General features: G+C 43.0%; 40 protein-coding genes. 16 read left to right on the forward strand and 24 right to left on the reverse strand.

The annotated features are described in order from the left end of the window. Positions 1 to 179: 179 nt before the first annotated feature. The 8 genes from trmL to GY065_RS00325 form a co-directional block, all read right to left on the reverse strand. On the reverse strand, positions 180 to 662 hold the full coding sequence (gene trmL, locus GY065_RS00290; protein WP_174832561.1) for a tRNA (uridine(34)/cytosine(34)/5-carboxymethylaminomethyluridine(34)-2'-O)-methyltransferase TrmL: 483 nt from the start codon (positions 660 to 662) through the stop codon (positions 180 to 182). 194 nt (positions 663 to 856) lie between these two features. After that, positions 857 to 1,264 (reverse strand): hypothetical protein, encoded by a 408-nt coding sequence (locus GY065_RS00295; protein WP_037393228.1) that lies wholly within the window; start codon positions 1,262 to 1,264, stop codon positions 857 to 859. Continuing rightward, positions 1,210 to 2,532 carry a phosphatase PAP2/dual specificity phosphatase family protein gene (locus tag GY065_RS00300; protein ID WP_174832562.1) on the reverse strand — a complete coding sequence of 441 codons (1,323 nt, stop codon included), beginning with the start codon at positions 2,530 to 2,532 and terminating at the stop codon, positions 1,210 to 1,212. The genes GY065_RS00295 and GY065_RS00300 overlap by 55 nt, the downstream gene beginning before the upstream one ends. Further along, a complete protein-coding gene (locus GY065_RS00305; protein WP_174832563.1) occupies positions 2,529 to 4,289 on the reverse strand; it encodes a bifunctional alpha/beta hydrolase/class I SAM-dependent methyltransferase in 1,761 nt (586 codons plus the stop codon). Before GY065_RS00305 ends, GY065_RS00300 begins: the two co-directional genes overlap by 4 nt. Next, on the reverse strand, positions 4,282 to 4,872 hold the full coding sequence (locus tag GY065_RS00310) for a 1-acyl-sn-glycerol-3-phosphate acyltransferase (protein ID WP_202984001.1): 591 nt from the start codon (positions 4,870 to 4,872) through the stop codon (positions 4,282 to 4,284). Before GY065_RS00310 ends, GY065_RS00305 begins: the two co-directional genes overlap by 8 nt. Before the next feature lie 57 nt (positions 4,873 to 4,929). After that, positions 4,930 to 5,844 (reverse strand): phosphatidate cytidylyltransferase, encoded by a 915-nt coding sequence (locus GY065_RS00315; RefSeq protein WP_174832565.1) that lies wholly within the window; start codon positions 5,842 to 5,844, stop codon positions 4,930 to 4,932. A 1-nt stretch (position 5,845) separates the two neighbouring features. Next, a complete protein-coding gene (locus tag GY065_RS00320; RefSeq protein WP_174832566.1) occupies positions 5,846 to 6,445 on the reverse strand; it encodes a CDP-alcohol phosphatidyltransferase family protein in 600 nt (199 codons plus the stop codon). A gap of 284 nt (positions 6,446 to 6,729) precedes the next feature. Then, positions 6,730 to 7,560, reverse strand: coding sequence for a MetQ/NlpA family ABC transporter substrate-binding protein (locus GY065_RS00325; RefSeq protein ID WP_084547198.1), 831 nt, complete (start codon positions 7,558 to 7,560; stop codon positions 6,730 to 6,732). A gap of 133 nt (positions 7,561 to 7,693) precedes the next feature. On the opposite strand from GY065_RS00325, the gene dinG reads away from it, so the two are divergent. From dinG to rpsI, 3 genes are all read left to right on the forward strand, one after another. Continuing rightward, the gene (gene dinG / locus GY065_RS00330; RefSeq protein ID WP_174832567.1) at positions 7,694 to 9,826 is read left to right on the forward strand and encodes an ATP-dependent DNA helicase DinG; all 2,133 of its coding nucleotides are present in this window, start codon (positions 7,694 to 7,696) and stop codon (positions 9,824 to 9,826) included. A 144-nt stretch (positions 9,827 to 9,970) separates the two neighbouring features. Then, entirely contained in the window at positions 9,971 to 10,399 is a 429-nt protein-coding gene (gene rplM, locus GY065_RS00335) for a 50S ribosomal protein L13 (RefSeq protein WP_174832568.1), read from the forward strand. 9 nt (positions 10,400 to 10,408) lie between these two features. Beyond that, positions 10,409 to 10,801, forward strand: coding sequence for a 30S ribosomal protein S9 (rpsI, locus tag GY065_RS00340; RefSeq protein WP_174832569.1), 393 nt, complete (start codon positions 10,409 to 10,411; stop codon positions 10,799 to 10,801). A gap of 374 nt (positions 10,802 to 11,175) precedes the next feature. Here the strand turns inward: rpsI and GY065_RS00345 are convergent, their stop codons facing one another. After that, complete coding sequence (locus tag GY065_RS00345; RefSeq protein WP_174832570.1) at positions 11,176 to 12,087, reverse strand: lysophospholipid acyltransferase family protein; 912 nt, start codon at positions 12,085 to 12,087, stop codon at positions 11,176 to 11,178. Positions 12,088 to 12,196: 109 nt separating this feature from the next. Here GY065_RS00345 and metK point away from each other — a divergent pair, with 109 nt between their 5' ends. From metK to GY065_RS00375, 6 genes are all read left to right on the forward strand, one after another. Then, a complete protein-coding gene (gene metK / locus GY065_RS00350) occupies positions 12,197 to 13,366 on the forward strand; it encodes a methionine adenosyltransferase (RefSeq protein WP_174832583.1) in 1,170 nt (389 codons plus the stop codon). A 780-nt stretch (positions 13,367 to 14,146) separates the two neighbouring features. Next, a complete protein-coding gene (locus GY065_RS00355) occupies positions 14,147 to 14,641 on the forward strand; it encodes a MarR family transcriptional regulator (protein WP_174832571.1) in 495 nt (164 codons plus the stop codon). An 18-nt stretch (positions 14,642 to 14,659) separates the two neighbouring features. Continuing rightward, positions 14,660 to 16,105: an efflux transporter outer membrane subunit gene (locus GY065_RS00360; protein ID WP_174832572.1), complete on the forward strand. Its 1,446-nt coding sequence runs from the start codon at positions 14,660 to 14,662 to the stop codon at positions 16,103 to 16,105. A gap of 38 nt (positions 16,106 to 16,143) precedes the next feature. Next, on the forward strand, positions 16,144 to 17,340 hold the full coding sequence (locus tag GY065_RS00365) for an efflux RND transporter periplasmic adaptor subunit (protein ID WP_174832573.1): 1,197 nt from the start codon (positions 16,144 to 16,146) through the stop codon (positions 17,338 to 17,340). Between the two features lie 208 nt (positions 17,341 to 17,548). Beyond that, on the forward strand, positions 17,549 to 19,078 hold the full coding sequence (locus tag GY065_RS00370; protein WP_025329940.1) for a DHA2 family efflux MFS transporter permease subunit: 1,530 nt from the start codon (positions 17,549 to 17,551) through the stop codon (positions 19,076 to 19,078). A 206-nt stretch (positions 19,079 to 19,284) separates the two neighbouring features. After that, positions 19,285 to 20,169 (forward strand): lipid A biosynthesis lauroyl acyltransferase, encoded by an 885-nt coding sequence (locus GY065_RS00375; protein ID WP_037393236.1) that lies wholly within the window; start codon positions 19,285 to 19,287, stop codon positions 20,167 to 20,169. A 60-nt stretch (positions 20,170 to 20,229) separates the two neighbouring features. Here GY065_RS00375 and GY065_RS00380 read toward each other — a convergent pair whose 3' ends face one another. The 5 genes from GY065_RS00380 to GY065_RS00400 form a co-directional block, all read right to left on the reverse strand. Further along, the gene (locus GY065_RS00380; protein ID WP_174832574.1) at positions 20,230 to 20,859 is read right to left on the reverse strand and encodes an NAD(P)-dependent oxidoreductase; all 630 of its coding nucleotides are present in this window, start codon (positions 20,857 to 20,859) and stop codon (positions 20,230 to 20,232) included. Between the two features lie 27 nt (positions 20,860 to 20,886). Then, positions 20,887 to 21,480, reverse strand: coding sequence for a uracil-DNA glycosylase family protein (locus tag GY065_RS00385; RefSeq protein WP_084562176.1), 594 nt, complete (start codon positions 21,478 to 21,480; stop codon positions 20,887 to 20,889). Positions 21,481 to 21,507: 27 nt separating this feature from the next. Further along, positions 21,508 to 21,714, reverse strand: a complete 207-nt coding sequence (locus GY065_RS00390; protein WP_232335827.1) for a cyanate hydratase — start codon at positions 21,712 to 21,714, stop codon at positions 21,508 to 21,510. A 17-nt stretch (positions 21,715 to 21,731) separates the two neighbouring features. Beyond that, on the reverse strand, positions 21,732 to 22,892 hold the full coding sequence (locus tag GY065_RS00395; RefSeq protein ID WP_078474468.1) for an MFS transporter: 1,161 nt from the start codon (positions 22,890 to 22,892) through the stop codon (positions 21,732 to 21,734). A gap of 111 nt (positions 22,893 to 23,003) precedes the next feature. Continuing rightward, complete coding sequence (locus GY065_RS00400; RefSeq protein WP_174832575.1) at positions 23,004 to 23,327, reverse strand: YnfA family protein; 324 nt, start codon at positions 23,325 to 23,327, stop codon at positions 23,004 to 23,006. Between the two features lie 358 nt (positions 23,328 to 23,685). On the opposite strand from GY065_RS00400, the gene budA reads away from it, so the two are divergent. Together budA and GY065_RS00410 are read left to right on the forward strand one after the other, a co-directional pair. Further along, entirely contained in the window at positions 23,686 to 24,387 is a 702-nt protein-coding gene (gene budA / locus GY065_RS00405; RefSeq protein WP_174832576.1) for an acetolactate decarboxylase, read from the forward strand. A gap of 112 nt (positions 24,388 to 24,499) precedes the next feature. After that, positions 24,500 to 24,937: a hypothetical protein gene (locus GY065_RS00410; RefSeq protein ID WP_174832577.1), complete on the forward strand. Its 438-nt coding sequence runs from the start codon at positions 24,500 to 24,502 to the stop codon at positions 24,935 to 24,937. Positions 24,938 to 25,002: 65 nt separating this feature from the next. Here the strand turns inward: GY065_RS00410 and GY065_RS00415 are convergent, their stop codons facing one another. The 4 genes from GY065_RS00415 to dnaK all read right to left on the reverse strand — a co-directional run bounded on the left by GY065_RS00415 (position 25,003) and on the right by dnaK (position 31,170). Then, on the reverse strand, positions 25,003 to 27,282 hold the full coding sequence (locus tag GY065_RS00415; protein WP_174832578.1) for a Tex family protein: 2,280 nt from the start codon (positions 27,280 to 27,282) through the stop codon (positions 25,003 to 25,005). 178 nt (positions 27,283 to 27,460) lie between these two features. Continuing rightward, on the reverse strand, positions 27,461 to 28,630 hold the full coding sequence (locus GY065_RS00420) for an alpha-hydroxy acid oxidase (RefSeq protein ID WP_025329950.1): 1,170 nt from the start codon (positions 28,628 to 28,630) through the stop codon (positions 27,461 to 27,463). 157 nt (positions 28,631 to 28,787) lie between these two features. Beyond that, entirely contained in the window at positions 28,788 to 28,955 is a 168-nt protein-coding gene (locus GY065_RS00425; protein ID WP_172349970.1) for a hypothetical protein, read from the reverse strand. A 280-nt stretch (positions 28,956 to 29,235) separates the two neighbouring features. Beyond that, a complete protein-coding gene (gene dnaK / locus GY065_RS00430; protein WP_025329951.1) occupies positions 29,236 to 31,170 on the reverse strand; it encodes a molecular chaperone DnaK in 1,935 nt (644 codons plus the stop codon). Positions 31,171 to 31,568: 398 nt separating this feature from the next. Here dnaK and GY065_RS00435 point away from each other — a divergent pair, with 398 nt between their 5' ends. The 3 genes from GY065_RS00435 to GY065_RS00445 all read left to right on the forward strand — a co-directional run bounded on the left by GY065_RS00435 (position 31,569) and on the right by GY065_RS00445 (position 34,526). Continuing rightward, positions 31,569 to 33,023: an anion permease gene (locus GY065_RS00435; protein ID WP_025329952.1), complete on the forward strand. Its 1,455-nt coding sequence runs from the start codon at positions 31,569 to 31,571 to the stop codon at positions 33,021 to 33,023. Positions 33,024 to 33,343: 320 nt separating this feature from the next. After that, positions 33,344 to 33,910: a TMEM165/GDT1 family protein gene (locus GY065_RS00440; protein WP_174832584.1), complete on the forward strand. Its 567-nt coding sequence runs from the start codon at positions 33,344 to 33,346 to the stop codon at positions 33,908 to 33,910. Between the two features lie 52 nt (positions 33,911 to 33,962). After that, positions 33,963 to 34,526: a DNA-3-methyladenine glycosylase I gene (locus tag GY065_RS00445; RefSeq protein ID WP_037393194.1), complete on the forward strand. Its 564-nt coding sequence runs from the start codon at positions 33,963 to 33,965 to the stop codon at positions 34,524 to 34,526. 39 nt (positions 34,527 to 34,565) lie between these two features. On the opposite strand, the gene GY065_RS00450 is transcribed toward GY065_RS00445, so the two are convergent. Next, positions 34,566 to 35,156, reverse strand: a complete 591-nt coding sequence (locus GY065_RS00450; protein WP_174832579.1) for a CHAP domain-containing protein — start codon at positions 35,154 to 35,156, stop codon at positions 34,566 to 34,568. A 326-nt stretch (positions 35,157 to 35,482) separates the two neighbouring features. Here GY065_RS00450 and GY065_RS00455 point away from each other — a divergent pair, with 326 nt between their 5' ends. Further along, a complete protein-coding gene (locus GY065_RS00455) occupies positions 35,483 to 36,127 on the forward strand; it encodes a hypothetical protein (RefSeq protein WP_084585646.1) in 645 nt (214 codons plus the stop codon). A gap of 36 nt (positions 36,128 to 36,163) precedes the next feature. On the opposite strand, the gene dtd is transcribed toward GY065_RS00455, so the two are convergent. From dtd to minC, 5 genes are all read right to left on the reverse strand, one after another. Further along, a complete protein-coding gene (gene dtd, locus GY065_RS00460; RefSeq protein WP_084586949.1) occupies positions 36,164 to 36,598 on the reverse strand; it encodes a D-aminoacyl-tRNA deacylase in 435 nt (144 codons plus the stop codon). A 171-nt stretch (positions 36,599 to 36,769) separates the two neighbouring features. Then, positions 36,770 to 37,696, reverse strand: a complete 927-nt coding sequence (locus GY065_RS00465; RefSeq protein WP_174832580.1) for a hydrogen peroxide-inducible genes activator — start codon at positions 37,694 to 37,696, stop codon at positions 36,770 to 36,772. Beyond that, positions 37,696 to 37,962 carry a cell division topological specificity factor MinE gene (gene minE, locus GY065_RS00470; RefSeq protein ID WP_025329959.1) on the reverse strand — a complete coding sequence of 89 codons (267 nt, stop codon included), beginning with the start codon at positions 37,960 to 37,962 and terminating at the stop codon, positions 37,696 to 37,698. Before minE ends, GY065_RS00465 begins: the two co-directional genes overlap by 1 nt. Positions 37,963 to 37,965: 3 nt before the next feature. After that, complete coding sequence (minD, locus tag GY065_RS00475) at positions 37,966 to 38,781, reverse strand: septum site-determining protein MinD (protein ID WP_100116785.1); 816 nt, start codon at positions 38,779 to 38,781, stop codon at positions 37,966 to 37,968. A gap of 62 nt (positions 38,782 to 38,843) precedes the next feature. Beyond that, positions 38,844 to 39,575 (reverse strand): septum site-determining protein MinC, encoded by a 732-nt coding sequence (minC, locus tag GY065_RS00480; RefSeq protein ID WP_174832581.1) that lies wholly within the window; start codon positions 39,573 to 39,575, stop codon positions 38,844 to 38,846. A 135-nt stretch (positions 39,576 to 39,710) separates the two neighbouring features. Between minC and GY065_RS00485 the strand changes: the two genes are divergently transcribed. Continuing rightward, the gene (locus GY065_RS00485) at positions 39,711 to 40,604 is read left to right on the forward strand and encodes a Rossmann-like and DUF2520 domain-containing protein (RefSeq protein ID WP_174832582.1); all 894 of its coding nucleotides are present in this window, start codon (positions 39,711 to 39,713) and stop codon (positions 40,602 to 40,604) included. The last annotated feature ends 213 nt before the right edge of the window (positions 40,605 to 40,817 follow it).

Consider the following 40,817-nt stretch of genomic DNA (forward strand, 5'->3'; position numbering starts at 1 on the left):
ATCCCGAACAGGACCGTGAAACGACCTAGCGCCGATGATAGTATGGATTGCCCATGTGAAAGTAGGACACCGCCAGACTCCCCATAGAAGAACCCGGTTGATTAGTCAGCCGGGTTTCTTACTTTAACTACTGAGAAGAGAACAATACCGCAGCAGCCATATGGCTGCTGTTGCTGTATCTAGGTTAGAGAGGGGAAGGACTGCTGACGCAGTGCTTCATAGAGGACGATGGCGGCGGCATTGGACAGGTTTAGTGAGCGGATGTGCTCTGACTGCGGAATTCGCAGACATTGCTCGGCGCGTGCCTGTGCGAATGCCTCGGGCAATCCGGTGGTTTCGCGACCGAAGAGAAAGTAGATTTGCTGATTGGGGTCGCTGTAGTCGAACTGAGTGTAGTTGCGTGTGCCGTAGGTTTCTATCAGGTAGACTTGTGCATTAGTTTGAGTTTCGGTCATGCTGATAAATGCTTCCAGACTGTCATGATAATGAATATCTACATGAGGCCAGTAATCTAGACCAGCACGCTTAAGCATCTTGTCATCGGTAGAGAAACCTAATGGATGGATTAAATGCAGGCTGGTATGTGTGCCGGCACAAGTGCGGGCAATATTGCCGGTATTAGCAGGAATTTGAGGTTGATACAGAGCTATGTGCAGACTCATCTGATTAGTTTTTTATTGATACAAAAAAGATGATTAGTATAATCTATATTGGAAATTTAAGTGACTACAGCTTTGAATAAAGAATGTAACAGATGTATCGCTTATTCGCTTAACTGTTTATAGATAGAAAATTTCTATACCATTTTAATTTAACATAGATTAATCTTATTTTTATCATTAAATCTACAGATATTTCATTTAAACAATAAAGTAACAATCCAGATTAGCCAGAGCAGAGCACAGCTTATTAAGGAATATTTGAGTTGCTTCAGTGCTCCCTGATATCTTTGTTCCAAAGTAAAATCTTGCAGTTTTTGTTTTTGCCAAATAGAAGTAAGAATAATACCAGCCTGCTGGTTATTTTCCTGAGTGAGTTCAGAAATATAATAATTATCCAGCCATAGCCGCCAGCATTGATAAATAACTATACCAGCACCAGCTGTGATCAGTGAACGTATTAAGCCGGCAGATGCGCAAAATATTGCCCATAATAAAGGTATTAATGCCATCAATAACAAAAAGCGCCAGCTTGCTAATGTGTGGTTGACTAACACCTTACTAAGTTCATGTTCATTGGATTCTGGGTTATGTTGATATGCCATTGCTCAAGAAGTTCCATATGTTTGGAGCCTAGTACAATTTGCGGGCGTTGTTGCTGCACAAATGTACAGGCCTGTTCTACGGTTTTAAAATCATTAAAAGCCAGCAGCCATGCTACTACTACAATGGCACTACGTGATAGTCCCAATGAGCAATGGATTAAAACACTATTGTGCTGTGTACGTAATTTTTCTAATTCACTGACAGCTTGTTGCAATTGCAACATACTGGGGCAAACCAGATCCAGCATCGGTATACATGTATACACGCGATTATATGTAGATTGGGCGCGTGGAAATTCGAATGTTAAATCCAGAATGGCTTTTTGTTTAACACTGCTGCAAGGATAACTACCCATAAAAATGTGCTCATTGATTGGGCTGATAGCAGGAATTTTACGGGTATACAGCCATCTGGAAATATTCATCAGACATCGCCAGGGAAATAACAGAATATAGACAGCCGCTGAATATTTGCCATGGGGTGATTTACATATTGTATTAACACCAAAATGATATGCACAACTGACAATAAATAAAGATAATGCCAGCCATAATAACCACGGAGTAGAACAAATTCCAAAACATAAGCACACAAGCGCTGCTGTTGCATAATACTTAGTCAGCTTTTTTGACTGTGTACAAGGTATATGAATATGGGTTTTTGGTATTTTTTTAACCGGTATTAGCCAGTCAATAAACATACCAATAACTACGCCGATGATTACATCAATAAAATGATGTTGCCATGTCGTCAATACTGAAATACTAATTAACAGAAACCAGCAATGAATCAGCCAGCGCAGACGTTTAGGAGTATGTTGTAAAAAGTGTTGCCACAGCAGCCAGCTTAGGATGATATAGAGTATTGAAGACTGATTATAAGATAAATTAAACTGCTCCAGCTGATTAAACCACCAGCCGGTAAAACCTTCAACTTTGGGTCGGATAAAGCTAAAACGAAAAGGAAATAGTAAAAAACTGATATAGGCTATTGTAGAGGCTAATACTAACCGGCAGGCCTGACGAGTCTGTTCAGATATAGAGCGACACAAAAATAAAGATATGCTATAGAGCAAAGCCAGACTACAGTAAGGAATAATTGTGAGCGGAATAAACGGGATGTATTGTTCCCATCTATATACCACACTATTAATATCAGCTCGTGTGGCAGTAAACTGATTAACCAGTTCATACGTTACCAAGAAATACGGCGCCAGAATGATTAACCAGCCTACTGCCAGACAGTTTAATTGACTACGCAATTTCATGATGCACGGCGAATTGCCATGGATACGCTGAAAATCCCCCATTCATCAATAATTTGTGCACATTTATCAAAACCGGCTGCACTTACCAGAGCATCCATTTCACCTTGCGAACGATTACGCATAATCCACGGCTGACCCTGACGATGGCTGGTTAAAGACCATGCAATGGTTTTCAATTGCGGGTGCCAAGGTTGATTTGTGTAAATCAGGATACCACCGGCAGGGATAGCTGCTGCTAAACCATTTAGTGAATTGCGTAACAGAGAGTTATCCGGAAAAAGTTCATAAAGTCCGGAAACAATACCCAGTGTAGGCTGAGGTGTAAGTGCTGCGAGTTGTTCCTGATTGAAGGCATCACCAATTTCAAATCGCGCTTTATTGCTTAAACCATAATCAGCAATCATCTGCTGACCTTTGCTGACATTAAGTTCACTGTAGTCGCGTAATAAAATTTCTTCAACTGCATTGATATTGGATAATGCTTCAATGACATACCTGCCATGACCGGCAGCAATATCAACAACCCGAACCGGAAGATTTTTTTCCTGTAGTTTTGGTACAGCTTGTTTAATCATATATTCCAGATTAATTTTGCGTTGCCGGATACCTCGCCAGCCAATGCTATTGAGATAGGCTTTGTCAAATTGTTTTCCCAGCCAGTTTTGACCCTGAGGCTGATTCTGATAAACATAATCCAGTGTACTGCCGGAATCAAAGCCAGTTTCACAACCCAGTTTAATGCCATTAGAAAGTTTACCAAGGGTTGTCATACCTTTATGTAAGGCACGATAACTAAAGGCACTGAAAGAAAGCGGAACCGGTCCGCCGCTTAATTCACGCCAGTTATCTGCACTCGGGCTCCAGCGATCTTCATGCTGATAATTAAAAGCGGCTACTGGCTGCTGATATAAGGTATCGATAAAGCTGCGAATTTTTGTAAAAGCTTCTTCTCGGTTAAGTTCGCCCAATGTGTCGTGATAAAAACCGGGCAGAATGTGCATTTCTTTGAGCGGATTGCGAATACGCTGATAGAAATCCAGTTGTGGTTGCCTGTGCACTACATAATCCTGACCGGATATCAGCAGTTGCGTAGGTAAAGTAATAGCAGCAGCATCTTCAATGACGCGGTCGGCTGTACGGTATAAATCCAGTAAAATATTTACTGCAATTGCACGAGTAATCAGCGGATCATTATTAAAACTGTTAACACGTTCGGGATCATGGGTCAGATACTTACCTTTGACATAGGAATTAACAAAGAAAAGACCTTTAACATATTGTCCGAAACTAAGCAATGGCCGGGCAAACGGCACGTATAATTTTACTTTAAATGCAGGGGAGGCTAATACAAGCCCGCGAATTTTCGGAGCATAATCATGTGCCCATGTTGCTGCCAGTACCGCTCCTACACTTTGCGCAATTACTATGATATTCGAAAGAGGAGTTTGGCTGTCTGCGGCAACAAAATGCATAAATTCATCTACATCCTGTACAGAACGAGCCAGAGACGGGCTGTAACCGCGAGGGCCGGGAGAGTGGCCATGCCCGCGGGCATCCCATGCATAAAAATCCGTATCCGGCATGTTCAGCTCATCCACAATGTGCTGCAAACGGCCTGAATGTTCATGCCCGCGGTGAAACAATACAATAACTTTACGTATTGTGCCGGAGGTAATAGCAGGCCAGTGTCGATAAAATAATTCTTGTTTATCGCTGGTATAAAATGTACTTTCTTTTGCTTGGCGTTGTTCAGTCATCAGAATCTCTTTTCATATATTGCGGACGCAATGCGAGTAAATTATTTAATAAATCTGCTTTGAATTGGTCCTTATCTGGCTGGTAATACATGGCACTGCCAATATTAATGTCTATGAATAGGGGCAGCGGAATACGATTACCTTTAGCCATAATCTGTTCAGTTCCCTGCAGCCATACCGGAATGATGGGTACAGTTGGCATAGCAGCGCTTAAATACCAGATACCTGATTTGAGCGGTTGCATTTTTCCGGGTTCGCCACGAGAACCTTCTGGAAAAAGGATAAGGATTTTGTTTTGACGCAAGGCTTCTTCACAGCCCTGAAGCGGATTGTTCTGACCGCCATTCTGACGGTTAACCGGAATAATGTTGAGAATATTAATTGCAAACCAGGCCAGCCATTTATTACTCAGAAAGTAATCTGCTGCAGCTACCGGATGAATCTGATTTTGCTGTAAAGGTGAGTATAGACCCATCAGTGCAAATACATCCATGTGGCTATTATGATTAGCAACAATGATTGCTGGACCCTGTTTAGGCAGATTGTGATGCTGATGAATACGCAAACCCAGCCAAAAACGCATAAACGGCCATTCTATACATAATGCAAATAAGGGTTTGAGTAATGATTTAAGCATGATTTAGTAGTAAAAATAACGAACGAAATGAAAAAATACCGGTGCAGTAAAAATCAATGAGTCCAGACGATCGAGAATACCTCCGTGACCGGGTAATATCGTGCCGCTGTCTTTAATACCAATATCCCTCTTGATTGCAGACATGACAATATCACCACAGAATCCGCTTACACTGATGATCAGACCGGCAAGTAAGGACATTTCCCAGCTCAGTGGTGTCAGTATAGGACCCAGCAGCATGGCTGCAATTGTCGTGCTGGCTATGCCGCCAAGTAGTCCGGCCAGAGTTTTGTTCGGGCTGACTTTAGGTGTTATTTTGATTTTACCCAGAGATTTACCCCACAAATATTGAGTAATATCATTGAATTCTGTTAAACCCACAAGGAACAGTACCAATAGTGCACCAGTTTGCTGATGATCATTCGGCAGTACCAGCAAACTGGCAACATGGCTGAAAGCAAATACAGTGGTCATCAAACCCCACTGCAATTGAGACACTGTACGCAGAAAATGTTTGGTATCACCAGCAATGACCATTCGTGCCGGTAAAAACAGGAACATATATACCGGAATAAATATAATAAAAAAACCGTACCAGTTACTGCCTATTAACCAGTAATTAATCGGAATAGTGATAAACATCCACAGGATAGGCATACGGTCTGCATGGCGTGCCGGTACCAGCGTTAAATATTCTTTTAACGCCATGAAGCTGACCAGAGCAAAAAAACATATCCCTAACCAGGATGGACTGATTAATGCCAGAGAAAACAGTATAATAATAATCCACCACGTTCGAATACGCAGTGTGAGTTCATGCCAGTCTTTATCTGGTTTCAGGCACACTAATAAGCCATTGATAACTGTAGCCAGTAATAAAAGGCTGAAAATAACCAGTAAGGATTTTTGCAACAGCATATCAGTATTCTCCGGTCAGCGCACTGCGACAACGGTTAACACAAGTCCAGACCAGTAAGACAATTGATACACACCACAGCAGATTGTTCCATGATGTTAATTCTGGCCAGATAGCCAGTAATAAAGACCATGTACCGAAAATCAGGGCGCGATCACTTTTACCCATGGGACCCGCATAGCTGCGGATGCCATTGATTGTTTGTGCAAGAATGCCGCAGAATTCCGTAAGGACTGCACAGAAGAGCATTAGCATTACCACAGTTGTATTACTGCCCGGTAATAGAATGAACGGCACATACAAGGCAATATCGGATAAGATATCGCCCAATTCATTTAAGACAGCACCAAGCCGGCTTTGCTGATTACATTCACGAGCGAGCATGCCATCCAGTGCATTGAGCGCCATTCTGATAAATAATGTAATCGGTAGCAGCCAGAATAACCCCGGATGCGGAAAAATGCCCAGTATGACACCGATTAATACAGAAAGACCAATTGCAGAAAGGGTAATGTGGTTTGCTGTAACGCCTTTTCGATACAGCCAGAACATGAGCGGGCGTAATAATTTTTGAAAAGCAGGTTTGATACTGTAGAGAGTCATGCTTATATAAATAAGTTATGTAATTTCTCTATTATAAAATGTATTCAAAATTGTTGTTTTGTTATTTTTATTAAAGATGTTAGGCTGTTGTGCCGATTTGTTACGCCATACTGCAAAACACTCGTTAATAAATATTACAGTGCGGGGTTTATTTTCAGTGTTGTGATTAATAATTAGTGATCTGCTAATACGTTTTTAAATTTTTACTATTACATGGTGAATTTATAGATGAATTGCCGGTAATGCGTGATAGTATTACCGGCAATTTTCAGGATGAAATAGGTTTATTCACCTTGTGGCAGTGCCCACATCTGATTTTGATTGTATTTCTGCATAAATTGTTTAAATTCTGGTGATTGATAGGCTGCTTTTAAGTCTTTTGCCCACTGGGTATCTTTATTTTTTTCATTAATGGTAACCACCATTTCCATTTCCGGAATTACTTTTTCACGAAGTACCGCTTTTTTCGGATCAAGTTTAGACTGGTAAGCTATTCCACCGGAGGCGAAACCGAAATCTACTTCACCCAATGTGCGCGGAATCATGACTGAATCCATTTCTTTAATTTTCAATTGTTTTGGATTGCTGACAATGTCTCTGGATGTTGCCAGTATCGGGTTAGTACCGGATTTGAGTTGAATGAAATGGTTATCGGTCAGAATGCGCAATGCACGTGAAGTATTGGCCGGATCACTGGGAATCAGTACAGTAGCACCATTGGGCGCCTGCTGAAAGGATGTGTATTTGTCTGAATAAATGGCAGCCGGTATGGTAGGGATATGCACCAGAGGATACAGATGTGTACCTTTTTCACGGTTAAAGACATTAAGATAGGCAGTATGCTGATCCAGATTAAAATCAACCTGACCATTATTAACAGATTGATTATTCACTTCCAGCGTGGAAAAATTCATGGTTTTAATGGTGTAGCCCTGTTTTTCCAGAATAGGTTTAATACCTTGTTCAAATACTGTGCTGTAAGGCATAGCAGAGGCACCAAAAACCAGCTCTTTTTTGGTCGTACTGGCTGCTGTGGAATCTTGCTGAGTTTTAGAGCAGGCAATAAGACCTGTTGTCACGAGACAGAATAAAACGAAATAGATAATTTTGTTCATAATATGCCTGCTAAAAATTTAATATGGAATTTAAGTATATAATTGGAATTAGTTTGTAAATATACTGATTTTAAATAACTTTACTACTAAAAAGAATATGGATTTATGCTATTTGCCTATTGTTTGAATTGTTATGCTTACTGATTTAGAAAAAAACGCCATACGTGATCATTACCAAAGTATTGCCAGAAGTTTGCCTAATTTCCGGCCCCGGCAGGCACAGCGGGAAATGATTGCAGCCGTTGCTAATGCATTTTCACGCACTCAGCAACAGCAGGATGGTGAGGATGCACCGGAGCGTAATGGTGAGTCTATCGTTGTAGTAGAGGGGCCGACAGGAGTGGGTAAAAGTCTGGCATATTTACTTGCCGGCGGAATTATGGCGCAGACGCGCGGCAAAATACTGGTAGTAAGCAGTGCGACTGTCGCCTTGCAGGAACAACTGGTCGGGCGTGATTTACCGTTTGTAGTCAGACACAGCGGACTGAGTCTTAGTTTTGCTCTGGCTAAAGGACGCGGACGTTATTTATGTCCCTATAAACTGTATCAATTAACCCAATTAAACGCACAGGACAGTTTGCAGGGTTTTGAACCACAAATGGTACTCTGGGAGCGGAAGCCTAAAAAAGAAGAATTGGCAGTATTGCGTAATATGGCAGATCAGTTTGCTGCCCGTACTTTTAATGGAGACCGGGATACATGGCCGGAACAAATTGACGACGGTTTATGGCAGAAAGTAACTAATGATCGCCATGGCTGTTTGAAATCCGGGTGCCCGAACCGCGCCGAGTGTCCTTTTTTTCTGGCGCGGGAGACGCTGGAAACGGTGAATGTTGTGGTAGCCAATCATGATTTACTGCTGGCTGATATCGGTATGGGCGGTGGTGTAATTTTGCCGGCACCGGCCAACAGTTTTTATTGTATCGATGAAGCGCACCATTTACCGCATAAAGCTTTACAGCAATTTGCGGCTGAACATAGTTTGAATCAGACATTATGGTTTTTAGACCGGATTGGCAATATTGTAGATAAAGTAGCTGGTGTGCTGGATAAAAGTGAACTTGCAGTGCTGGCTGTTGAAGCTGCATCGGGTTTGCAGGAAAGTTTGCAGGAATGGCTGATTTGTCTGGCTGATGAACCCAGTCTGGCAGTACAGGACGGTATCGAAGAAAGCAGCTGGCTGTGGCCGGATGGTGCAATACCATCGAGTTTGAATATGCTGGTAAATAATACCGCTATCGCTGCACGAATGCTGCTGAAACATTTAAACGGTATGAATGAGGCATTATCTGCCTCCAGACGGGATAAGAATAAGGATAGCAGCCTGCTTGATCAGCTCAGTACTGATTTGGGCATGCTGCTGGCGCGAACTGAACAGGTCGTGGATGTATGGGATTTAATGTCCACGGAAAAAGTTGAAGGCGAAGCACCACTGGCTAAATGGATTAGTCGGATAGCTAAAGATAAGATTGACTACAACTTTCATGCCTCTCCCATTACCAGTGCCAGTAAGCTGGCCAGTGGTTTGTGGCGGCGGGCGGCGGGGGCATTGCTGACCTCGGCCACATTACGCTCACTGGGTACATTTGATTTACTGTTAAAGCAAACAGGCCTGAGCTGGCTGCCTGATACTACTATGCTGGCACTGGACAGCCCGTTTCATTTTGCAGAACAGGGTGAGCTGTATATACCGGCACTGGCAGCCAGCCCGAAAGATGCGGCAGCGCATACCAGCGAAATTGTTAATTGGCTGCCGAAGCTGATTAATGAAAGCGAACCTATTGGGACGCTGGTATTATTTTCTTCACGGCGGCAAATGCAGGAGGTCGCGCTGAAATTGCCGGACAGTCATTTGCCCTTATTGCTGGTACAGGGAGAAATACCCAAACAGATATTATTAGAGCGCCATCATGAGGCAATTGCTGCCGGTCGTCCAAGTATTATTTTTGGTCTGGACAGTTTCGCTGAAGGTCTGGATTTACCAGGTGAGATGTGTGTGCAGGTCATTATTGCCAAGTTGCCGTTTGCTATGCCGGATAATCCGATTGAGAAAACCCGCAATCAGTGGATAGAGGCACGCGGCGGTAACCCGTTTATGGAAATTACTGTGCCGGAAGCCAGTATCAAGCTGATTCAGGCTGTAGGGCGGCTAATTCGGACTGAAACAGATTACGGCCGGGTTACTATTCTGGATAATCGTATTCTGACTGCGCGATATGGTAAACAGTTACTGGCGTGTTTACCGCCTTTCAGACGTATCGGCTGATTATGACTACAGATATAATCATCAATGCAACTGCATCCTGCTCAGTACAGGGAAATTGTCATACAAACCCTGTACAGCAATTGACAATCAATTGATTAATCTTTAATATTAGAAGCTTTCGTATATTTATCTGGATTAGCTTTTATGAAAACCTTTTCAGCTAAGCCCCATGAGGTGAAGCGCGATTGGTATGTGGTTGATGCTCAAGACAAAGTTCTGGGTCGTCTGGCTGCTGAAATCGCCCGCCGTCTGCGTGGCAAACATAAGCCAGAATACACGCCACATGTTGATACTGGTGATTACATTATTGTAATTAACGCTGACAAACTGCGTGTGACTGGTCAGAAACAGACTGACAAAAAATACTATCGCCACTCAGGTTTTCCTGGTGGTATTTATGAGCGCACTTTTGCTGAAATGCAAAACCAGTTTCCTGGCCGTGCGCTGGAAAAAGCCGTTAAAGGTATGTTACCTAAAGGCCCGTTGGGCTATGCCATGATTAAAAAACTGAAAGTATATGCTACTTCAGAACATGGTCATGCTGCTCAACAACCTAAAGTTTTGGATATCTAAGGACACGCAATGAACGGTAAATATTACTACGGCACGGGTCGCCGCAAAAGTTCAGTGGCTCGTGTTTTCCTGCAAAAGGGTAGCGGTCAGATTATTGTAAATGGTCGTCCGCTGGATGAGTTTTTTGGTCGCGAAACCGGCCGCATGATTGTTCGTCAGCCTCTGGTACTGACTGAAAATCTGGAAGCTTTCGATATTAAAGTAAATGTAGTAGGCGGCGGTGAAACCGGTCAGTCTGGTGCAATTCGTCATGGCATTACCCGTGCACTGATTGACTACGATGCAGCTCTGAAACCAACTCTGTCTGCTGCTGGTCTGGTTACTCGTGATGCACGTGAAGTTGAACGTAAAAAATACGGTTTGCGCAAAGCACGCCGTGCAAAACAGTTCTCAAAACGTTAATCTGTATTGTCACTACCAAAACAGTTTACATATTCAAAAAAGAGCCCAAAAGGCTCTTTTTTCTTTTAATTAAGGCTAAGTATTTTTGGTTGCTAAAGTAATTAAATACATGCTTGCATGTCTATATACACTTTTATTATCAACATAAATTCATTTCACAAAATATCAATTGCCGTAAAGAATTTTTTATTATAAAAAATAATAAACCAGCTAAACGGTACAATATTCACTAAATTCCTTATACACGAATTAATCTCATGGATACATAATGGTAAAAGTTAAAAATATTTATATATGATATTTTATCTATCTATGTGAATTTCTGTTTTAGCTATAATTTTAACTATGATTAAATAATTGTAATAAAGTAGAATTTATTTTACTGGTGGTTGCATGTCTTGCGATTGTTGAGAACTTTCCGGTGGTTTATTACCGCGATGTTTGTAGCGGTTATAGCCAAACAGGTACTGGCTTGGGAAACGTCTTACCCATTTTTCAACATTATTATTAATAATCTGTGCATCATGTTCGCGATTGCCGCTGAGTGTGCCTTCAAGTGGTGCGATATGAAGAACAAAGCCTCGGCCATGCGGCAGGCGTTCGCCGCAAAAGAACAGGGGGGTTACTTCAGGCATGACGGCCAGACGGGAGGCTAGGGTCATGGTGTAGGCAGGCTGACCAAAAAAGGTTGCCCATACACCTTCACCTTCGCCGGGTACCTGATCGGGCAGCACAATGGTAGCCTGCTTATTTTTTAATGCCCGTACAATCTGTTTTACCCCCAGCATATTGGCAGGAGCGGTATAGCCGTTATCACGCACACGTCCACTATTCATAACGTTTTCCAGCCAGCTTATTTTAGGCGGGCGGTACATGGCGGTAAGCGGAAAAGGCAGTTTTTCGCTCAGAAAACGGCCGGCAAGATCATAATTGCCCAGATGCGGTGTAATTAAAAGCAAACCTTCGTTGCGTTCAATGGCGGCTTCTATGTGTTCCCAGCCGTGTACTTCTTTAAACAATGAGACGATATGTTTGCTTGAGCGTGTCCATGCGACAGATAACTCAAGTCCGCTTTTGGCTGTTTCCGCAAAAATAGATTTAACCAGTTTTTCTGCTTGTTGGTCGTTGGCAGCAAGTTTGCTAAAATGCAGATTTTTAGTTGTGCGTTGACGTTCACTGGTGGCGAAGTAAAAACCAAGACGCCCCAGTACGGAACCTAAGCCTTGCAAAATGGGTAAGGGAATTAATGCCAACAGGAAAAATATGAAATAAACCAGCTTTTGCATCTGTTCTGTATCTCAAACTCGAAAATTTGGGCAACATTGTAACAAAAGCATTTATAATTGCCCATCATAATGATAATGCATGATTAGCATCAGAAAGTATCCGCCAATTATGAGTGAATTTCTGTTTACTTCTGAGTCGGTATCCGAAGGTCATCCGGATAAGGTTGCCGACCAGATTTCCGATTCTATTTTAGACGCTATCCTGACTCAGGATCCAACAGCACGTGTCGCTGCTGAAACTCTGGTAAATACCGGCTTGTGTGTTCTGGCCGGCGAAGTTTCTACACATGCGCATATTAATTATATACAGGTTGCACGCGATACGATTAAGCGTATCGGTTATAATTCATCAGAGCTGGGGTTTGATGCCAGTGGTTGTGCGGTGATGGTGTGTTATGACGAGCAGTCTCCTGATATTGCTCAGGGGGTTAATGAAGGAGAAGGACTGGACCTGGATATGGGTGCAGGTGATCAGGGGCTGATGTTCGGTTATGCCTGTGATGAAACACCTACACTGATGCCGTTTGCGATTTATTATGCACACCGTCTGATGCAGCGTCAGAGTGAAGTGCGTAAAAGTGGTGAACTGCCATGGCTGCGTCCTGATGCCAAGGCACAGCTTACCTGTGTGTATGACAGTGAAACCGGAAAGGTAAAACGCATTGATACAGTGGTGCTGTCTACGCAACATGAGCCGGATATCGAGCGTGATGAGCTGGTTGCAGCGGTCAAAGAATATATTATTAAGCCGGTATTACCTGCTGATATGCTGACTGAAGAGACGCAATATCTGATTAATCCGACCGGGCGTTTTGTTATTGGCGGTCCGCAAGGCGACTGTGGCCTTACCGGACGCAAAATTATTGTGGATACTTATGGCGGGGCAGCTCCACATGGCGGCGGTGCTTTTTCCGGTAAAGATCCTACCAAGGTAGACCGTTCTGCTGCTTATGCCTGCCGTTATGTAGCGAAGAATATTGTTGCCGCCGGTCTGGCCAGTCAGTGTCAGATTCAGATTTCCTATGCTATTGGTATTGCGCAGCCTACTTCGATTGCGATTGATACTTTCGGTACCGGCAAGATTGATGAAAACAGGCTGATTGAAATCGTGCAGGAACATTTTGATCTGCGTCCGAAAGGTATTATTAAAATGCTGGATTTGCAGCGACCGATTTATGCGAAAACAGCGGCGTATGGTCATTTCGGGCGCGAAGAGCCTGAATTTACCTGGGAACGTACGGATAAAGCGCAACTGCTGCGTGAAGCCGCAGGTATTTAATTCTGATTATATAGAAACAGGCTGCTTTTGAAGCAGCCTGTTTTTTTGCTGATGCAGGAGTTAGTCAGGATATGTATATATTGTGATGATGTTGTATCGTAGATTGTTTGCGGAATAAGCTGAATATGCTGCTTATGTCGTTGTTGGTAATATCTTTGCTAAGAAAATTGCAGTTTTGTACAGAGTGGAAGATGCAATTTTGTTTAAGGCTGATGTCAAAGGTTGTTGTGGAGAAGTCAGTAAAACAGGTATCTGGTTAATAAGTCGTAAAAAAATTCAAAATGTCTCTATATTTAATCTGTTATTAAATATAATTATGCTCTTAACACATAAGTATGATTTTGAGTTGTTACTTTATGGTTTGTATAGAAAAATAATTATGTTTATGGTCTTTGCAGCCAATTATTAACAAGTTTGGATGATGGTTTGTCTGAGTTGAAAACTGGCTAACCGGTATTGCTGAATGATGTCCGGATTGTTTCATTTCTGCAACGACGGATAAAGCAATAAAGTAATTTGCTGTTCTGGTCTGTAGAGTCTGTTTCCGGTAATTGTATTTGATAGGTGATAGATGAGAGCTGGAAAAAACGATAACGGTATAGGATATTTACTGTTACCGGCAATATGCAGATATACAGATAGATAAGAGGGTTTTTAAAAAAATTGCTAAGGTAGTGACTATTTTAGGGTTGGAATATTTTCAGCTAAATAATAAGCTTCATTTATAATAAGTGATATGGTTATTAAATAGTTTATTTTTGAATTTTGAGGTGCTCTAAAATGGGTTTTTCTCTTCCTGCTACCGAACTGGAAGCTACTTTAGGGGTGCTGGCAGTGAAAATGCCAAGCATGAATGTTCAGTTGGTGATGCTCAGCCGGTTAATCCGTCTGGTACATACAACGATTCATGGTGAGCTGAATGAGCGCTTACATAAGTACCATCTGTCAGAAAGTCTGTGGCATGCGCTGCTGGCAGTGTATTCACGCCCGAATCATGAAATTCTACCGTCAGAACTGAGCAGTATTCTGAATCTGACTCGCACTAGTGCAACGCGTTTGTCGGATGAACTGGTACTTAATGGCTGGGCTACACGCTCTACTCATCCTTATGACCGACGCAAAATTATGCTAAAGCTAACTAAAGCCGGTGAGAATCTGATTCAAATGGTTAGTCCGGAAACCAATGAAGTACACAGGCGGGTATGGTCAGCCCTAAGTGAACCGGAATATAAACAATTACAGCAGCTGTTAACTAAGTTATTAACCGCTGTTTAACTTTTTGCTGAGATTTGCATGAAATTAACTGTATCTATGCCCCGATTACGTCAGCTGGCCCTTATTAGCCCTGTAGCCTTGCTGCTGTTGTCTGCTTGTGCCAATTTTGGCAAACAGCCTGAGTTAGAAAATCCACAGGATGCCGGTCAGTTGCAACTGCCGGCAGGGCAGACTGTAGCAGTGAAACAAAACTGGTGGCTTGGGCTGAATCAGCCATTGTTAAACAGATTAATGGAAACCGGCTTGTCCAATGCGCCGGATTTACGTATTGCTGCTGCGCGTATTGCAGAAGCTGAGGCTCAATGGCGTGGTGCCAGAGGTGAGGCTGGTGTTCAGGTCGGGGTACAGGCTAATGGTGTGGCCGCCTATCTGAATCCGAAGCCTGACTCAAACCGGGACGGTGATAACCCGAATCATGTTTTCAGTAATGAAATGGCTGCGGTAGCGGTTAATTATACTTTTGATTTCTGGGGCAGACAGCGTAATCTGATTAAGGCTGCGCTGGGTTCCCGTCTTGCAGCTTCTTATCAGCAGGAACAGGCCCGACTGGTACTGAGTCAGAGTATTGTGTCGCAATATACGCAATGGCAGCAGTTACAGGAACAGTCGGATATTCTGAAACAGCGTATTGCAGTGAATCAGCAGTTGCAGAAGCTGGTTGCAAACCGGATTCGCGCAGGTTTGCAGCCAGCAAGTGATGAGTATGCTGTTACGCAGACTGTACTGAATTTGCAAAGCGCTCTACGTCAGACACAGGCGGATATTGAACGTACCCGTCATGGTATTGCGGCACTGGTCGGATTATCACCGACCCAGTTGCCGGAAGCAGTACCACAGCCATTGGGTAAGGTGCCGGCAGTTGCGACTGATGGTTTGCGGGCGGATATTTTAGGGCAGCGGCCTGATATTGCTGCACAGCGGGCGTTGTTACAGTCAAATTATTTTGGTGTAAAGGCGGCTGAGGCTGCTTTTTATCCTAATATTGAAATTAAGGGTCTGGCAGGTCTTGCGCATGTTGATGCGTTTGATCTGGTGCACTCTTCTTCACGGATGCTGGGTGTTGTTCCGGCCATTACTCTGCCGTTATTTACTTCAGGCAGTTTACAGGCGGCATTATCCGGTAAACGCTCTGCTTATAATGAACAGGTAGCTCAATATGATAAAACTGTATTGACTGCCTTGCATCAGGCAGCTGATGCAATTAGTGATTATCAGCACAGTACTGTGGCACTGCCATTACAGCAGCAGGCATGGCAGGTGGCACAGAAAAATGCGGCTGCCAGCAGCAAGCGTCAGGCAGCCGGTCTGGACAATGCTATTACCAGACTACAGCGTGAAGACGCTGCTCTGAGTGCACGGGCTGATTTGGTTAAAACCATTGCCTGGCAGCAGCAAAGCTGGAATAGTCTGCATGCTTCTCTGGGCGGCGGTTTCCAGATGTCAGATGCTGAGGCTACTCGTTAATTTACTGTTATTTTTAAATTTTATTGAGCTATTTTCGTATGAGTGAACAAAAGCAAACTAACGAGGCGGTAACCACCTCACAACCGGCGGTTCAGCCGCAGTCAGAACGTGTACCGGCCGGCCGCAAACGTAAACTCGTGTTGCTGACCGTGATTTTTCTGCTGATTGCACTGGGTTGTCTGCTGATGTATCTGCTGGTTTGGCAGCATAAAGAATCTACCGATGATGCGTATGTAAATGGTCATCTAGTACAGATAACTCCGCAAATTACCGGTACGGTACAAAAGGTAAATGTGGATGATACGCAAACTGTGAAAGCCGGTCAGGTGCTGGTAGAGCTGGATAATAGTGATATGCAGCTGGCGTTTGAACGGGCACATGATGAGCTGATTAATGCGATTCGCCAGAATCAGCAGCAGACTGCTCAATCACGTCAGGCCAGTGCACAGGTTGCAGCGCAACAGGCACAGTTAAAACGTTTGCAGGCTGACTTACAGCGCCGCCAGAGTCTGGCCGGTACAGATGCCATCTCTGCTGAGGAGCTGAGTCATGCGCGTGATGCAGTACAGGAAGCACAGGCTAATCTGAAAGCTATGCAGGGACAGGAAAGCGCGGCCAAAGCAGTATTGGGTCACAATGTTCCGCTGCGTCAGCAGCCGGCAGTGATGACTGCTGTCAGTCATCTGAAGAGTGCATGGCTAGATTTGCAACGTACTCAGATTAAGGCTCCGGTTGACGGACAGGTTGCCAAGCGTAATGTACAGATAGGGCAGAAGGTAGCCACCGGTGCTGCACTGATGGCGGTTGTACCATTGAATAATGTGTGGGTGGATGCAAACTTTAAGGAAAGTCAGCTGGCTAAAATCCGTATTGGTCAGCCGGTGGAAATCAGTGCTGATGTATATGGTAGTAAGGTGACTTATCACGGTAAGGTAGCCGGTCTGTCAGCAGGTACGGGAGCTGCGTTCTCACTGTTGCCGGCACAAAATGCAACCGGTAACTGGATTAAGGTGGTACAGCGTGTGCCGGTGCGGATTGCTCTGGATCCGAAAGAGCTGGCTGCGCATCCGCTGCGGGTAGGTTTATCAATGGATGTTGAAGTGAATACGCGCAACCAGAATGGTCAGGATTTAACTGCGGCTAATGCGATTCCCACTAATGGAAATATGGCTGCAATTGACTGGACTCCAATCAATAATATGATTGAGGAAATTTTTGCTCAATATGCACCCTGATTGAGTTAATGCTGAACCATAATCCGACGGCTGCTAAAGCAGAAGGGCATATTCTGCCGCCAGCAGCCATTATTCATGGTAATGATTTTGCCTGATTTTTTTGTTATTCCGGAAGTATCGTCTTTGTGAATAGTATTGACTGTACTTGTGAGTACAGCTATCCGGATATGCTGCAGATAAAAAATATTTCTGCGATAAGGCTGCTTGAATGACGCATTCTCCTTTAAAAGGTCCGGCACTTGCTCTGGTTACGGTGGCTCTGTCACTGGCCGTTTTTATGCAGGTGCTGGATTCAACTATTGCCAATGTGGCATTACCGACTATTACCGGTAATCTGGGTGCAGCCAACAGTCAGGGTACATGGGTAATTACGGCGTTTGCTGTGGCAAATGCTATTTCTGTACCGCTTACTGGCTGGCTGGCACGCCGTTTTGGTGAAGTAAAAGTATTTGTCGTGGCTACACTGTCCTTTGTGTTGGCCTCGTTTTTATGTGGTATTGCCCCCAGTCTGGCATTGCTGGTGTTTTTCCGTGTATTGCAGGGGGCTGTGGCCGGTCCGATGATTCCGCTGTCACAAAGTCTGCTGATGGCAGCTTATCCGCCGGAAAAGCGCCCGATGGCGCTGGCTATGTGGTCAATGGTGATTATTGTGGCACCGATTTTCGGCCCGATTCTTGGTGGGATTATCAGTGACAACTGGCATTGGGGCTGGATTTTCTTTATTAATGTGCCAATCGGGTTGCTGGCCGCAGGTATCTCATGGCAGATGCTGAAAAAACGCGAAACTGAAACCGAAAACCAGCCAATCGACCGGATGGGGCTGTCCCTGATGGTTGTAGGTGTGGGTGCCTTACAGATGATGCTCGACCGTGGTCATGAGCTGGATTGGTTCTCATCCAATGAGATCATTATATTAGCGGTTATTGCCACGGTATGTCTGAGCTATTTTGTTATCTGGGAATGGTATGCAAAATATCCGATTGTGGATTTACGCCTGTTTAAAGACCGTAATTTTACGGTAGGTGTGATTACGCTCAGTACCGCCTATATGACCTATATGGGCGCAATTGTATTATTGCCGATGCTGTTACAGATGCAGTTGGGCTATACCGCTACCTGGGCAGGGCTGGCAACGGCGCCTATCGGTATTTTCCCGGTATTGTTGTCGCCATTGATTGGTAAGTTTGGTAACAGGCTGGATATGCGGGTGCTGGTAACCATCAGCTTTACTGTATATGCCATCTGTTTCTTCTGGCGTACCAATTTTAATGCCGGTATGAGTTTTATGGATGTATTCTGGCCGCAGTTTGTGCAGGGGATTGGTATGGCTATGTTCTTTATGCCGCTAACCCAGATTACTTTGTCCAATATGTCCGGTTCACAGATTGCCAGTGCTTCAAGTATTTCCAATTTTGTGCGTATTCTGGCCGGTGGTATTGGTACTTCAATGGTCAATGTGTTATGGGATAAACGTGAGGCTTTGCATCATACACAACTGGTAGAAAACATTCATCCTTATAACAGTACGATGAATGAATCAATTCAGGGGATGAACCAGCTCGGTTTAAGTGGTACTCAGCCGCTGGGTTCGATTGAGCAGACCATAGGGCAGCAGGCTCATATTATGGGTGCCAATGATCTGTTCTGGCTGTATGGGATGACATTCCTGATTCTGATTGTACTGGTGTGGTTTGCCAGACCGCCGTTTGGCAGTGGCGGTGGCGGCGGGGCACATTAGTTTGCCTGTAATCCGGTTCATACGGTCTGTGTCTTTGCAGGCCGTTTTATTTTTATCCGGAGTATTTTGCCTGTCACCACTTGCTCTGGTGTTATTGCAATAAGTTATATACAACAGTGAATGTAAAGTGACCGCAGCTTGTGTACAATAGAGTGCAGTTAATGATAGAGCTGGCGATAATCAGTTAGGTAACAATAGTAATGATGATGAAATTGGCGTTTGCTTTTTTGTATGTGCTGCAATTACTGCCATTATGTATGATTCATGCGCTGGCACGCTGTGTAGGCTGGATAAGTTATTATGCGGTAGCACCAAGACGACGTATTGGTCTGATTAATTTGCGTCACTGTTTTCCTGAATGGACAGAACAGCAGCGGCGCAAAATACTGCGTGAACATTTTTACCATATGGCCATGTTATTATTGGAATATGGTTTGTACTGGTATGGAGATGCAGGCCGGCTGAAAAAGCTGGTGCGTTATCAGGATAAACATTATCTTGATGAAGCTCTCGCCGCGGGTGAAAAGGTAATTTTACTTTATCCTCATTTTACTGCTTTTGAAGCAGCTGTCTATGCTCTTAATCAGGATGTACCTCTGATTAGTGTTTACTCACATCAGAAAAACAAACAGATGGATGAGCAGATACTTAAAGGACGTCATCGTTATCATAATGTTTTTCTGATTGGGCGTACGGAAGGGCTGCGTGCAATTATTAAGAAAATCAAAACCAGTACCGCTCCGTTTCTTTATCTGCCCGATCAGGATTTTGGCCGGCGTGAATCAATTTTTGTGAATTTTTTCGGAATTCCAACTGCTACAATCGCCGGTCTGAGCCGGATTGCCGCTCTGACTAAGGCAAAGGTGATTCCTGCTATTCCAACCCGCGAGGCTGATGGTACAGTGACTCTGCGCTTTTATCCGCAGTGGGAACATTTCCCCAGTGAAGATGTGGTTGCTGATACTCAGCGCATGAACGATTTTATTGAAGCAAGAATACGTGAACAGCCGGCACAATATTACTGGCTGCATAAACGCTTTAAAACCCGTCCGGAGGGTGAAGCGTCGTTTTATCGAAAAATCCGCAAATAATAAATCGTCTGCCTGCTACAGCAGACAGACGGTCAGATTCATCTTATGGCAATTATTTATTCAGACGCCGGATAATGCGACAGACTGTCCGATATAAGCATCATTGTGCAGTGCTTTCAGCATAAAATGTGCCACATCTGCGCGGGCAATACGACCACTTCCTGCTGGTACACCCTGTGCTGCTTCAAGATAATGAGCCGAAAGCGCATCATTAGTTAAGCCAAGCGGGCGCACAATGGTTGCAGACAGATCGGCTGCCTGAATGATTCCGATTGCCGCCCGATGGTCTGCCAGAGGATAACGTAAAAATTCCATTGCCGCCTGACCGCGTTCGCCTTCAAGCTCATTATCCACACCGGCAGAAGCACAATACACAATACGTTTAATACCATGTTTCTGTAATTGTGTAACGATGTTGTCAAGCATGCGCTGCAAATCATCACCCGGTTTAACTCCCTGATTGGTATTCAGAGCAGAAGCGACAGCATCATACTGGCTGTTACCGGTAAATAGTGCTGTTATATCAGCAGTGTTAAATGCATCACAGTGGCGAATATGTAATTTAGGATGCTGTAAATCAAATTTTTCCGGTGAACGTAGTGCAGCAGTTACTTCATCTCCGCTGTCTAATGCCTGCTCAACCAATGCTCTGCCAACGCCGCCGCTGGCACCAAAAATCAGAATATGCATAAAAATTCCCCCGCTGAATAGTTAAAATTAATTCAATAACCCAATGTTAGCAAAATAATCACGATAAATTGCTGCCTTGCGTTCCAGTGCAAGCGGATAAGCGCGCGATGAAGAAGGCAGTCTGGATAAAGTTAAATGCCGGCCGTCCAGTATAGTGTGACTGGGATGGCCGATAGTCGGTACAGGCGTATCTGCTGGTAATAGTTGTAATAATGTGCTGGTAGCTTTGTCTCCGGTAGTCATAATATGCTGACAGTGCGGAATCTGAGTCAGTACTGCCGATAAGTTTACCGGTGTAACAACTTCGAGGAATTTGTCGGCTGCATTATTTTGTAAACGTCTGATCTGATAAGCAGCGTCATTAATGGCTATACCGCGTTCTGATAAAAAAGTACGGATGAGTTTCTCGTTGAATGCTTTATTGTTATCAGTAAAAAAGTAATGTTTGTCCTGAAAAAATACCAGCCCGAAAATACGCCACATATCATTTTGCAGATTCGGGTAATAAAAATTCATTTTCCATCGTCCGGCAGGCGGAGGGAATGACCCGAGCATCAGCAGCCGCGCATTTGCGGGTAAAAAAGGTTTCAGCGGGTGTGTTTCAACAATAATTTCAGCCATAAGTATCTATAATATAACCCGTACTTACTAGCAGCGGCCGAACAGACAGGCTACCATATGAGCCTGTTCATCTGTATAACCTGCTTCTCCCAGCCGTGCAGCCATTACCCATTCACTGGAAAAGCCTTGCAGACTACTGTATTCCTGCCATAAACGCAGTTGTTCGGTTTTATTACCGTTTTTTTTGGCAAGTTGCAGACGTTGCCTGATTTCCGGTGGTATAGATTCATCCATTATTATTTCCTTATAGTTCAGATATCCTGTCCCTGATTTTCATAACGACGGTGAAACCACAACAGGCAGGCACAACCAATTAATGTCAGTGGCACCCCAAGTAATGCCGGATATTGATACCCCCAGTGATGGCTGATGGCCAGCCCGCCATTATAAGAACCAATGGCATTACCCAGATTAAATGCCATCTGTACACTGGCGGCTCCAAGCAATGCACCACCCGGAGAGTGACGCAGTAATAACAATTGCTGTGGTGCGGATACGGCAAACAGACAAAATGTACATACACACATCAGTATGGCTGATAACCAGCTATTCGAAGCAAACAGGAAAATCAGTAATAGTGCTGCGGCTGCCAGTCCCTGTAAGCCGGCTGCGACCTGACCCGGTGTATAACGGTCGGCCAGACGGCCACCGCACCAGTTACCGGCGACCATACCGGCGCCGGCCAGTACCATCAGTAAGCTGACCTGATTACCACTGAAACCGGATACCTGTGTGAGTAAGGGGCTAATATAGCTGAACCAGCAGAAAATCCCGCCGTTACCAAACATGGTGGCAGCCAGTATCAGCCATGGTGCAGCAGATTTCAGAAAACGGAATTGTCCCAGAATACCGGTATCGGGTAAACGATCCATTTGCGGGATAAAACGCCGTAAAGTGAATACCAGTATGATGGCCACTACAGCCACCAGAGTAAATACCAGACGCCAGCTTAAATGCAAACTCAGCCATGTACCTACTGGTACACCAATCAGATTGGCTACTGTCATTCCGGCAATCATCAGTGCTACAGCCTGCGCAGAGCGTCCCGGCGGTGCAAGTTTGGTAGCAACAATGGAGCCGATACCGAAGTATGCGCCATGCGGCAGACCGGAAATAAAACGTGCTACCAGTAAGGTCATATAGCCCGGAGATAATGCAGCCAGTATATTACCAATGGCAATCAATGCTGATAATGACAATAAAATGGTTTTGGGCGGCAGACGGTAACTTAACACCAGCAGCCATGCACCGCAGCAGACACCGATTGCATAAGCAGCAATAAAATGTCCGGCCTGAGCGATACTGATATTCAGTGAAACTGCTACATCCGGCAGAATACCCATCATGCTGAATTCTGCCATACCCAGTGCAAATGTGCCTAACGATAATGAAAGTAAACTTTTCAGTAGCATAATAATTTACAGCTATAGTTTGTTCAGCAATTAGCGATAAGTTTAGACGCAGCCTGCCGGCTTGTCACTTTTCGTGCTGGTAAATGCCATAATCATATAAACAAATTTTGTTTAGCCACGCGGAGCAAGCAAAATAATTGCTGCACCAAGCAGGCATACCAGTGCACCACTGATATCCCATTTATCCGGTACAGATCCTTCTACCAGCCAAGACCACAGCAACGAAGAGCAGATATAAATACCGCCGTAAACGGCATATGCCCGTCCGGCAATATTGCTTTCCACCAGCGTCAGCAACCATGCAAACAACAATAGTGACAGTGTGCCGGGTGATAGCCAGAGTACTGATTTGCCCATGCGTTGCCAGACCCAGAAAGAAAAACAGCCGCTGATTTCAGCAACAGCAGCCAGAAAATAATAAACAAAAGATTTCATGGTGAGTTTTCGAATCAGTCTGATTGATTGTGACCACCTGCCTTGCAGATGCAGAAATAAAGAGAACCGCTTATACCATAACAGTCTTACCTGCACCGGACAATCTGATTTCAGCAGGATATCTGCCAAAGGTGAGTGCTGTTACCAGTGAAACTGCAATACAAAACCTGATTCAAACCTTGCTGTTCTGAATTTAAATACATTATCAAAATAATTAATTGATTCTGCTGATGTCCGGTTATTTATTGGTATTAAATTGACCAGCAATAACCATATAAACATTGTTTATTCAATAAATTTTTATTTTAGAGTATATTAATATGTAAATAAAATTTATTATCTATTCTCGGAGCAGAAAATGAAAAAAGCAATTGTCCAGTTTTCAACCATCAATGCATTGATGGCAGGGTTGTTTGATGGAGTATTTAGTGTGGGAGAAGCAAAAAAATATGGTGATTTTGGTTTAGGCTGTTCTCATGCGCTGGCCGGTGAGGTAATTGTTGACCATGATTTTCTGGAGGCCGACGGTGATAAGGCGGTTAAGGTGATGGGCGATAATGAGCTATTGCCGTTCGTACAGGTTACAACATTTCAGCCTGATAAAGTCGTGGATATAACTGATGTCTGTAAAAGCAATTTGTATGCGCATCTGGCGCACTATCTGCCTCTGGATAATGTATTTGTGGCAGTAAGAATCAGCGGACAGTTTGATGAGCTGAAGATTCGTCGCCCGTTTGCTCAGCATAAACCTTATCCGTCTGTTGTTAAAGTTTTTGAACAGCAAGTAGTGGATACGGTAGAGAAGGTCACTGGCACATTAATCGGTTTCTGGACGCCAGAATTTTTCAAAGAATTATCTGTAGCCGGTTTTCATCTACATTTTATTGATACTACACGTAAACTTGGTGGTCATGTTATTGATTTTTCTGCAAATAATGCTGAGCTGGCGTATGAGTGCAAACAATCGGTTCAAATTGCTTTACCTGAAAGTGAAGAATATTTACGCAAGAATCTGAAAATGGATGATTTAAATAAAGTTATTAAGCAAGTAGAAAATTAATCAGCGCGTGTTACACTATTATTGATTATCTGGAGTAAATTAAGGGGAGAGGACAAAATTTTCCGGTATGACCGGATAACTCCTGTCTGTATCTACTCTGAAAGTGTCAGCCATGAAAAAAATAATTGCGCTATTCTGTTTGTGCTTACTGGCAGCCTGTAACCGGCAGCCAGATGAATCTGGTGCAGCTTCTGCAGAGGCTGCCAGTAAACCTCAGCATATGCCTCTGGCCATTGATCCGGTATTGACTACGTCTGTAGATCAGCAATTGCTGGCATTACAGAAGAAACTGCCACAGCAACACAAACAGAATCTGTTTACAGCAGCTGTACGGCACAATCAGACTATTTATTATTCGTATACCATGCTGGACAGTAAGCGAAATCAGGCTAATTTCAATCCGACATCAGTGAAAAAGGATTTAGAGCAGGCGTGCCGTCAGCCTCTGACACGGCGTATGTTGCTGGGGGGATTTAATTTTGTGTATGTTTATACTTTTCAGGATCATTCACAGGTAAGTGTGCCGTTGTCTGGCAAAGATTGTCGCTAAGATATTATATGCAGGCTGTTTAATGAAAAAAGGGGCTGAGATGCCCCTTTATAGCGGTTTTTTGTCTATTGCTGTTTTAACCGCGCAAATGCTGCCGCCATAGCATTATCTGTGCCGGATACATTTTGTGTTTTACCATTTTGCCGGCGTGGTCGTTCGTGTTGGCGGGATGCAGGCTGAGCATCGTCGTTCAGACGCATGGACAGAGCAATACGTTTACGCGCTATATCAACATCGATAACCTTCACTTTAACCACATCGCCGGTTTTAACAATATCACGCGGGTCAGCAATATAGCGGTCAGCTAAGGCAGAAACATGTACCAGTCCGTCCTGATGCACGCCAATATCGACAAAAGCACCAAATGCGGCCACATTACTGACTACGCCTTCAAGAACCATACCGGGTTTAAGGTCGCTGATGTCTTCTATACCGTCAGCAAATGTTGCGGTCTGGAATTCGCCGCGCGGGTCACGACCGGGCTTTTCCAGTTCAGCCAGAATGTCGTTAATTGTAGGTAAACCGACATTAGCATCGATGTAATCTGCGGGTTTAAGTGTTTTGAGCACACTGTGGTTGCCAATCAGCTGGTCAGCACGCAGCTGAGCCGTTTTGAGCATTCTGGCAACGATAGGATAGCTTTCCGGATGGACTGCACTGGCATCCAGAGGTTCATCACCGCCCTGAATACGCAGAAAGCCGGCTGCCTGTTCAAAAGTTTTACTGCCCAGACGCGGTACTTTAAGCAGAGTTTTGCGATTGGCAAAAGCCCCATTCTGGTCACGATAACTAACAATATTCTGTGCCAGTGTACTATTAAGACCGGAAATACGCGCCAAAAGGGCGACTGATGCGGTATTCACATCCACTCCGACAGCGTTTACACAATCTTCCACAACTGCATCCAGACTTTTGGCTAGCTGGCTCTGGTTAACATCATGCTGATATTGACCAACACCAATTGATTTGGGGTCAATTTTCACCAGTTCTGCCAGCGGGTCTTGCAGGCGGCGGGCGATAGACACAGCACCGCGCAGACTGACATCCAGCTCAGGAAATTCTTTGGCTGCTAAAGCAGAAGCGGAGTAAACAGAGGCACCGGCTTCGGAAACAACGATTTTTTGCAAATGATAATCAGGCAGGGCACGAATCAGTTCACCGGCCAGCTTGTCGGTTTCACGACTGGCTGTACCGTTACCAATGGCAATCAGCCGGACTTTATATTGTTTTACCAGATGCATCAGTGTAGTCAGAGCGCCTTTCCAGTCGTTACGCGGCTGGTGCGGATAGATAGTAGCTGTTTCCAGTAGCTTACCGGTATCATCCACTACCGCTACTTTTACTCCGGTACGGATACCGGGATCCAGCCCGATAGTGGTAAGACGGCCGGCCGGAGCTGCAAGCAGCAAATCTTTCAGATTTTGGGCAAATACACTGATGGCAGCCTGATCAGCATTTTCTTTAAGTCGGTTGAGGGCTTCAAGTTCTAATGAAAGAAAAATTTTGGCACGCCAGCTTAAGCGCACTGTGTCACGTAACCAGCGGTCAGCAGCACGTCCGATATCTGCGATACCAAACTGTTGTGCAATCAGTTGCTCATAAATACTCTGTTCGCCGGCAGGTGTATCATCAGGCTGGTATTTCAGATTGAGCGACAATATACCTTCATTACGACCGCGCAGTATGGCCAGAGCACGATGGCTGGGCATGCTGTGAATCGGTTCACGGTGATTAAAGTAATCTTTGAATTTTTCACCGGCACTTTCCTGACCTTCGATTACCGTGGCATGGATTTCACCTTCACGCCACAATTTCTCGCGCAAACGTCCTATCAGACCGGCTTCTTCGGCAAATTGTTCCATCAGAATCGCGCGCGCTCCGTCCAGAGCGGCTTTACTGTCAGCGACATTGTCGTTTAAATAATTTTGTGCGGTAATTTCCGGATCCAGATCTGGCTGAGTAAGCAGTGATTCAGCTAATGGTGCCAGCCCGTACTCGCGTGCAATTTGTGCCTTGGTACGGCGTTTGGGTTTATAAGGAAGATAGATATCTTCCAGTGCAGTTTTATTATCAGCGTCTTCTATGCTCTGGCGCAGCTCATCAGTCAGTTTGCCCTGTTCTTCGATGCTGGATAATACAGTTTGTTTGCGTTCCTGTAATTCACGCAGATATTGTAATCGTTCAGCCAGCGTCCGCAGCTGAGTATCATCCAGCCCGCCTGTGGCTTCTTTACGGTAGCGTGCCACAAACGGTACCGTAGCGCCATCATCCAGCAGGTCAATCGCTGCCTGAATTCGTGCGGAAGCAACATTCAGCTCCGAAGCAATTTTCTCAGTGATGTTCATAACAGTCTAATAAGCAATAAAAAGGCAAGCATAGCCGGCTGAAGTGGCTTTGTCACCTGTTCATGTCAGTTAAAAAGCCAGTTAGTTATACCAAATGCTGAATAAGATGAGCGGTATTGATAAAAAAGCTATTTGTCTGAGACAAATAGCTTTTAAATATCCTTAGAATCAGGCAGATTTAACCGGCTACCGGATAAGTGCCCGGTATCAGAATATCTTTATTAACGGTTTTGATATCAGTATGACCGGTAAAGGCCATGCTGATATCCATTTCGTTATAAATAATTTCCAGCGCACGTGTTACACCATCCTCACCATATGCACCCAGACCATACAGGAATGCGCGGCCAATTAGTGTACCCTTGGCTCCCATAGCAATAGCTTTGAGAACATCCTGTCCGCTGCGGATACCACTATCCAGCCAGACTTCAATATTATTGCCTACAGCAGAAATAATATTGGGTAATGCATGGATGGTCGAAGGAGCGCCGTCCAGCTGGCGACCACCATGGTTAGACACTATAATTGCATCTGCGCCGGATTTCACAGCCATTTCTGCATCTTCGGCATCAAGAATGCCTTTAATAATCAATTTTCCGCCCCATAAATTCTTGATTTCTTCTATGTCTTTCCAGCTGAGGCGCGGATCAAACTGTTCAGATGTCCATGAAGACAGTGATGTCATGTCGGCAACGCCTTTGGTATGACCGACAATATTACGGAAAGTGCGACGTTGTGTATTCAGCATAGCCAGACACCACTCCGGCTTAGTAGCCAGATTCATCCAGTTGCGCAGTGTGGGTTTAGGCGGCGTAGACAGCCCGTTTTTAATATCTTTATGTCTTTGTCCCAGAACCTGTAAATCAGCAGTAACCACCAATGCTGAACATTTGGCTTCCTGAGCACGGCGAATCAGATCGCGCATGAATTCGCGGTCACGCATAACATATAATTGAAACCAGAACGGAGCGCTGGTATTTTCGGCCACGTCTTCAATAGAACATATAGACATAGTAGACAGCGTAAACGGCACACCGAATTTTTCGGCCGCACGTGCAGCCAGAATTTCTCCGTCGGCATGCTGCATACCGGTTAATCCGGTAGGTGCCAGTGCCACCGGCATTTTTACTGTCTGACCTGCCATTGTTGTTTCCAGTGTACGGCCGGTCATATCCGTCAATACACGCTGGCGTAATTTAATTTCCTGAAAATCATTACTATTGGCATGATAGGTAGATTCAGTCCACGAACCAGTATCAGCATAATCATAAAACATCTTAGGTACTTTGCGTTTGGCAACTTTACGCAAATCTTCGATACAGGTTATTTTGCTTAATTTGTTTTGCATGTGGATACCTATTTTTCAAATTTTCTTTGAAGAAAACAGTCTTAGCTAAAGAAGATAATGTTATACATCAATTTTATTCGGTTGTAATCACCATCATTGATTTCCAACCGATTCATCTGCCAGAATCAGAATGAAGCTGACAGACAGGAATCAGAATTCAGACAACGCGCGATAGTTTATATATCATCACCATAATCAGAATCAGCAGGCAGCTAATGCCAATCAGCATTGTCCATGGTCCCCAGCGTTGTGAGCGTCCGCAAAATCCGGCAGTTAGTATGGCACAACAAACACCAAGTAAAATCAGTAAAATATAAAAATCCATCTTTTGCTCCAGTTGTATTTCTTTATTGTAAATAATCGCTACGATTATTGTAACGGTCAGTTTGCAAATATGTCTGTTTTTTTACAGGAGATTAAATATTCACAATTTCTGCTTATTGATATTTTCATCTGTCTGAATGATTATAAACTGGCAATAATAATAAAATCAGAAATTTTGCAGCAGAAATAACAGATATAAATGGCTTTTTTAGTCTGTAGGGCAATGGCCAGATAAAATAAAACCCCGCTTGGAAGCGGGGTTAAATAGTATCAGGAAAAAATTAGTCTTTTTTCTCTTTATCTTTTACTTCTTCAAATTCAGCGTCTACAACGTCATCGCTGCCTTTGCTTTGCGACTGTTCAGTCTGGGCACCAGCTTGCTGACCTTCGGCCTGTGCCTGAGCATACATCATTTCGCCCAGTTTCTGGCTGGCTGTACCTAAAGCCTCGGCTTTAGCATCAATGGCAGCTTTATCTTCACCTTTAACAGCTTCTTCAGCTTCCTTGATGGCTGCTTCAATTTTTTCTTTTTCAGCAGCATCCAGTTTGTCGCCATATTCAGTCAAAGATTTCTGTACTGAATGAATCAAAGCTTCAGCCTGATTGCGACTGCTTACCAGTTCGGATAGTTTACGATCTTCCTCAGCATTAGCTTCTGCATCTTTTACCATGCGTTCGATTTCTTCTTCGCTCAGACCGGAAGAAGCCTGAATGGTGATATTAGCTTCTTTGCCGGTACCTTTGTCTTTTGCAGATACATGCAAAATACCGTTGGCGTCGATATCAAAAGTTACTTCTACCTGAGGCACACCACGGGGTGCAGGAGGAATATCACCCAGATTAAACTGTCCCAGACTCTTATTAGCAGAAGCACGTTCACGTTCACCCTGTAATACATGGATGGTTACTGCACTTTGATTATCTTCAGCTGTAGAGAATGTTTGAGTTGCTTTAGTCGGAATGGTAGTGTTTTTGTTGATGAGTTTAGTCATCACACCGCCCATGGTTTCAATACCCAGAGACAAAGGTGTTACATCAAGTAACAGCACGTCGTTACGGTCACCGGCCAGTACGGCACCCTGAATAGCAGCACCTACAGCAACAGCTTCATCAGGATTAACATCACGGCGCGGTTCTTTACCGAAGAAATCTTTAACAGCTTCCTGTACTTTTGGCATACGGCTTTGACCGCCTACCAAAATAACATCATTAATATCATTTACGCTCAGACCGGCATCTTTAATTGCAGTGCGGCAAGGTTCGATAGAGCGAGTAATCAGATCTTCTACCAGACTTTCAAATTTGGCACGGGTAATTTTCATCGCCAGATGTTTCGGGCCGGAAGCATCCATAGTGATGTAAGGCAGATTGATTTCTGTCTGCTGTCCACTGGAAAGTTCGATTTTCGCTTTTTCAGCAGCTTCTTTCAGACGTTGCAGAGCCATTACATCATTTTTCAGATCGATACCCTGATCTTTTTTGAATTCATCAATGATGTAGTTAATCAAACGCTGATCGAAGTCTTCACCGCCCAGGAATGTATCACCATTGGTGGCCAGTACTTCGAATTGTTTGTCGCCATCAACTTCAGCGATTTCAATAATAGAAATATCAAATGTACCACCGCCAAGGTCGTATACGGCAATCTTGCGATCGCCTTTTTCACCTTTATCCATACCGAAAGCCAAAGCCGCGGCAGTTGGTTCATTGATAATACGTTTTACATCCAGACCAGCAATACGACCGGCGTCTTTAGTAGCCTGACGCTGACTGTCATTAAAATAAGCCGGCACGGTAATAACAGCTTCAGTTACTTTTTCACCCAGATAATCTTCAGCTGCTTTTTTCATTTTACGCAATACTTCGGCAGATACTTGCGGAGGTGATAATTTTTCACCATGTGCTTCTACCCATGCGTCGTTATTATTTGCTTTAACAATCTGAAAAGGCATAGATTTAATATCGCGCTGTACTTCAGCATCATCAAATTTGCGGCCGATCAGACGTTTTACAGCATAAATAGTATTTTTCGGATTAGTAACAGCCTGACGTTTGGCTGGTGCACCTACCAGAATTTCGTTATCGTCCAGATAAGCAACAATTGAAGGCGTAGTACGTGCACCTTCCGCATTTTCAATTACTTTAGTCTGGCCACCTTCGGAAATGGCAACACAGGAGTTGGTGGTACCTAAGTCAATACCGATTACTTTTGCCATAATTAATAATCTCCTAATTATTTAATTTCGTACTTTGCGCCGCTATATTACGGCTGCAAGCAGGGTGGTTAATTACCACTGCCATACTATTGCTAATGAAGCGTAAATGGGTATGCCCGGCACGATTTCAAGCATAGTTTTGCAAAATTTATCTATTTAATCGCATCCGGAAAATCTGCTTTAACATCAATAGCGTTTACTTACACAGCTGTATGTTATATTCATTCAGGCTTAAACAGTATAATCATCTGACTTTCGTCAATACCGTCTGACACTTTTTTGCTTTATATCAGACGGTATTTTGCTATAAAAGTATACAATCACATTCAGGTTAGTGATTTCTGTCTGGCTGTAGTCTGTATCTTTATGATTTAGGAGTATGTTGTATGCCTGTAAAAATTGGGTTTAAACCCATTCCCGCGGCTATTGCGCTGATAATCGCTCTGATTATCTGGTTCATACCGGTTCCAGAGGGGGTTTCACCTCAGGCATGGCATTTACTGGCCATGTTTGTCGGAGTTATTGCTGCCATTATCGGCAAAGCAATGCCGATTGGTGCACTATCTATTATTGCCATTATGCTGGTTGCCTTAACCGGTGTAACCAATAATGATCCCAGTAAGGCTATGGGTGATGCCTTAAGCAGTTTTGGTAATCCGCTGATCTGGTTGATTGGTGTGGCAATTATGATTTCGCGCGGTTTATTAAAAACCGGTCTTGGTGCACGTGTGGGCTATCTGTTCATTAGGTTATGGGGTAAACGTACGCTAGGTGTTGCCTATAGTCTGGCCGTAGTGGAATTAATACTGGCTCCGGTTACACCGAGTAATACTGCTCGTGGCGGTGGCATTATTCACCCAATCATGAAGTCTATTGCATCCAGCTATGATTCTGATCCTGAAAAGGGCACAGAAAAACGTATGGGTAAATTTTTGGCTCTGGTAAATTATCATGCCAATCCCATCAGCTCAATCATGTTTATTACTGCTACCGCTCCTAACCCGTTAATTGTGAGGCTAATTGCCGATGTAACCAATAAAAATATTAATCTGACATGGGGTACATGGGCTTTGGCAATGTTAATACCGGGTCTGATAGCGATGTTCCTGATGCCACTGATTATTTACTGGTTGTATCCGCCTGAAATCAAGCAAACACCCAATGCCGTTGCTTTTGCTCAAGAGCGTCTGAAAGAGCAGGGGCCGATGACCCGTGATGAAAAAATCATGCTGGGTATTTTTGCAGTATTGCTGATTTTATGGGCAGGTGTGCCGGCCATGCTGTTTGGTGACGCATACATTATAGACGCGACCACTACTGCATTCATTGGTTTGTCATTGTTATTGTTAACCGGTGTATTAAGCTGGGATGATATTCTGAAAGAAAAAAGTGCATGGGATACCATTACCTGGTTTGCTGCATTAGTCATGATGGCTACTTTCCTGAATAAACTCGGATTGATTAAATGGTTCTCTGGTGTGCTGGAAAGCAGCATAGGCGGACTGGGTATGGGCTGGATGGGTGCCTGTGCCTTATTATTACTGGCTTATATGTATGCGCACTATATGTTTGCAAGTACTACTGCTCACATTACAGCCATGTTTGCTGCCTTCTATTCTGCCGGTCTGGCGCTTGGCGCACCTCCGATGCTGTTTGCACTGATGATGGCTGCAGCTTCCAGCATCATGATGACACTAACGCATTATGCTACTGGTACTTCACCTGTGATATTCGGTTCAGGCTATGTTACTTTAGGCGAATGGTGGAAAGTCGGTTTCATCATGAGTGTAGTCGAACTGATTATATTTGTGGCTATCGGTGGTGTTTGGTGGAAAGTTCTGGGTTATTATTAATCTGATTAATCTATTATTGCAGGCTGCCATAAAGTATGGCAGCCTGTTTTGTTGTCTGAAATCAAATTCAATGAATTTTTAAAGAATTTCACTTGTTGCGTTTGTATAGAATGGGTTATGATGCCCTGCCTTAAGGGAGTAGTTGCACAGGTGGTTTCTTCAAGCCTGTGGTTACGGTCAACATATTTACAGTTTTTGCTGTATGGTCGTAACGTCCTTGCCTGTTGGCGGACTAACGAGACTTGAGATACATAAAACCGTTACGGCGGGGGTTTTATTGTGTCTTTTGTCTTTTGCCCGCCAACGGTATTCTGAAAATGATTCATGCTTTTCTTTCTTCTGTCATTCCAGTTGCGCTTGCTGAAATTGGTGACAAAACTCAATTACTGACTTTATTTCTGGCAACCCGATTTTCGCGCAAATATTCCATCATTGCCGGTATGCTTTGTGCTACCTTACTTAATCATATTGTTTCTGCATGGTTTGGCGTAGAGGTAGCACGTTTTTTTACACCGCAGTTAATGGGCTGGGTTGTAGGCTTCAGTTTTCTGATAGTGGGTTTATGGCTGTTAAAGCCGGATAAAGATGATGGTGTAGATACTCGCTTTATGCGTTATGGTCCGTTCGTGGCCACTGCAGTATTATTTTTTCTGGCAGAAGTGGGTGATAAAACCCAAATTGCTACTATTTTGCTGGCAGCTCAATACCGTGATTTGTTTTCAGTAGTTCTGGGTAGTACAGTAGGTTTGTTATTAGCTAATGTTCCGGTAATATTTTTCGGAAACTGGCTGATGCAGCGTTTACCCTTAAACCGTATCCGTATAGGGGCCTGCATTCTGATCTGTCTTTTAGGTATTATCACCCTGATTCAGACATGGTTATATTAAAAATTATCAGATAACTATGCAAAAATTATAACATTAAGCGGATTCAAATATTATGCAAAAACAGTTGAAACAACGGTGTGAATGGGTCAACGCTGACCCATTGTATGAACATTATCATGATTTTGAATGGGGAAAAATACAGAGAGACGGGCAAAAACTGTTTGAAAAGATTTGTCTGGAAGGCCAGCAGGCCGGCTTATCATGGATTACTGTATTAAAAAAACGCGATGAATACCGGCGTTGTTTCTATGATTTTAATCCGCATCAAATTATTACAATTACCGATATTGAACCACTATTACAGAATTCCGGGCTTATTCGCCATCCGGCCAAACTCAAAGCAATTATTAATAATGCCCATGCATATCTATCTATGCAGCAAAATGGGGAAGATTTTGCCAGTTTTATTTGGTCATTTGTTAATGATCAACCGATTATCAATCACTATAAACATTTATCAGAGGTGCCAACACAGACAGAAATTAGTCGCGCTATGTCCAAAGCTTTAAAAAAGCGTGGTTTTAGCTTTGTAGGTCCGACTACGTGCTATGCGTTTATGCAATCAATGGGATTAGTAAATGATCATTTAACAAACTGTTTTTGTGCCCAGCATTAAAATAACTATTATTTCTGTGATTCATCATGTAATTTGCTTTTAACGTTTACGTAAATAACCTAAAACACGAAAAGAATCTATTTTCCATAATCCATCTTTATAAATTAACGGAAAAGTGGCGCGACTACTGGCAGTAGGACCAGGATTTTGCTGAACGATCTCAATATCATTGTTAGTAACTTTGCTGATAATGGCTACGTGACCATATTTAGACCAGCCTAAGACAATAATATCGTCAACTTGAGGTTTTGTGGGAGAGCCGTTATGGAATTGAAGTAAATTACGTTTAGGATTAAGATTTCCATCTGGTATCGAATCATCAAAAAATTGTTTGGCATGCCCATAACTGTCAGGCATTTTATGATTAAAGCGTTCATAATAGTAGCGCTTAATAAATTCGACACATTGATACTTTAATCCTAAATTATAGCCATCTGGTGCTATATTTCTTTCACTTACATGGCTGATTTTTCCATTGTAGTAAACCTTAACACCATTGAATTCATCGACAACCGTACCTATTTTGCTTTCATCGACAAAGAGATCTTCATATACATAATAAAAACTGAATCCTAATAATATTAATACAATAATTATTGGGAAGAAAACCTTTTTAGATTTAAGTAACATTTTGTTTTCCTATTATTTAGTATATTATCATTATGTTAATTATTAATTAAAAGTAAATTTAAGAAGCATGAATTAATTTTATGATTTTTATTTATGAAGTTAAGTACAATCTTTGAAATTATCAGAAACATCAGGAGAATAAATTAAATAACGTAAATTTTGTATATATATTACAATAATATAAAAAATACCCGTACACCAGATAATTTGTCTTACAATTATATTTTGTAAAGATTTCAGTCACTGGTTAATTATCCAAATCAGTAAATTGTGCTATAAAACTACATTGTGTATGTATTTAATTGTGGACGTAACGAGTAATTGTTATGCAAAACAAGTTCAGATTTAGCTTTTATTTCATTATCTGTTTATTGTTTTTCAGTGATATGAATGTGGTTTGGGCTGAAGACACAACAGCAGCTGTATCCACAGCCAGTGAGCCTAAATCTGTGGTCTGGTATGCTTGTCCGCTGGCAAATAATCATGTCAGCTATACAACCAAACCTTTAGATGTTCAGTGTCAGATTGCAAAGTATCCACCCGCAGATGATGATAATCTAAAAAAATATTCTCTGGAAAATCAGAATGCTCCGGGTTTGGAGCAGTTGCAACGCCTTTGGTACAGTGCTGAATTTGGACGAGACAGTGACTTAATGAAAACACCGGCTTCTCCCAAAATAGGTATTTCACTGCGACAACAGCCTCCGAAACCTGAAACTGTGACTATGATTAGAAATAAAAATAATATGGCTACAGTACCGGCTAAAATAATCACTATACCCAAACTGACACCAAAACAACTGGTTCAGCGTGATATTGCCAGTGAACAGAATGCATTGACAATAGCCCAGCAAAAGTTGCGTCAGGCACAAAAGCAGGGAGCAACAGCACAAATTCAGCGCTGGCAACAAAATATAACAGACCGGCAAGCCAATATCCGCGTATTAAAGCAGGAACTCAGCCGATACTAAAAATTAATTTGTTTGCTATTGAATAAATACAAATACTCAAACTTGCAGCCAGAATGTTACCGGTCCGTCATTAATCAGGGAAACCTGCATATTTGCGGCAAAGATACCAGTTTTAGTCACAATTTGTTTCTGGCATAATTCAACAAAATAATTATACAAATCATTGGCTTTTTCTGGTGCTGCACCTTTTGTAAAACTAGGGCGCATCCCTTTTTTAGTATCAGCAGCAAGCGTAAATTGTGAAACAACCAGTAACTGACCATTAGCCTGCTTAACGTTCAAATTCATTTTATTATCTTGATCACTAAAAATCCGATAACCAAGTACTTTGTCACAGAGACGTTCAGCTTTTTGTAAATCATCTTCTTCTTCCACACCTAATAGCACCAGTAATCCCTGATTTATTTGTCCGACTATTTCAGAGTTTACACAGACGCTGGCTTCTTTCACACGTTGTATTAATGCAATCATAGAAAATCCTGTTTCGAATCTGTTTGAATTTAAATTCATTTATAGATTACAGATTATTTAATCAATTTCATATGATTAAATAATCTGTAATCATATATAGCTTAAATCAGAAAATTTTGTGCATCAAAAAACGCCTGCTAGAGTACAGGCGTTTTTTGATTACTCTAAAACTTAATCAGCATCATGAATAAATTTTACCCCAGTTAACTGCGAAGCCAGAATAGCAGATTTAATCATGCGCAAGGCTTTAGGGCGGACAAAATTGCGTCTGGAGGCCAACACCACGCGCCGCTCCGGTGTCGGACTGGTAAATGGAATAATACTGAATAACAGATGATCATTCTCTGTTAAAGCTGTAGCTGGCATGACACTAATACCCAGACCACTGGCCACCATATGTCTGATTGTATTGATAGAACTTCCTTGGATGCTATTAGACAACCCTTGAATTTTCTGACGTGAAGCCAGTTCCTGGCAGCTAGCCAGTACATTATCACGCATACAGTTGCCCTCGGTGAGCAATAATACCCGTTCTTCACCCAGTTGCTTTGGTGTAACCTCGTCCAATTGCTCGAAAGCATGACCTTTCGGAACAATAACAAAAAAAGGCTCATCATAAAGCGGAATGGTTTCCAGTCCGGTTTCATGAAATGGCTCTGCTACCACAATGGCATCCAGATCACCGCGCTTAAGTGATTCTTTTAATACATCTGTATAATTTTCATCCAGCTGTAATGGCATTCCTGGGGCCATCTCTCGCAAAGATAAAATCAGCTTTGGCAGCAGATATGGTGCAATGGTAAAAATCAGACCGAGTTTAAATATTCCTTCCAGTTCACTCTGTTCCTGATTCGCCATCAGCTTAATGCGATCAGCTTCTTCAAGAACACGGCGAGCCTGTACCACAATTCGCTGACCAGCCTCAGTTGTCATTACCTCATTACTGCTGCGATCAAATAATGCCAGTCCGAGCTCCTCTTCCAGCTTCTTGATTGCAATGGATAAAGTAGGCTGGCTTACAAAACATCGCTGGGCAGCACGTCCAAAATGTTTTTCCTGAGCTACAGCCACAATATAGCGCAATTCAGTCAGCGTCATTAACTGGCCTTTTTCTTTCCTGTTTCAGGTAAAGTAATATTCAGTGCCAATACATCCATACCGTTTTTCTTTTCCTGAGAAATGTGAATATCATTTAAAGAAACATGAACATATTTTGATAACACTTCCAGTAACTCTTTTTGTAGTGTAGGTAAATAGTCCGGTGTATGAGTAGCTCGCTCCTGCGCAATAATAATTTGTAAACGATCGCGAGCCGTTTTTGCGGATTGTTGCTTTTTGCCAAAAAGAAAATCTATTATAGACATGTCTTATCCTCCAAACAGTCGCTTGAGAAAACCTTTTTTCTCAGTATCTAGAAAACGGATTGGACGATCCTCACCCAGCAGGCGAGCGACAACATCTTTATAAGCATCCGCAACAATAGAATTTTCCTGCAAAATAACCGGTGTGCCTGAATTAGATGCCTGTAATACATTTTGTGATTCCGGAATAACACCAATTAATGGAATACGCAAAATATCCTGAATATCCTGCACGGACAGCATTTCGCCTTTTTCAACACGTTCAGGTGAATAGCGGGTAATCAGTAAGTGTTCTTTCACTGGTGCACTGTTGGTTTCAGCACGACGTGATTTGCTGGATAAAATACCCAGAATACGGTCAGAGTCACGTACACTGGATATTTCCGGGTTGGTAGTGACAATGGCTTCATCGGCAAAATACAAAGCCATCAATGCGCCTTGCTCAATACCAGCCGGTGAATCGCAAACTACATATTCAAAGCCCATTTTCACGGTCAGATCTTTTAAAACTTTTTCTACACCGTCGCGGGTAAGCGCATCTTTATCCCGAGTCTGAGAAGCCGGTAACACATAAAGATTTTCGCAGTGTTTATCTTTAATTAATGCCTGATTCAGAGTAGCTTCATCCTGAATAACATTAATCAGATCATAAACTACACGGCGTTCGCAACCCATAATCAAATCCAGATTACGTAAGCCCACATCAAAATCAATTACCGCAGTTTTATGACCGGCTAAAGCCAGACCTGTTGAAATACTGGCACTGGTTGTGGTCTTACCAACACCACCTTTACCTGACGTCACCACAATAATCTTTGCCACAATCAAAATCCTTTTTGTTATATAAATGAATCTGTCAATACATTCAAAAATCAGTCATAAAATTAATGCGCCTGAATCGCACTAAGCACCAGCCGGTCATTCTGCAGAAAAATCTGTACAGGGTGACGATACAGATGTGCTGGTAATTGTTGATCAAAAATGCGATAAATTCCTGCTACAGATACCAGTTCAGCCTGCATAGATTGTGCAAAAATACGCGTATCCTTGTTTCCGGCAGCGCCAGCCAATGCCCGGCCGCGTAAAGGACCATAAATATGAATATTGCCATCTGCAATAATTTCCGCTCCTTCACTTACCAGTCCCAGAACAATTAAATCAGATTTTTCCGCGTAAACCTGCTGACCGGTACGAATAGTGCGATCTATCACCAGCGTCGGTAAGGCAGAAGCAGATGAAGTGATTTTTTCTTTTTCAGTAATTTGTGGTATTTGCGCCTCAGTTATAGCCTTGACGCGTGCACTGGCCTGTTCCTCTGGAAGAATGCTAAAAGCAATATTATGCTGTTTAGCCAGATTGGACCAAGATAAATCGGTATGGCGGATAGCAATAATGCGCAAATTATATCGTGCAAACAGCGCAATCAGCTTCGCTAAATTCACATTTGCCTGATTAGAAAGATTTTGCAGATCCAGAGTAAAAGGCATATTGCGTAAATTACCAAAACGTTCTGCCCGTTGCTTTAGTTCCTGGTTAATCAAAGTCAGATCATCTGTCAGTAATTGTACTGACAGCGTATCCAGACGCGCAGATTTCACATTAAAAGCAGCATTCATTAACGTGTTTGCCCAAGTAAATTATGGTTAGAATAATAGAGTAAGTATTGAAGTGTACCGTTTTGGTTAAGAGGCTTCAATTGCAACACATAGTCTCAGGTAAAATAATCGTCTTTTAATTTAGAAAAATTAATAATGACAACTAGTTCCATTTGCCTGAAAAAAGCACGCAGACCAAGCGTAAATATTGTTGGTGCAGGTAAGGTTGCCTCAACATTAGCCATAATCTGGCATCAAAGTAAACTGATTAATATTCAGGCTGTCTGGAATCGCAATTTTTCAGCTGCAGAGTATCTCAAAAATCACATACCGCACATCCAAGTACACAAACAACTGGAAACTTTACCACCAGCGGATATTATAGTCATAGGTGTTAGCGATCAGTTCATCGAAGAAATTGGTTGGAAAATACATCAAATTGACTGGCTAAAGGCTGACACATTGATACTTCATTTCAGTGGTGCATTAAATAGCAATATATTAGTACCACATAAGCAACAGAAATTATTAGTAGGTTCATTACATCCGGTATTTGCCTTTGCTTCGATAGAAACGGCCATCAATACTTTACCGGGGCATCCATGTGCAATAGAAGGTGATGAAGAAGCATTATCTTTATTATATAAGTTGGCACAGGCAGCAGACTTAATCTGCTTTAATATTGATTCTGCTCAGAAAAACCGTTACCACGCGGCTCTCTCCATAAGTGCAAATTTTTTAGTAACCTTAAATGCATTCGCAAGAAATATATTGACTTCCCTGTCTTTGCCACAAGAATTGGCAGAAGCTCTGGTAAATCAGCTAATGCAGCAAAATCTCAATCAATTGCAGATAATGTCTCCGGAAGAAGCCTTAACCGGCCCCATTAAACGTGGTGACAGCAATACCATTGCCCTCCACTGGCAAACATTAGAACAATCAGAACAAACACTATATAAAGTATTGGCAGAGCAAACCTTACACTTAACCTCATTGAGTGCAGAAAAACAGCAACAGATTTTGCAAATCATCAATTCACAAGAGAATTAGTTAGACAGTAAATACACAGCAAAGAATGCGAATTTGATGTAATCAAAAATAATGGATCAAAAATAAACTCAGTAAAAACAGTTAAGTGAGGAGGAAGTCAAAAATAAATGCAGGCAGGAGTTGACAGGGGCTTTGTGGAGGCGTATAGTTCGCCTTCTTCGCTGATGACGCGACACGAAACAAACGCACAGTTTAAAGTAGAACGCAGTCGAA

This window comes from Snodgrassella sp. ESL0323, from assembly GCF_013346865.1.
GTDB lineage: Bacteria > Pseudomonadota > Gammaproteobacteria > Burkholderiales > Neisseriaceae > Snodgrassella > Snodgrassella alvi.

Excerpts from the sequence above, each read along its gene's own strand:
- GY065_RS00320 (WP_174832566.1), bottom strand. The coding sequence starts at position 6,445 with ATGACTCTCTACAGTATCAAACCTGCTTTTCAAAAATTATTACGCCCG.
- GY065_RS00355 (WP_174832571.1), top strand. The coding sequence starts at position 14,147 with ATGGGTTTTTCTCTTCCTGCTACCGAACTGGAAGCTACTTTAGGGGTG.
- GY065_RS00295 (WP_037393228.1), bottom strand. The coding sequence starts at position 1,264 with ATGGCATATCAACATAACCCAGAATCCAATGAACATGAACTTAGTAAG.
- GY065_RS00450 (WP_174832579.1), bottom strand. The coding sequence starts at position 35,156 with ATGTTACTTAAATCTAAAAAGGTTTTCTTCCCAATAATTATTGTATTA.
- metK (WP_174832583.1), top strand. The coding sequence starts at position 12,197 with ATGAGTGAATTTCTGTTTACTTCTGAGTCGGTATCCGAAGGTCATCCG.
- GY065_RS00380 (WP_174832574.1), bottom strand. The coding sequence starts at position 20,859 with ATGCATATTCTGATTTTTGGTGCCAGCGGCGGCGTTGGCAGAGCATTG.
- GY065_RS00360 (WP_174832572.1), top strand. The coding sequence starts at position 14,660 with ATGAAATTAACTGTATCTATGCCCCGATTACGTCAGCTGGCCCTTATT.
- rpsI (WP_174832569.1), top strand. The coding sequence starts at position 10,409 with ATGAACGGTAAATATTACTACGGCACGGGTCGCCGCAAAAGTTCAGTG.
- budA (WP_174832576.1), top strand. The coding sequence starts at position 23,686 with ATGAAAAAAGCAATTGTCCAGTTTTCAACCATCAATGCATTGATGGCA.
- GY065_RS00445 (WP_037393194.1), top strand. The coding sequence starts at position 33,963 with ATGCAAAAACAGTTGAAACAACGGTGTGAATGGGTCAACGCTGACCCA.
- GY065_RS00455 (WP_084585646.1), top strand. The coding sequence starts at position 35,483 with ATGCAAAACAAGTTCAGATTTAGCTTTTATTTCATTATCTGTTTATTG.
- GY065_RS00310 (WP_202984001.1), bottom strand. The coding sequence starts at position 4,872 with ATGCGTTTTTGGCTGGGTTTGCGTATTCATCAGCATCACAATCTGCCT.
- GY065_RS00365 (WP_174832573.1), top strand. The coding sequence starts at position 16,144 with ATGAGTGAACAAAAGCAAACTAACGAGGCGGTAACCACCTCACAACCG.
- GY065_RS00300 (WP_174832562.1), bottom strand. The coding sequence starts at position 2,532 with ATGAAATTGCGTAGTCAATTAAACTGTCTGGCAGTAGGCTGGTTAATC.
- GY065_RS00465 (WP_174832580.1), bottom strand. The coding sequence starts at position 37,696 with ATGACGCTGACTGAATTGCGCTATATTGTGGCTGTAGCTCAGGAAAAA.
- GY065_RS00390 (WP_232335827.1), bottom strand. The coding sequence starts at position 21,714 with ATGGATGAATCTATACCACCGGAAATCAGGCAACGTCTGCAACTTGCC.
- minC (WP_174832581.1), bottom strand. The coding sequence starts at position 39,575 with ATGAATGCTGCTTTTAATGTGAAATCTGCGCGTCTGGATACGCTGTCA.
- trmL (WP_174832561.1), bottom strand. The coding sequence starts at position 662 with ATGAGTCTGCACATAGCTCTGTATCAACCTCAAATTCCTGCTAATACC.
- GY065_RS00375 (WP_037393236.1), top strand. The coding sequence starts at position 19,285 with ATGAAATTGGCGTTTGCTTTTTTGTATGTGCTGCAATTACTGCCATTA.
- GY065_RS00415 (WP_174832578.1), bottom strand. The coding sequence starts at position 27,282 with ATGAACATCACTGAGAAAATTGCTTCGGAGCTGAATGTTGCTTCCGCA.
- GY065_RS00305 (WP_174832563.1), bottom strand. The coding sequence starts at position 4,289 with ATGACTGAACAACGCCAAGCAAAAGAAAGTACATTTTATACCAGCGAT.
- GY065_RS00395 (WP_078474468.1), bottom strand. The coding sequence starts at position 22,892 with ATGCTACTGAAAAGTTTACTTTCATTATCGTTAGGCACATTTGCACTG.
- dnaK (WP_025329951.1), bottom strand. The coding sequence starts at position 31,170 with ATGGCAAAAGTAATCGGTATTGACTTAGGTACCACCAACTCCTGTGTT.
- GY065_RS00420 (WP_025329950.1), bottom strand. The coding sequence starts at position 28,630 with ATGCAAAACAAATTAAGCAAAATAACCTGTATCGAAGATTTGCGTAAA.
- dtd (WP_084586949.1), bottom strand. The coding sequence starts at position 36,598 with ATGATTGCATTAATACAACGTGTGAAAGAAGCCAGCGTCTGTGTAAAC.
- GY065_RS00315 (WP_174832565.1), bottom strand. The coding sequence starts at position 5,844 with ATGCTGTTGCAAAAATCCTTACTGGTTATTTTCAGCCTTTTATTACTG.
- minE (WP_025329959.1), bottom strand. The coding sequence starts at position 37,962 with ATGTCTATAATAGATTTTCTTTTTGGCAAAAAGCAACAATCCGCAAAA.
- GY065_RS00425 (WP_172349970.1), bottom strand. The coding sequence starts at position 28,955 with ATGGATTTTTATATTTTACTGATTTTACTTGGTGTTTGTTGTGCCATA.
- GY065_RS00485 (WP_174832582.1), top strand. The coding sequence starts at position 39,711 with ATGACAACTAGTTCCATTTGCCTGAAAAAAGCACGCAGACCAAGCGTA.
- GY065_RS00370 (WP_025329940.1), top strand. The coding sequence starts at position 17,549 with ATGACGCATTCTCCTTTAAAAGGTCCGGCACTTGCTCTGGTTACGGTG.
- dinG (WP_174832567.1), top strand. The coding sequence starts at position 7,694 with ATGCTTACTGATTTAGAAAAAAACGCCATACGTGATCATTACCAAAGT.
- rplM (WP_174832568.1), top strand. The coding sequence starts at position 9,971 with ATGAAAACCTTTTCAGCTAAGCCCCATGAGGTGAAGCGCGATTGGTAT.
- GY065_RS00400 (WP_174832575.1), bottom strand. The coding sequence starts at position 23,327 with ATGAAATCTTTTGTTTATTATTTTCTGGCTGCTGTTGCTGAAATCAGC.
- GY065_RS00410 (WP_174832577.1), top strand. The coding sequence starts at position 24,500 with ATGAAAAAAATAATTGCGCTATTCTGTTTGTGCTTACTGGCAGCCTGT.
- GY065_RS00385 (WP_084562176.1), bottom strand. The coding sequence starts at position 21,480 with ATGGCTGAAATTATTGTTGAAACACACCCGCTGAAACCTTTTTTACCC.
- GY065_RS00345 (WP_174832570.1), bottom strand. The coding sequence starts at position 12,087 with ATGCAAAAGCTGGTTTATTTCATATTTTTCCTGTTGGCATTAATTCCC.
- GY065_RS00325 (WP_084547198.1), bottom strand. The coding sequence starts at position 7,560 with ATGAACAAAATTATCTATTTCGTTTTATTCTGTCTCGTGACAACAGGT.